At 25.6% G+C, this 57,671-nt stretch carries 83 protein-coding genes, 1 tRNA gene, 2 pseudogenes and 1 riboswitch (1 of these 87 cut by a window edge); of the genes and pseudogenes, 8 read left to right on the plus strand and 78 right to left on the minus strand.

The annotated features are described in order from the left end of the window. From nrdF to AACK83_RS09590, 4 genes are all read right to left on the minus strand, one after another. A protein-coding gene (gene nrdF / locus AACK83_RS09575; RefSeq protein WP_252319910.1) for a class 1b ribonucleoside-diphosphate reductase subunit beta crosses the window boundary here: on the minus strand, positions 1-417 show its beginning. 603 nt of this gene lie to the left of the window's left edge; 417 of the gene's 1,020 nt are visible here — the first part of the coding sequence; its start codon is at positions 415-417; its stop codon lies beyond the left edge, outside the window. 157 nt (positions 418-574) lie between these two features. Beyond that, positions 575-740, minus strand: a riboswitch (cobalamin riboswitch). Positions 741-929: 189 nt separating this feature from the next. Further along, positions 930-1,523 (minus strand): dephospho-CoA kinase, encoded by a 594-nt coding sequence (gene coaE / locus AACK83_RS09580; protein WP_338958054.1) that lies wholly within the window; start codon positions 1,521-1,523, stop codon positions 930-932. Between the two features lie 10 nt (positions 1,524-1,533). Next, complete coding sequence (gene tsaD, locus AACK83_RS09585; protein WP_338958057.1) at positions 1,534-2,472, minus strand: tRNA (adenosine(37)-N6)-threonylcarbamoyltransferase complex transferase subunit TsaD; 939 nt, start codon at positions 2,470-2,472, stop codon at positions 1,534-1,536. Beyond that, a complete protein-coding gene (locus tag AACK83_RS09590; RefSeq protein WP_338958059.1) occupies positions 2,447-3,274 on the minus strand; it encodes a purine-nucleoside phosphorylase in 828 nt (275 codons plus the stop codon). The genes tsaD and AACK83_RS09590 overlap by 26 nt, the downstream gene beginning before the upstream one ends. A 287-nt stretch (positions 3,275-3,561) precedes the next feature. Here AACK83_RS09590 and AACK83_RS09595 point away from each other — a divergent pair, with 287 nt between their 5' ends. From AACK83_RS09595 to AACK83_RS09605, 3 genes are all read left to right on the plus strand, one after another. Next, complete coding sequence (locus AACK83_RS09595) at positions 3,562-4,083, plus strand: hypothetical protein (RefSeq protein WP_338958062.1); 522 nt, start codon at positions 3,562-3,564, stop codon at positions 4,081-4,083. Between the two features lie 322 nt (positions 4,084-4,405). Next, positions 4,406-4,528, plus strand: a complete 123-nt coding sequence (locus AACK83_RS09600; protein WP_338958064.1) for a hypothetical protein — start codon at positions 4,406-4,408, stop codon at positions 4,526-4,528. A gap of 30 nt (positions 4,529-4,558) precedes the next feature. Beyond that, positions 4,559-4,690 carry a BspA family leucine-rich repeat surface protein gene (locus AACK83_RS09605; RefSeq protein ID WP_338958066.1) on the plus strand — a complete coding sequence of 44 codons (132 nt, stop codon included), beginning with the start codon at positions 4,559-4,561 and terminating at the stop codon, positions 4,688-4,690. 194 nt (positions 4,691-4,884) lie between these two features. On the opposite strand, the gene AACK83_RS09610 is transcribed toward AACK83_RS09605, so the two are convergent. The 18 genes from AACK83_RS09610 to AACK83_RS09695 form a co-directional block, all read right to left on the minus strand. Beyond that, positions 4,885-5,667, minus strand: coding sequence for an ABC transporter permease (locus AACK83_RS09610; RefSeq protein ID WP_338958069.1), 783 nt, complete (start codon positions 5,665-5,667; stop codon positions 4,885-4,887). Continuing rightward, complete coding sequence (locus AACK83_RS09615; RefSeq protein WP_338958072.1) at positions 5,660-6,565, minus strand: ABC transporter ATP-binding protein; 906 nt, start codon at positions 6,563-6,565, stop codon at positions 5,660-5,662. Before AACK83_RS09615 ends, AACK83_RS09610 begins: the two co-directional genes overlap by 8 nt. A gap of 148 nt (positions 6,566-6,713) precedes the next feature. Beyond that, positions 6,714-8,156, minus strand: coding sequence for an MFS transporter (locus AACK83_RS09620; protein ID WP_338958075.1), 1,443 nt, complete (start codon positions 8,154-8,156; stop codon positions 6,714-6,716). Continuing rightward, positions 8,156-8,416, minus strand: coding sequence for a hypothetical protein (locus tag AACK83_RS09625; RefSeq protein ID WP_338958078.1), 261 nt, complete (start codon positions 8,414-8,416; stop codon positions 8,156-8,158). Before AACK83_RS09625 ends, AACK83_RS09620 begins: the two co-directional genes overlap by 1 nt. 29 nt (positions 8,417-8,445) lie before the next feature. Then, positions 8,446-8,883: a glycerophosphodiester phosphodiesterase family protein gene (locus tag AACK83_RS09630; RefSeq protein WP_338958082.1), complete on the minus strand. Its 438-nt coding sequence runs from the start codon at positions 8,881-8,883 to the stop codon at positions 8,446-8,448. A 151-nt stretch (positions 8,884-9,034) separates the two neighbouring features. Then, complete coding sequence (locus tag AACK83_RS09635; protein ID WP_338958085.1) at positions 9,035-9,712, minus strand: hypothetical protein; 678 nt, start codon at positions 9,710-9,712, stop codon at positions 9,035-9,037. 32 nt (positions 9,713-9,744) lie between these two features. Next, positions 9,745-10,050: a hypothetical protein gene (locus AACK83_RS09640; protein WP_338958087.1), complete on the minus strand. Its 306-nt coding sequence runs from the start codon at positions 10,048-10,050 to the stop codon at positions 9,745-9,747. A gap of 175 nt (positions 10,051-10,225) precedes the next feature. After that, complete coding sequence (locus AACK83_RS09645) at positions 10,226-10,903, minus strand: hypothetical protein (protein ID WP_338958090.1); 678 nt, start codon at positions 10,901-10,903, stop codon at positions 10,226-10,228. Between the two features lie 32 nt (positions 10,904-10,935). Further along, on the minus strand, positions 10,936-11,241 hold the full coding sequence (locus tag AACK83_RS09650; protein ID WP_338958087.1) for a hypothetical protein: 306 nt from the start codon (positions 11,239-11,241) through the stop codon (positions 10,936-10,938). Positions 11,242-11,416: 175 nt separating this feature from the next. After that, a complete protein-coding gene (locus AACK83_RS09655; RefSeq protein WP_338958092.1) occupies positions 11,417-11,944 on the minus strand; it encodes a hypothetical protein in 528 nt (175 codons plus the stop codon). Next, complete coding sequence (locus tag AACK83_RS09660) at positions 11,911-12,108, minus strand: hypothetical protein (protein WP_338958095.1); 198 nt, start codon at positions 12,106-12,108, stop codon at positions 11,911-11,913. Before AACK83_RS09660 ends, AACK83_RS09655 begins: the two co-directional genes overlap by 34 nt. 222 nt (positions 12,109-12,330) lie before the next feature. Continuing rightward, the gene (locus AACK83_RS09665) at positions 12,331-13,188 is read right to left on the minus strand and encodes a hypothetical protein (protein WP_338958098.1); all 858 of its coding nucleotides are present in this window, start codon (positions 13,186-13,188) and stop codon (positions 12,331-12,333) included. Positions 13,189-13,467: 279 nt separating this feature from the next. Beyond that, on the minus strand, positions 13,468-14,388 hold the full coding sequence (locus AACK83_RS09670; protein ID WP_252319468.1) for an ABC transporter permease: 921 nt from the start codon (positions 14,386-14,388) through the stop codon (positions 13,468-13,470). Beyond that, on the minus strand, positions 14,388-16,688 hold the full coding sequence (locus AACK83_RS09675) for an ABC transporter permease subunit (protein ID WP_338958104.1): 2,301 nt from the start codon (positions 16,686-16,688) through the stop codon (positions 14,388-14,390). Before AACK83_RS09675 ends, AACK83_RS09670 begins: the two co-directional genes overlap by 1 nt. Beyond that, the gene (locus tag AACK83_RS09680) at positions 16,681-18,261 is read right to left on the minus strand and encodes an ABC transporter ATP-binding protein (protein ID WP_338958106.1); all 1,581 of its coding nucleotides are present in this window, start codon (positions 18,259-18,261) and stop codon (positions 16,681-16,683) included. Before AACK83_RS09680 ends, AACK83_RS09675 begins: the two co-directional genes overlap by 8 nt. 17 nt (positions 18,262-18,278) lie before the next feature. Next, a complete protein-coding gene (locus AACK83_RS09685; RefSeq protein ID WP_338958108.1) occupies positions 18,279-19,586 on the minus strand; it encodes a BMP family ABC transporter substrate-binding protein in 1,308 nt (435 codons plus the stop codon). A 333-nt stretch (positions 19,587-19,919) separates the two neighbouring features. Further along, positions 19,920-21,266 (minus strand): BMP family ABC transporter substrate-binding protein, encoded by a 1,347-nt coding sequence (locus AACK83_RS09690; RefSeq protein WP_338958111.1) that lies wholly within the window; start codon positions 21,264-21,266, stop codon positions 19,920-19,922. 64 nt (positions 21,267-21,330) lie between these two features. After that, the gene (locus AACK83_RS09695) at positions 21,331-21,702 is read right to left on the minus strand and encodes a helix-turn-helix transcriptional regulator (RefSeq protein ID WP_338958114.1); all 372 of its coding nucleotides are present in this window, start codon (positions 21,700-21,702) and stop codon (positions 21,331-21,333) included. Positions 21,703-21,821: 119 nt separating this feature from the next. Here AACK83_RS09695 and AACK83_RS09700 point away from each other — a divergent pair, with 119 nt between their 5' ends. Continuing rightward, positions 21,822-22,334, plus strand: coding sequence for a hypothetical protein (locus AACK83_RS09700; RefSeq protein ID WP_252320146.1), 513 nt, complete (start codon positions 21,822-21,824; stop codon positions 22,332-22,334). Positions 22,335-22,344: 10 nt separating this feature from the next. Here the strand turns inward: AACK83_RS09700 and AACK83_RS09705 are convergent, their stop codons facing one another. Further along, the gene (locus AACK83_RS09705; protein WP_252320148.1) at positions 22,345-22,860 is read right to left on the minus strand and encodes a hypothetical protein; all 516 of its coding nucleotides are present in this window, start codon (positions 22,858-22,860) and stop codon (positions 22,345-22,347) included. A gap of 401 nt (positions 22,861-23,261) precedes the next feature. Here AACK83_RS09705 and AACK83_RS09710 point away from each other — a divergent pair, with 401 nt between their 5' ends. Together AACK83_RS09710 and AACK83_RS09715 are read left to right on the plus strand one after the other, a co-directional pair. After that, positions 23,262-24,515 (plus strand): HAD family acid phosphatase, encoded by a 1,254-nt coding sequence (locus tag AACK83_RS09710; RefSeq protein ID WP_338958118.1) that lies wholly within the window; start codon positions 23,262-23,264, stop codon positions 24,513-24,515. Positions 24,516-24,677: 162 nt separating this feature from the next. Then, on the plus strand, positions 24,678-24,899 hold the full coding sequence (locus AACK83_RS09715) for a hypothetical protein (protein WP_338958120.1): 222 nt from the start codon (positions 24,678-24,680) through the stop codon (positions 24,897-24,899). A 61-nt stretch (positions 24,900-24,960) separates the two neighbouring features. Here AACK83_RS09715 and AACK83_RS09720 read toward each other — a convergent pair whose 3' ends face one another. The 40 genes and pseudogenes from AACK83_RS09720 to rpsJ form a co-directional block, all read right to left on the minus strand. Further along, positions 24,961-25,497: a DUF402 domain-containing protein gene (locus AACK83_RS09720; protein WP_338958122.1), complete on the minus strand. Its 537-nt coding sequence runs from the start codon at positions 25,495-25,497 to the stop codon at positions 24,961-24,963. A gap of 156 nt (positions 25,498-25,653) precedes the next feature. Continuing rightward, a tRNA-His gene (locus tag AACK83_RS09725) sits at positions 25,654-25,730 on the minus strand. Positions 25,731-26,246: 516 nt separating this feature from the next. Continuing rightward, positions 26,247-26,528 carry a hypothetical protein gene (locus tag AACK83_RS09730; protein WP_338958125.1) on the minus strand — a complete coding sequence of 94 codons (282 nt, stop codon included), beginning with the start codon at positions 26,526-26,528 and terminating at the stop codon, positions 26,247-26,249. A 163-nt stretch (positions 26,529-26,691) separates the two neighbouring features. Beyond that, entirely contained in the window at positions 26,692-27,540 is an 849-nt protein-coding gene (locus tag AACK83_RS09735; protein ID WP_281748540.1) for an energy-coupling factor transporter transmembrane component T family protein, read from the minus strand. A 13-nt stretch (positions 27,541-27,553) separates the two neighbouring features. Then, positions 27,554-28,432 (minus strand): energy-coupling factor transporter ATPase, encoded by an 879-nt coding sequence (locus tag AACK83_RS09740; protein WP_281748539.1) that lies wholly within the window; start codon positions 28,430-28,432, stop codon positions 27,554-27,556. Beyond that, positions 28,408-29,250: an energy-coupling factor transporter ATPase gene (locus AACK83_RS09745; protein WP_252320168.1), complete on the minus strand. Its 843-nt coding sequence runs from the start codon at positions 29,248-29,250 to the stop codon at positions 28,408-28,410. Before AACK83_RS09745 ends, AACK83_RS09740 begins: the two co-directional genes overlap by 25 nt. A 387-nt stretch (positions 29,251-29,637) precedes the next feature. Further along, the gene (locus AACK83_RS09750) at positions 29,638-30,876 is read right to left on the minus strand and encodes a hypothetical protein (RefSeq protein WP_338958138.1); all 1,239 of its coding nucleotides are present in this window, start codon (positions 30,874-30,876) and stop codon (positions 29,638-29,640) included. Between the two features lie 187 nt (positions 30,877-31,063). Further along, on the minus strand, positions 31,064-32,458 hold the full coding sequence (locus AACK83_RS09755) for an ankyrin repeat domain-containing protein (RefSeq protein ID WP_338958141.1): 1,395 nt from the start codon (positions 32,456-32,458) through the stop codon (positions 31,064-31,066). 61 nt (positions 32,459-32,519) lie between these two features. Next, positions 32,520-32,717, minus strand: coding sequence for a hypothetical protein (locus AACK83_RS09760; protein ID WP_338958143.1), 198 nt, complete (start codon positions 32,715-32,717; stop codon positions 32,520-32,522). A gap of 276 nt (positions 32,718-32,993) precedes the next feature. Continuing rightward, positions 32,994-33,947, minus strand: coding sequence for a M60 family metallopeptidase (locus tag AACK83_RS09765; protein ID WP_338958147.1), 954 nt, complete (start codon positions 33,945-33,947; stop codon positions 32,994-32,996). Positions 33,948-34,150: 203 nt separating this feature from the next. After that, complete coding sequence (locus AACK83_RS09770) at positions 34,151-34,978, minus strand: M60 family peptidase N-terminal accessory domain-containing protein (protein WP_338958150.1); 828 nt, start codon at positions 34,976-34,978, stop codon at positions 34,151-34,153. A 434-nt stretch (positions 34,979-35,412) separates the two neighbouring features. Further along, on the minus strand, positions 35,413-35,778 hold the full coding sequence (gene rplQ, locus AACK83_RS09775) for a 50S ribosomal protein L17 (protein ID WP_252319218.1): 366 nt from the start codon (positions 35,776-35,778) through the stop codon (positions 35,413-35,415). A gap of 18 nt (positions 35,779-35,796) precedes the next feature. Beyond that, a complete protein-coding gene (locus AACK83_RS09780) occupies positions 35,797-36,765 on the minus strand; it encodes a DNA-directed RNA polymerase subunit alpha (RefSeq protein ID WP_338958153.1) in 969 nt (322 codons plus the stop codon). Positions 36,766-36,783: 18 nt separating this feature from the next. Beyond that, positions 36,784-37,176, minus strand: coding sequence for a 30S ribosomal protein S11 (rpsK, locus tag AACK83_RS09785; protein WP_252319229.1), 393 nt, complete (start codon positions 37,174-37,176; stop codon positions 36,784-36,786). A 17-nt stretch (positions 37,177-37,193) separates the two neighbouring features. Then, positions 37,194-37,592 carry a 30S ribosomal protein S13 gene (rpsM, locus tag AACK83_RS09790; protein ID WP_174480910.1) on the minus strand — a complete coding sequence of 133 codons (399 nt, stop codon included), beginning with the start codon at positions 37,590-37,592 and terminating at the stop codon, positions 37,194-37,196. Positions 37,593-37,616: 24 nt separating this feature from the next. Beyond that, positions 37,617-37,730: a 50S ribosomal protein L36 gene (gene rpmJ, locus AACK83_RS09795; RefSeq protein WP_174480911.1), complete on the minus strand. Its 114-nt coding sequence runs from the start codon at positions 37,728-37,730 to the stop codon at positions 37,617-37,619. 21 nt (positions 37,731-37,751) lie between these two features. Further along, entirely contained in the window at positions 37,752-38,072 is a 321-nt protein-coding gene (gene infA / locus AACK83_RS10655) for a translation initiation factor IF-1 (protein ID WP_348774424.1), read from the minus strand. Further along, positions 38,072-38,854, minus strand: coding sequence for a type I methionyl aminopeptidase (map, locus tag AACK83_RS09805; protein ID WP_338958159.1), 783 nt, complete (start codon positions 38,852-38,854; stop codon positions 38,072-38,074). Before map ends, infA begins: the two co-directional genes overlap by 1 nt. Continuing rightward, entirely contained in the window at positions 38,847-39,512 is a 666-nt protein-coding gene (locus AACK83_RS09810; RefSeq protein ID WP_338958162.1) for an adenylate kinase, read from the minus strand. The genes map and AACK83_RS09810 overlap by 8 nt, the downstream gene beginning before the upstream one ends. A gap of 9 nt (positions 39,513-39,521) precedes the next feature. Then, positions 39,522-40,880 (minus strand): preprotein translocase subunit SecY, encoded by a 1,359-nt coding sequence (secY, locus tag AACK83_RS09815; protein WP_338958165.1) that lies wholly within the window; start codon positions 40,878-40,880, stop codon positions 39,522-39,524. Then, positions 40,881-41,324, minus strand: coding sequence for a 50S ribosomal protein L15 (rplO, locus tag AACK83_RS09820; RefSeq protein WP_174480916.1), 444 nt, complete (start codon positions 41,322-41,324; stop codon positions 40,881-40,883). Between the two features lie 9 nt (positions 41,325-41,333). Beyond that, entirely contained in the window at positions 41,334-42,038 is a 705-nt protein-coding gene (gene rpsE, locus AACK83_RS09825; RefSeq protein WP_338958168.1) for a 30S ribosomal protein S5, read from the minus strand. Positions 42,039-42,056: 18 nt separating this feature from the next. Then, entirely contained in the window at positions 42,057-42,407 is a 351-nt protein-coding gene (rplR, locus tag AACK83_RS09830; protein WP_174480918.1) for a 50S ribosomal protein L18, read from the minus strand. Between the two features lie 30 nt (positions 42,408-42,437). Beyond that, positions 42,438-42,992 (minus strand): 50S ribosomal protein L6, encoded by a 555-nt coding sequence (gene rplF, locus AACK83_RS09835; protein WP_252319239.1) that lies wholly within the window; start codon positions 42,990-42,992, stop codon positions 42,438-42,440. A 12-nt stretch (positions 42,993-43,004) separates the two neighbouring features. Continuing rightward, complete coding sequence (rpsH, locus tag AACK83_RS09840; protein WP_174480920.1) at positions 43,005-43,409, minus strand: 30S ribosomal protein S8; 405 nt, start codon at positions 43,407-43,409, stop codon at positions 43,005-43,007. A 13-nt stretch (positions 43,410-43,422) separates the two neighbouring features. Further along, positions 43,423-43,608: a type Z 30S ribosomal protein S14 gene (locus AACK83_RS09845; protein ID WP_174480921.1), complete on the minus strand. Its 186-nt coding sequence runs from the start codon at positions 43,606-43,608 to the stop codon at positions 43,423-43,425. Between the two features lies 1 nt (position 43,609). Next, positions 43,610-44,167, minus strand: coding sequence for a 50S ribosomal protein L5 (gene rplE, locus AACK83_RS09850; RefSeq protein WP_338958174.1), 558 nt, complete (start codon positions 44,165-44,167; stop codon positions 43,610-43,612). 21 nt (positions 44,168-44,188) lie between these two features. Next, positions 44,189-44,536, minus strand: coding sequence for a 50S ribosomal protein L24 (rplX, locus tag AACK83_RS09855; protein ID WP_252319242.1), 348 nt, complete (start codon positions 44,534-44,536; stop codon positions 44,189-44,191). Between the two features lie 13 nt (positions 44,537-44,549). After that, positions 44,550-44,918 (minus strand): 50S ribosomal protein L14, encoded by a 369-nt coding sequence (gene rplN / locus AACK83_RS09860; protein WP_174480924.1) that lies wholly within the window; start codon positions 44,916-44,918, stop codon positions 44,550-44,552. 21 nt (positions 44,919-44,939) lie between these two features. Beyond that, positions 44,940-45,218 (minus strand): 30S ribosomal protein S17, encoded by a 279-nt coding sequence (gene rpsQ, locus AACK83_RS09865; protein ID WP_174480925.1) that lies wholly within the window; start codon positions 45,216-45,218, stop codon positions 44,940-44,942. Then, on the minus strand, positions 45,218-45,712 hold the full coding sequence (gene rpmC, locus AACK83_RS09870) for a 50S ribosomal protein L29 (RefSeq protein WP_338958179.1): 495 nt from the start codon (positions 45,710-45,712) through the stop codon (positions 45,218-45,220). Before rpmC ends, rpsQ begins: the two co-directional genes overlap by 1 nt. After that, positions 45,693-46,178 (minus strand): 50S ribosomal protein L16, encoded by a 486-nt coding sequence (gene rplP, locus AACK83_RS09875; RefSeq protein WP_281748520.1) that lies wholly within the window; start codon positions 46,176-46,178, stop codon positions 45,693-45,695. Before rplP ends, rpmC begins: the two co-directional genes overlap by 20 nt. A 1-nt stretch (position 46,179) precedes the next feature. Beyond that, the gene (rpsC, locus tag AACK83_RS09880) at positions 46,180-46,923 is read right to left on the minus strand and encodes a 30S ribosomal protein S3 (protein ID WP_338958185.1); all 744 of its coding nucleotides are present in this window, start codon (positions 46,921-46,923) and stop codon (positions 46,180-46,182) included. A 16-nt stretch (positions 46,924-46,939) separates the two neighbouring features. After that, positions 46,940-47,272 (minus strand): 50S ribosomal protein L22, encoded by a 333-nt coding sequence (rplV, locus tag AACK83_RS09885; protein WP_174480929.1) that lies wholly within the window; start codon positions 47,270-47,272, stop codon positions 46,940-46,942. A 12-nt stretch (positions 47,273-47,284) separates the two neighbouring features. Next, a complete protein-coding gene (gene rpsS, locus AACK83_RS09890; RefSeq protein ID WP_174480930.1) occupies positions 47,285-47,557 on the minus strand; it encodes a 30S ribosomal protein S19 in 273 nt (90 codons plus the stop codon). Positions 47,558-47,571: 14 nt separating this feature from the next. Further along, the gene (gene rplB, locus AACK83_RS09895; RefSeq protein ID WP_252319248.1) at positions 47,572-48,435 is read right to left on the minus strand and encodes a 50S ribosomal protein L2; all 864 of its coding nucleotides are present in this window, start codon (positions 48,433-48,435) and stop codon (positions 47,572-47,574) included. A 24-nt stretch (positions 48,436-48,459) separates the two neighbouring features. Next, complete coding sequence (rplW, locus tag AACK83_RS09900) at positions 48,460-48,753, minus strand: 50S ribosomal protein L23 (protein ID WP_252319250.1); 294 nt, start codon at positions 48,751-48,753, stop codon at positions 48,460-48,462. A gap of 1 nt (position 48,754) precedes the next feature. Then, on the minus strand, positions 48,755-49,384 hold the full coding sequence (gene rplD, locus AACK83_RS09905) for a 50S ribosomal protein L4 (protein WP_281748516.1): 630 nt from the start codon (positions 49,382-49,384) through the stop codon (positions 48,755-48,757). Between the two features lie 23 nt (positions 49,385-49,407). Beyond that, positions 49,408-50,100: a 50S ribosomal protein L3 gene (gene rplC / locus AACK83_RS09910; protein WP_174480934.1), complete on the minus strand. Its 693-nt coding sequence runs from the start codon at positions 50,098-50,100 to the stop codon at positions 49,408-49,410. 115 nt (positions 50,101-50,215) lie between these two features. After that, positions 50,216-50,518: pseudogene (gene rpsJ / locus AACK83_RS09915) on the minus strand (30S ribosomal protein S10); the annotation flags it as partial. A gap of 474 nt (positions 50,519-50,992) precedes the next feature. Here rpsJ and AACK83_RS09920 point away from each other — a divergent pair. Together AACK83_RS09920 and AACK83_RS10660 are read left to right on the plus strand one after the other, a co-directional pair. Then, on the plus strand, positions 50,993-51,253 hold the full coding sequence (locus tag AACK83_RS09920) for a hypothetical protein (protein ID WP_338958192.1): 261 nt from the start codon (positions 50,993-50,995) through the stop codon (positions 51,251-51,253). Next, positions 51,198-51,443 (plus strand): annotated as a pseudogene (locus AACK83_RS10660) (tRNA (guanosine(46)-N7)-methyltransferase TrmB); the annotation flags it as partial. The gene AACK83_RS09920 and the pseudogene AACK83_RS10660, both read left to right, overlap by 56 nt. An 85-nt stretch (positions 51,444-51,528) precedes the next feature. Here AACK83_RS10660 and AACK83_RS09925 read toward each other — a convergent pair. The 15 genes from AACK83_RS09925 to AACK83_RS09995 form a co-directional block, all read right to left on the minus strand. Beyond that, entirely contained in the window at positions 51,529-51,660 is a 132-nt protein-coding gene (locus AACK83_RS09925; protein ID WP_338958195.1) for a hypothetical protein, read from the minus strand. A 13-nt stretch (positions 51,661-51,673) separates the two neighbouring features. Beyond that, on the minus strand, positions 51,674-52,081 hold the full coding sequence (locus tag AACK83_RS09930; protein WP_338958198.1) for a hypothetical protein: 408 nt from the start codon (positions 52,079-52,081) through the stop codon (positions 51,674-51,676). Between the two features lie 103 nt (positions 52,082-52,184). Beyond that, positions 52,185-53,090, minus strand: coding sequence for a hypothetical protein (locus AACK83_RS09935; protein ID WP_338958200.1), 906 nt, complete (start codon positions 53,088-53,090; stop codon positions 52,185-52,187). Between the two features lie 11 nt (positions 53,091-53,101). After that, positions 53,102-54,154, minus strand: coding sequence for a hypothetical protein (locus AACK83_RS09940; protein ID WP_338958202.1), 1,053 nt, complete (start codon positions 54,152-54,154; stop codon positions 53,102-53,104). A 2-nt stretch (positions 54,155-54,156) separates the two neighbouring features. Further along, a complete protein-coding gene (locus AACK83_RS09945) occupies positions 54,157-54,348 on the minus strand; it encodes a hypothetical protein (RefSeq protein WP_338958204.1) in 192 nt (63 codons plus the stop codon). A gap of 9 nt (positions 54,349-54,357) precedes the next feature. After that, positions 54,358-54,555, minus strand: a complete 198-nt coding sequence (locus AACK83_RS09950; RefSeq protein ID WP_338958207.1) for a hypothetical protein — start codon at positions 54,553-54,555, stop codon at positions 54,358-54,360. Between the two features lie 84 nt (positions 54,556-54,639). Then, positions 54,640-54,933 (minus strand): hypothetical protein, encoded by a 294-nt coding sequence (locus AACK83_RS09955; protein WP_338958209.1) that lies wholly within the window; start codon positions 54,931-54,933, stop codon positions 54,640-54,642. An 11-nt stretch (positions 54,934-54,944) separates the two neighbouring features. Continuing rightward, positions 54,945-55,199, minus strand: coding sequence for a hypothetical protein (locus tag AACK83_RS09960; RefSeq protein WP_174480864.1), 255 nt, complete (start codon positions 55,197-55,199; stop codon positions 54,945-54,947). 21 nt (positions 55,200-55,220) lie between these two features. Beyond that, positions 55,221-55,427 carry a hypothetical protein gene (locus AACK83_RS09965; RefSeq protein ID WP_174480862.1) on the minus strand — a complete coding sequence of 69 codons (207 nt, stop codon included), beginning with the start codon at positions 55,425-55,427 and terminating at the stop codon, positions 55,221-55,223. 1 nt (position 55,428) lies between these two features. Then, positions 55,429-55,662 (minus strand): hypothetical protein, encoded by a 234-nt coding sequence (locus AACK83_RS09970; RefSeq protein WP_174479931.1) that lies wholly within the window; start codon positions 55,660-55,662, stop codon positions 55,429-55,431. A gap of 1 nt (position 55,663) precedes the next feature. After that, positions 55,664-56,521, minus strand: a complete 858-nt coding sequence (locus AACK83_RS09975) for a hypothetical protein (protein ID WP_338958213.1) — start codon at positions 56,519-56,521, stop codon at positions 55,664-55,666. Positions 56,522-56,640: 119 nt separating this feature from the next. Continuing rightward, positions 56,641-56,805, minus strand: a complete 165-nt coding sequence (locus AACK83_RS09980; RefSeq protein ID WP_338958215.1) for a hypothetical protein — start codon at positions 56,803-56,805, stop codon at positions 56,641-56,643. Positions 56,806-56,827: 22 nt separating this feature from the next. Further along, on the minus strand, positions 56,828-57,067 hold the full coding sequence (locus AACK83_RS09985) for a hypothetical protein (protein WP_338958218.1): 240 nt from the start codon (positions 57,065-57,067) through the stop codon (positions 56,828-56,830). Between the two features lie 18 nt (positions 57,068-57,085). Beyond that, positions 57,086-57,286 (minus strand): hypothetical protein, encoded by a 201-nt coding sequence (locus AACK83_RS09990; RefSeq protein ID WP_338958221.1) that lies wholly within the window; start codon positions 57,284-57,286, stop codon positions 57,086-57,088. 2 nt (positions 57,287-57,288) lie between these two features. After that, on the minus strand, positions 57,289-57,570 hold the full coding sequence (locus tag AACK83_RS09995; RefSeq protein WP_338958222.1) for a hypothetical protein: 282 nt from the start codon (positions 57,568-57,570) through the stop codon (positions 57,289-57,291). Between the last annotated feature and the right edge of the window lie 101 nt (positions 57,571-57,671).

Here is a 57,671-nt window from a genome sequence, read left to right on the forward strand (position 1 = left end):
TTCAATCTGCTCACTAGAACATAAAGTTGAAAAAATTGTTCCGTATGATCGAGCATGAACTGCTACCATAAAAGCAAAATTTGTGTAAATAACTTGTTCATGATCAGTTAAAGAATTAGGTATTTGTGCGATATCACCAACTGTTGCCTGAATTGTATCTAATAAAGTTAAACCTGTAAATGTTCTTGTTATTAACTCTTGTCATTTTGGATTTAATGTTTTTCAAGAAGTTAAGTCATTAGAAACAGGAATTTTTTCTGGTAACCAAAAATTTTGAGTAATACGGTTTCAAACCTCTAAATCTTTTTCATCATTGATTACATTTCAATTTACAGACCGCATTTTTCCATTAAAATTTTTCATAATATATTCTAATGGTGACTGTGATTGTTGAAAATATTTGTTATCTTTTGCCATTTATTATTACCCCTCTACTTAATTACACAACTAAAAACATCCCCTATATTATATAAAGGATGTTGTCATTATTAAAAATTACTTTATTAAAATTACAAATATTAAAAAATAAAAGCAATTATTAAAAATAATCATTAATTCACACCCAGGAATATAATATTACTTAAAAAATTAGACCGGTCTACTGGCTTAGCTTCATTTTACTTGTTACCCTTCTCAAAGTTTTATCTTCAATGGTTTTGTAACGTTCATCAACATCACAGTTGCTGGGGCAGCAAAGAATTCTCATCTTTTTCCCGAACATCTAAAGTTCCTTGTTATTTAGTTGTATAAATATTCTACTACAAGAAAAACAATTTTGGTAATTTATAAATACATTACTATGTATTTTTTTAACCTCAACTATTTTAAAATTATTCTTAATTTTTTTATTATGAAAATTTTCATTTTAATATACAAAAATAATTTAATATATTTTACTATTGTTTTTTAAAGTAAAAAAACATTAATCTCTATACTTTATTTGTTAATAACTTTTTTTCAACTTTTTGTAATTGTTTAATAAAATCATTAATAGTACCGTTATTTTTAACAATAAAATCAATATCTTTATTTAAAATTAAATATTTTTTTTGTTGATTTAATAATGAAATAACTTGTAAATCATTAACATTATCACGTTCTTTTATTCGTTGGATTTTTTTATCTTCCTCAGCCTCAATTAAAAGAATTTTATCAACTAATAAATTTAAATTTGCATTAAATAATACTGCACAATCAATAACAATTAATTCTTGGTGTATTTTATTACGAATAATATCTTCTTCAACAATTTTTATCATTTTTGGTCAAATAATATTTTCTAATTTACGTAAAATATGAGGGTGTTGAAATGCTTCATACCGTAATTTTATTTTATTAATTGTTTTATCATTATTAATAAAAGTATCACCGAATTCATTAATTAATGCTTTTTTTGTTTCTTTTAGTGTATAAATATGTTTAACAATTTTATCAACAAAAATAACATACGCACCTTTATTTTGAAAAAAATTTGTAGCAGTTGTCTTACCTACTCCCGCTTCACCAATAATACCAATAATCATGAGTTCACCCTTACTTATGTTCAATTTGATAACTTGCAAGAATACCAATCATTGCTGCATTATCAGTACAGTATTCTAATTTTGGAACAATTATTTTTAAATTTGGATATTTAATTTTTAAATCTAATACTGCTAATCTTAATTGCTGATTAGCACTAACTCCTCCTGCTAAAACTAAAGTTTTTGGATTATGTTTTTTTAATGCTAATTCAATTTTATTAATCAATACTTGAATAACTGTTGTTTGAAAAGAAGTTGCAAAATTATTAAATTGTAACTTACCTTTTTCTTTATTTATCAAATTAGCACAGGCTGATTTTAAACCACTAAAACTAAAATCTAAACTATTATCATTTTTAGGTAATGGTAATTTATAAGTTGGCTTTCCCAATTTAGCACTTCGTTCAATTTCAGGACCACCCGGATATTTTAAACCTAACATTCTTGCAACTTTATCATAACATTCACCAACAGCATCATCTAATGTTTGACCAAGTATAGTGAAATTTAAATGTTCATTTGCCAACATCAACTGTGTATGACCACCACTAACTAATAAACCAAGTACTGGAAATTCTCATTCATTATTAATTAAAGAAGCATACAAATGTCCATACAAATGATTACACGGAAGCAATGGCTTTTCTAAATAAGCAGCAATAGTTTCTGCTATAATTTTACCTACGTGTAAACAACTAGCCAGACCAGGAGTATTAGTATAAGCAACAAAATCAATATCCATAATTGAAATGTTAGATTTTTCAATTGCTGTTTGTAAGACAGTAGCAATATTTTCACTATGAGCTCGTGCTGCTAATTCTGGAACAACACCACCATATTGTTGATGAAGCTTAATTTGTGAAGCAATAATATTACTTAAAACCTTTTTATCTTTAATAACAGCAACACTAGTTTCATCACAACTAGTTTCTATCGCTAAGATTATCATCAATATCCTCTTCTTTATAATAAGCAACTGCTGATTCTAAAGCTAAAATCATCATTTTTTTAAAACTAGTTTCGCGTAATGCTGCTGAAATTGATTCACCGGTAATAAAAGAATCAGAAATTGTTAATAAACAAGCCGCATTTTTTTCTAAATGTTTTGCATTAGCAAATAAGGCAAAAGATTCCATTTCTACTGCTAAGCATTTACTAATTAAAGGATTAGTTTTATAATCATTATCATTAATACGATAAAATACATCACTTGAATGAATTAAACCCGATCTTAAATTTATTTTTTCACTTACTATATACGAAGAATTTTCATTTTTTTGCTGATCAAATTCATTATCAATTTTTTGTGCCACTTTATTAATAATTTTGCTAATATTACCAACAGATTCAATTTGATTTTCATCAATATTAGCAGCATATTTAGCGAAAGTAGATTCACTATATACTTTAGTAGTATTAATAATATCATAAACTTTAACATCTTTTTGATATGAACCAGCGCTACCAACACGAATAATACAGTCAACATCATAAAATTTAAATAACTCATATGAATATATACCAATTGAAGGCATACCCATACCACTAGCAGCAATAGTAATATTATATCCTTTATATTTTCCAGTAAACATTAACATATTACGAACATTATTTACTTGTTTTCAATCTTGTAAAAAATTAGAAGCAATAAATTGAGCACGTAATGGATCACCTGGCATAATTACTACTTTTGCAATTTGATCACGAGCAGCTTTGATATGAGCTGTTGGAATTTTTTCTTTATTTTCCATATATTCTCCTTTTTTTTAAATAATAATAGTTATTATAATATATTGTTAATTTAGTAACAACATTAATATTTTTAATGACTAGTTTTTTATTTTAAAAATTAAATTTAATTTTATAACTTTTCATACTAATTAAAGAAAATAAAAAATATTCTAAAAAAAGTTTAATCAACACCTTTTTTAGTTTTTTAATATAATTTATTAAAACTAAATAATGTTTAGTTTATAAAAAACTCATTACTTTATTTTAAAGTAAATGAGTTTTTATTTTAAAAAGGTGGGAAACATAAATGTTTAAAAATTTAACTAAAGGAAATAAAAAAGAAATAGAAGAATGCCAAAGAAAAATGAAAAGTTCTTCTGAAAATCGGAAATATTTACAACAAAAAATATATTTTGAATGAGAAAAATTAGATCAAATAAATTGAAGAACAGAAGCAGAACGAGTAATTGAAACAAATGATACTATAAGACCATTAGAACAAAAATTGCGAAAAGAAGAAAAAATATGAATAAATAATTATAAACAAATAGAAGTAATAAAAAATAGACCATATTGTCAAGAAGAAAGAAAACAACGAGAAGCATTAAAAAGTCAAGAATTTGAAAAATTAAAGCATGTACGTATGAATGAACCATCTGTTTATCATGATGGAACTTTTGGTATACTTTTTGATACAGTTTTAAAAACTGGTGAAAAGTTAAAAAGTTCATGGAATGAAACTAATAAAATCAAAATTAATGAAACACCTAGTTGTTCTCATTGAGAAAGAAGGGCAAATAGCAATCCATATAGTTCTCCATTTAAATAAATTTTTATATTTAAAAATAACTAATTTCATTAATGAAATTAGTTATTTTTTATTTCTATCATAAACTAAACACTTATTGAATTTATTTTTAAACAACTTAAATTATAATTAACTTCTTAAACTTAAGAAGTTATTAGGGAAAACAAAAAAAGGAGATCTTAATGAAAACATTAATCAAAACATTAAGTGTTTTAACACTTGCAACAACCACAGGTAATTTAACTAGTTTATTCAAAAAATAATATTATAACTAATTATATTGAAAATAAAACACAACAAGACACAATTTATATTGATAAAAACGGAAAACAAATAACAACTAATGAAAAAAGATTTATCAAAGATAAATAGTAAAGAAATTAGTCAAATTGGATTTTTTAAAAATATATCAGGAGAAATTCAAGTTGTTAATATGCCAAGAACAATTGAAAAAATACCTAATTAATTACCACCAGAAATAACTTCTTTGAGAAAAATGTTCATAGAAGCCAAATCATTTAACCAAGATCTTTCAAAATGAAATGTAAATAAAGTAACAAGTCATGAAGAATTTGCTATTGGTTCACAAATTGATAATTCTAATAAATTACCAAAATTTAAAAACTAAAATCAAAAATTTTAATAAAAAGGTAATATCTTATTGACATTAAATAAATAAAAATATCTTTAAAACTTTAAAGATATTTTTATTAAACTCATTTATTAAACAATATTATCAATTTACAAAGATAAATCTTTTTTAATAAGAAAATAATTTCCTAATGGAAATAAACCAAGAGGTACTATTAACATTATTGGATATTATCAAGCAAAATCTAATGCTCTAATAGAAAAAAGCGGTGCTTTTGCTACTTCTGTAACACCGGGAGCGGGTGTTATATTTGGAATATCACCAAACTTAAATGGAGAATTAAATAAAGAAGCAATTGTCATATATTTAAAATATTTAAGGTACTCAAGTCCAGGCATAGAAGAGAATAATGTCATTGTTTGAAACAAAATAAATACTGTTGAAATACATGTTGCTACTGAAAGAGAAATAACTGACTTATTAAAGTAACTAATAAAAGTTCAATTAATTGATGCTCAAAGTAAAGCCAATAATATTAAACCCAAATTATATAAAACAAGATATCCAAATTCTTGAAGCTTAAAATCTTGAAATCTAATTGGAAAAATAATTAATTGAAAAACAAAAACTGAACCATATAATATTAATATTGAAGAAAGCAAAACAAAAAGTTTTGAATTTAAAATAGTTTTTCTAGACATTGGCATTGTTAATCATGAAGCTAAATAACCTTTATCAATTTCTTTAGAAACCAAAATATGATTTAAAATTAAACTAAAAGAAAAAATTAATATTAACCCCGGAATACCAAAAAAAACAAAATTAAGATAATTCATGCCACCTAATCCACCTAAACCTGATACTCCATGTTCTTCACCAATTAATGTCATAGTTGGAGCAAGATAATCTTGTGTTAAAATGGGAGCTATTAAAATACATAAAATTATAAAAAATAATATTAATGGAATTTTAATATTTTTAAATTGTGATTTAACAAATCTAAAATTAATCATTAAAATTTACCTCATCCTTATAAAATTTAATAAAATATTCTTCTAAACTAAATGGTAATTCTTTAAAATTATCAACTTTATAAAGCGATAATTCTTTTAAAAACTTATCAACATTAGTACTTAAAACATTCAGTTTAATAACTTTTGTTATATTATTTTTTTCAATAATATCTCATTTTTTATTTAAGAAATCATTATAATCTTTCACTGTTGAAAATTTAATTTCATAATTTTTCTTAGCAGAATTTTGTATTTCCTTAATTGATATTTCAGAAATTATTTTCCCTTTTTTAATAACAGCAACTTTATCACATATATTTTCAATTTCGCCAAAAATATGGGAACTCATAAATATTGTTGCACCTTCATTTTTAGAATTTCTAATTAAAGTATTAAACCTTTCTTGCATTAAAGGATCTAAACCTGAAGTTGGTTCATCTAAAACCAAAACTTTTGGTTTATGCATAAAAGCTGAAATAATCGCTACTTTTTGTTTCATACCCTTAGACATTTTTTTAATTTTTCTTTTTGCATCAAGTTCAAAATAATTAATTAATTTTTCAACATATGCCCAAGAAATATTTTTTCTAATATTAGCTACTGTCTTTAAATAAGCAATTCCTGACATATAATCAGGCAATGTTACTTCACCAGCTAAATAGCCAAGAGATTCCATAATTTTTGCCGATTCTTTTCAACAATCATAATCTAAAATCTTTGCAAAGCCAGTATCAGATTTAATAAAACCTATCATTTGTCTAATAACAGTAGTTTTTCCAGCACCATTAGGGCCAATAAAACCATAAACTTCACCTTTGTTGATTGAAAAATTAATATCAAAACAACCAATATTTGGAGAATATTCTTTAGTTAAATTTTTTAATTGAATTATATTCATATTTTCCTCCAAACTAAACTAATTCATGAAATTATTATAAACCAAAAAGAAGAAAATATAAATAATGGTATGTTTCTTTTTATAAAAGAATCTTTAATATACTATTTTCAAGTTTTATAAAATATTATCATTTAATTTAATTAAATAATTAAACGTTTCCTAACTCACGAAAACGAAATGAAGTTTTATTTAGTTTCTTTAACTCTCGTTTATTTAAAATATAAATAATTATTCCGGCAATTAAACCAACTAAAACACAAACGATAGCAATAATTAATAAAATTTGAATTCCCTGCAATGAATAATTTCGATGACCATCAACCACATAAGAATTATTTGGCAATTTTCCAATGGCTGAAGCAACATAATTAAATCAAGCATCTGGAGTAAAAGCAATTCAAGAAATTAATGATATTGTACTAGCATAACTATTTTTTTCCATTGGTAATTCTCCAACTTGAACAAATCTTAACGTCAATAATGCTCAACCTACACAACCAATAAACATAAAAAGTAAACACATTATAACTTGAAATAAAATTTGAACTGCTTTTGATGACTGTAAAAATCAAGCATTACCTCAACCAGGGATAACTACATATAAAGAACATGCAATCATTCCAACTAATAATAAAAATATTAAACCCAAAACGTAAGACTTTCACTTATCAGCTCAACGACCAATTGGACTAGCAACTAAAAATCTTAAACCATATGAACGAATTCCACCAAGAATAGTTACTACACCAACAGTAACACCAACTTCTGTTAAAGCATCTTTCATATAATATGCAAAAGTAGACTGGAACATGTACATTCCAAAAACAAAAATACCACAAAGTCAAACTCGCAAAAATTTCATTGGTTGAAATAGTGAAATTATTTTTTCTTTTCAAATAATTTCTGTTTCTTCACGTTTTTTATTAGGAATAAATATTCAAACTAATAATGCCATTATAAGTACCATACCACAAATAAAATAAGCAAAAACTAAAAATGGTATTTTTGTAATAAAATCATTTTGACCATACTGAAAATTTTTAGTTAAAATTGTTATTCCTGTTGCAATTCCAGCAATAAAAATTAAACCAAATAATCCCAAAACTGTGCCTTCAAGACCATAAGCAACCCCTTGTTGTTCTTTTGTTACATTCTGTGATACTAATTTTCAAAGTGGTGCTCAAAAAAGTCCGGCAATCGAAATACCCCATATTGTATAAATAATATACAATTGAATCATTCGTATATTTTTATCCATATTAAGTTGAATTATTAATGTTCATCATAAACCACATAATCCAGTTATTATAAGTGATACTATCATTATTTTTTTTGCACTAAAACGATCAGTAAGTCAACCGCCTGGAATTCTAGAAATAAGAGCAACAAAACCATAAATAGCAACAACAAAATCAAACTCATCTTGATTTAAATTAATATACTGATTAAAGTTAGGAATAATATATCGTAAATAAAGTACTCCACTAAAAACAAATAAATCAGATAAAGCTAAAATGCTAATAATCAAAATAGTTTTATTATCCAAGTTGTGCGTAAAACTTTTTCAACATTTACTTAAAAATATCTTCATTATTTATTTTTCTGCTTTCATAATAATTTAGGATTATCACTAATATAGCCAGCTACTTGATTACCATAGATTTCATTTATCTTCACAGCTTCTTCATCACTCTTAAATGTTCATATATTTAACGGTTTTTTTAATTTTTTTAACTTACTAATCATTTCAAAATCTAAAACTACGGAAATTGAAGGATGCAAATAATCAAAGTTTTTAATATACCTTTCACTAAAATCATTTTTATTTTCAAATAAATAACCTTTTTTCATAGGATATTTAATTCTTTTAACAATTTCGTTTAATAACTGGTGATTAAATGAAGAAACAATAATTTCAGCTTTACTTTTTTTTCTAATTTTTTAATTTCTGAAAAAATAACCATTAGTTGATTTGAGGTATATTTATGATTAATTTCTTCTTTAATTTCAACATTAATCATTTGATAATTTTTACTTAATTTTTCAATAAAATCATTAAATAATGGTGGAATTCATTCTTTATTATTTTTAAAAAATTCCAAATTAATAATTTCTTCATATAATAAACTACTAACCTCACTTTTATTATTAGCAATTCTTTCAAATGTATCATCATGAAAAATAATTACTTTATTATCTTTTGTTAATCGAATATCAAACTCTACTGCTTGGCAAATTTTCAAAGCATTTTGGAAATCAATGATTCAATTTTCACCTTCTGTAGAACGAAATCCACGATGTGCCACTAATAATGCCATAAAATAAACACCCCCAATATTCCTATACCTAATTATTTTACACTAGACTTGTTTTGTAATTAAAAAAGTACTTTGTGTTTCCCAAAAATTCAACTATAAAATTTTATTTTTTTAAGTTTAAGTAAAAATTAACAATTAAAAATAAATTTAATTAAGGAATAAGTGTCGTTACTGAATTATAATCATAAATATCACTATCTAAATTACTTACAAATAGAATACTATTATTTCATTCAAAGTTTTGTTCTGCTATTTTTTCACTAAGTAACAATTGTTCAATAGATTTATCTAATAAATTTAATTGATCTAATTCTAAATTATTTAATACATCTTTTATAACTCGTTCACCACACATATCATCAAAAATTAAATTAGATGACAAATTTTCACTACTTAGTACCGAACTTTGTTCTTCATTAGCCATATATTCAAATTCTATTTCCTCTAACAACTTATCTAATTCTGTTTCTTGTGTTTCTGAATAAAGTTGTAATTCTAAAACATCTCATGCAATATTTTTTATTTGTTCACTACACATATCATCACAATTAAAACTGCTTAAATCAAAATTTTGTTTTAAAGTAGAAACATGACTAGATTGCAATTCTATTTGTTTTTGCTTTTTTTCTTTATTGCGTTGATATCTTTTTTTATCATATTCTCGTTTTTTTTCTTTTACTTCAGGTCTTTGTTTATATTCTCGATTTTTTGCTTTCACTTCTGGCCTTTGTTTATATTCTTTCCTTCTTGCCTTTACTTCTGGCCTTTGAACATATTTTTTTTGTTTTTCTTTAATAAGTTGATATCTTTTTTTATCATATTCTTCCATTCTTATCTTTACTTCAGAATTTTGATTATACTCTATTTTTTTTCTTTATTTTTTTTATATCATTTTCGATTATTTTTTAGTTTCTGTTCTTTATTAAGTTTATATAACATTTTTCTATATTCTTGTATTTTTTCTTTATTGCGTTGATATCTTTTTTTCTCATATTCTTTCCTTCTTGCCTTCACTTCAGGCATTTGAGCATACTCTAGCTTTTTTTCTTTATTTTTTTGATATCATATTTGACTTTTTTTTAATTTTTGTCCTAGCATATGTTTATTAACTCCTTCATCATTTTGAAATGAAGAAGTTTCATTAATAACTACACTTCCATTATCCATATTTTTCCCCCATTAATTTAATTTGAATTTTTACTACTTTTTTATTTTTAAAATAAAGAAATATTTTATAACAAAATTAATATTATTTATTATTTTTGATTTTTCTTATACTCCTATACTTTTTTAAATAAATTTAAACTTAAAAAATATTATTAACAATTAAAAATAAATTTAATTAAGGAATAAGTGTCGTTACTGAATTATAATCATAAATATCACTATCTAAATTACTTACAAATAGAATACTATTATTTCATTCAAAGTTTTGTTCTGCTATTTTTTCACTAAGTAACAATTGTTCAATAGATTTATCTAATAAATTTAATTGATCTAATTCTAAATTATTTAATACATCTTTTATAACTTGTTCACCACACATATCATCAAAAATTAAATTAGATGACAAATTTTCACTACTTAGTACCGAACTTTGTTCTTCATTAGCCATATATTCAAATTCTATTTCCTCTAACAACTTATCTAATTCTGTTTCTTGTGTTTCTGAATAAAGTTGTAATTCTAAAACATCTCATGCAATATTTTTTATTTGTTCACTACACATATCATCACAATTAAAACTGCTTAAATCAAAATTTTGTTTTAAAGTAGAAACATGACTAGATTGCAATTCTATTTGTTTTTGCTTTTTTTCTTTATTGCGTTGATATCTTTTTTTATCATATTCTCGTTTTTTTTCTTTTACTTCAGGTCTTTGTTTATATTCTCGATTTTTTGCTTTCACTTCTGGCCTTTGTTTATATTCTTTCCTTCTTGCCTTTACTTCTGGCCTTTGAACATATTTTTTTTGTTTTTCTTTAATAAGTTGATATCTTTTTTTATCATATTCTTCCATTCTTATCTTTACTTCAGAATTTTGATTATACTCTATTTTTTTTCTTTATTTTTTTTATATCATTTTCGATTATTTTTTAGTTTCTGTTCTTTATTAAGTTTATATAACATTTTTCTATATTCTTGTATTTTTTCTTTATTGCGTTGATATCTTTTTTTCTCATATTCTTTCCTTCTTGCCTTCACTTCAGGCATTTGAGCATACTCTAGCTTTTTTTCTTTATTTTTTTGATATCATATTTGACTTTTTTTTAATTTTTGTCCTAGCATATGTTTATTAACTCCTTCATCATTTTGAAATGAAGAAGTTTCATTAATAACTACACTTCCATTATCCATATTTTTCCCCCATTAATTTAATTTGAATTTTTACTACTTTTTTATTTTTAAAATAAAGAAATATTTTATAACAAAATTAATATTATTTATTATTTTTGATTTTTCTTATACTCCTATACTTTTTTAAATAAATTTAAACTTAAAAAATATTATTAACAATTAAAAATAAATTTAATTAAGGAATAAGTGTCGTTACTGAATTATAATCATAAATATCACTATCTAAATTACTTACAAATAGAATACTATTATTTCATTCAAAGTTTTGTTCTGCTATTTTTTCACTAAGTAACAATTGTTCAATAGATTTATCTAATAAATTTAATTGATCTAATTCTAAATTATTTAATACATCTTTTATAACTTGTTCACCACACATATCATCAAAAATTAAATTAGATGACAAATTTTCACTACTTAGTACCGAACTTTGTTCTTCATTAGCCATATATTCAAATTCTGCTTCCTCTAACAACTTATCTAATTCTGTTTCTTGTGTTTCTGAATAAAGTTGTGATTCTAAAACATCTCATGCAATATTTTTTATTTGTTCACTACACATATCATCACAATTAAAATTGCTTAAATCAAAATTTTGTTTTGAACTAAAAACATAATCAGATTGCAATTCTCTTTGTTTTTCCTTTTCTTGTTTTTTAAGCTGCTGTCTTATTTTCTTATATTCTTTCCTTCTTGCCTTCACTTCTGGCCTTTGAGCATATTGTCTTTTTTTTCTTTCATTTCAGGTCTTTGTATATATTCTTTCCTTCTTACCTTTACTTCAGACCTTTGAGTATATTCTTTCTTTTTTTCTTTATTCTTTTGAAATAAATAAAATTCATTAATAACTATATTTCCATTATTCATGATTTTCCCCTTCTAAATATAATTAATTAAATTTTATACTAATAAATATATGAATTAGGTTTACCAATTTTAACTGTTTTTTTAATATTTAATTAAAAATAAAAATATATTATGACAAAATCTATAATATTTTCATTTTTATTTTTTTTACTCTTAATTACTATTTTTTTAAAATCAAAAATTTTTAATTTAAACTTAAAAAAATATTATTAACAATTAAAATTAATTAAAGATAAAACCAGTTGCCAAATTATAATCACAATTATCACTGTTTAAATTACTTGTAAGTATAATATTACTATTTCAATTAAAATTTTGTTGTGATATTTTTTTATTAACTAATAATTGTTCACCAGATTGACATAATTCTAAATTATTTGATACATCTTTTACAATTTGTTCACCACAAACATTATCATAAATTAAATTAGATAACAAATTTTCACTACTTAGTACCGAACTTTGTTCTTCATTAGCCATATATTCAAATTCTATTTCCTCTAACAACTTATCTAATTCTGTTTCTTGTGTTTCTGAATAAAGTTGTAATTCTAAAACATCTCATGCAATATTTTTTATTTGTTCACTACACATATCATCACAATTAAAACTGCTTAAATCAAAATTTTGTTTTGAACTAAAAACATAACCAGATTGTAATTCTCTTTGTTTTTGCTTTTTTTCCTTATTAAGTTGATATCTCTTTTTATCATACTCTCTTCTCCTTGCTTTTACTTCGGGTTTTTGATCATATTCTCGTTTTCTTGCTTTTACTTCAGATCTTTGTTTATATTCTCGTTGCCTTTCTTTATTGCGTTGATATCATAATTTACTATTTTTTAGTTCCAGTTCTTTATTAAGCTGATAACATTTTTTTCTATATTCTTGTTGCCTTTCTTTATTGCGTCAATATCATAATTTACTATACTCTCGCTGTTTTTCTTTAATAAGCTGATATCTTTTTTTATCATATTCTCTCCTCCTTACTTTCACTTCAGGTCTTTGCTTATATTCTTGTCTTTTTTCTTTATTTTTTTGAAATAAATAAGGTACATTAATAACTATACTTTCATTATCCATATGCTTTGCTCCTCCTATAAACATAATTAATTAAATTTAATTTAAACTTTTACCACATTTTTTCTATCTATCAAAAATTATATTTATTTTTTTTGATAAATAAAACTGTATTATTGCAATTTTTTTCAAATTCTTAATAAAATAAAAAATTTTATAGTATAAAATACCCATAAAATTTTTTATTTTATTATATTTTTAATTAAATCTTAGAAAATATTACTAAAAAAGTAAAATTTAATTTCAAAATTAATTCATCATTAAAATTATTAATAACTAATTTTATCGTTTAGATTTATTGAAAGCAATACCCAATGCTTTTGGTGTTTTACTTCATTTTGATGTAAACACTAAAACTAATAAAGATGTTACAAAAGGCAATATATTCCATATATCAGAATTACTTGATATTCATTGAGGAATATTTGGTAAAAACGTAATTCTGGCACCTGTTGTTTCAACAATAGCAAATAAGGCAGCACCAATTGTAATCAATGGTACTCTTCATTGTCCAAAAATTAAAATAGCTAAAGCAATAAAACCATTTCCACTAACTGTCCCACGAAAAGTTTGACTAGCATACATTGGAAAAATACCACCAGCAATTCCTGCTAAAAAACCAGATAATAATACAGCAACATATCGTTGTTTAATAACATTAATTCCTGCAGCATCAACCGCATTGGGATTTTCACCAGTCGCAACATGATGTAATCCTCATTTAGTATATTTTAGAATAATAGCAATACTTACTAAAACTATAATTGCTAAAAATAAATATAAATTAAAAAATTCATTATTACCAATTTTTGGTAATTGATAAATATTTGTTAATGAAATAAAACCATTATTCCCTGGTAACTGAACAACAAAAACTGCAATTGCTGCTGCTAAAATATTAATTGCAACGCCAGAAATAATTTGATCAGATTTTAAAGTAACTGATGCAAAAGCATGGAAACAAGCAAATCCCATTCCCGCTAATCCAGCTACTAATAAAGCAACAATTTGTGATCAATTACCTCAATTAACACCTATATTTTTTCCAAATGAAGAAAAAGCAAGAGCACCAATTGTCATCATTCCTTCAATACCAATATTAACAACACCAGCACGTTCTGAAATTAATCCAGATAATGCACCAAGTACTAAAACAACAAAAATTAAACTAGAATGTTCAAGAATTATTTTGAGTGCTTCCATTAACTTTTTCCTCCTGTTCTTTCAGTTTTTATTTTCATAATTGCTTGTTGTTCATTTTTAAATATATCAGTAAATTTATTAATAAAAGTTGTCTTTTCAATTTCCGCTTTTTTAGTAAATTGTTTAGTTAATATATTAATATTACTATTAATTGGGATAATTTGACTTTTTAATTGCTGTTTGTCAATTTTATAATTTTTAATTAAGTCTTTAACATTATTTTTATAATTAGTTTGAAGTTGATGTTTTGCTAAAATTAATTGTTTTTTTATTTTTTTATCGTCAGTTTTAACTGTTTGATTTTTTAATAACTTTAATTCATCACTTAATTCTTGTTTCAATTTATTAATTTCTCGATAAAGATTTAATTTTAAGTCTTTTACTCTTGACTTATCTAATATTGCTTTTTGTTTTTTTAATAATACTATTTCTCGAATTAAATCTTGCTTATAGTTATAAACATTATTTTCATATTTCATTTTTTCATTAATATACATATTTAAACTTTCACCATAAATCGTTTTTATTTCTTGTTGAAAATTATTTCAATTACCAATTTTACCTTTTTTTCAAATTGCATTATATTGTTTATATATATAATGATTTAAAGCTTTATTTTCTTGGAAAAATTGTGCTCAATTAACACCAACTTTATCATTTTTATTTTTAATAACTGCTTGTAACTGTAAGTTGATATCACTATTAACTTTATTAATTTCTTGTGAAAGATTTTGTTTTAAATTTTTAACTACTGACTTATCATCTCATAGTATTTTATTATATTTTCCTTTTAATTGTTCTTTATCAATTTTATATTTTTTAATTAATTCCTTAGTTTCAATTTTATAAGTAATTTGAAGTTGACATTTTTTTAAAATTAATTGTTCTTTTAATTTTTTATCATTAGTTTTAACTAATTCATTTTTTAATGACTTTAATTGATCACTTAATTCTTGTTTCAATTTATTAATTTCTTGTGAAAGATTTTGTTTTAAATTTTTAACTTTTGACTCATAATCTGATAATGATTTATTATATTCTATCTTTAAGTGATTAATTTTATTATTTTTTTCTTTAATTAAATCTGATTTTAACTTATTATATTGTCTCTTTATTTTAAAATTTTCAATAAAATGATAGTACATCTTGGCAATAAAACTATTTGTAACTTTTCGTTTTTCTCCATCAAAGGCTATATTTAAATAACGAATTAAAAATTTAATTGGCTGTAAACGAGATAATAAAACTGCACAAGCAGCTGAATAAATAATAACACCAAAAATAATATCACCAGTTGCTGTTGGTAATGTTAATACTGAACCAATTGAACCACCACTCTTAATTAAGCCTCAAAGAAAAGCAGAACCCACAACACCTATTGGATTAATTTGACCAACTAAGGCAACAGCTATACTATCAAAACCAATAGTTGGTAAATCATCAGTTAAAAAACTAATTGAAGGATTTTTGGCAATGTAATAAATAACAGCCATTACTCCTGCTAATGCTCCTGAAATAACAAATGATGTTATGCAATAATGTTTATGATTAATACCACTATAAACCGCAGCAAATGGATTTAAACCTACTGTTCGAATTTTATAACCTAAAGTTGTTTTTTTCAATAAAAATCAAACTGTTATTATTAAAATAATAGAAATTAATAATGGTAGTATACAATTATAACCATTAATACTCATACTCATACTATCATGAATAGTTGCTGATGTTCCATGATCAGCATCATATAAATCTTTATTGATTTTAAATAGTCATTTTACTAAATATCAAATTGTTCAATTTAATAAAATAGAAGTAACAACCTCATGAACATTAAAAAAAACTTTTAATAACACTGTTACCAACGCCACCAATATTGCTGCTAATACTCCAGCAAAAAGCGCGCTAATTATAGCTAATGGTTGTGATAAGTCATAACGGACACCAATTGCGATAACAACAGCTCCTGCTGCTAACATTTGACCCGCAACTCCAATATTAAACATTCCTGAGCGGAAAGAAATAACTAGTGCTAATCCTGCTACAATATAAATTGCTCATCAAACTAAAGTATTATCTCAATTATTAGCTGGCCAACTTGTAAAAGCATATGTTAATAACAACTGAAAATAAGTAAAAGCATTTTGACCTGAACCAATTATAACAAAACAAGCAATAATTAATCCAAAAATAATGGCAAAAATTGAACCCTTAAATTTAGTAAGACTACTATTCATTTCTTTTGAACCAAGATATAAACGACTTCGTCGTTTTAAAAATCATGTTTTTTGTTTAAACATTATCTTCATTTCCTTCCATTAACATTTTTTGTCCCGCCATCATTAATCCTAATTGTTCACGAGTAACATTTTTAGGACTAACATTACCAGTAATTTTACCAGCATGTAAAACAACAATTCGATCTGCTAATGACATAACTTCTGATAATTCATAAGAAATTAATAATACTGCATTACCTTCATTTTTTTCATCAAGAATACGACTATGAATATATTCAATAGCACCAATATCCAAGCCACGTGTTGGCTGAGCAACAACTAAAATTTTATGTTTTCTTGTTAATTCTCTACCAACAACCGCTTTTTGTTGATTACCACCTGACAAACCTCTAACTAAAGCAAAACCACTTTTACTACCACGAACATCATAATTATTAATAATATTTTGTGCATAAGATTGAATAGCTTTACTGCGAATCAAACCATGCTTAGAAAAAGGATATTCGCTAATATTTTGTAAAACCATATTATCAATAACATTATAATCTAAAACAAGTCCATATTTATGACGATCTTCAGGAATATGACTTAAACCACTTTTATATAAACTTTGAATTGAACTGTGTTTCATATTCTTATTACCAAAAAAAATATCACCTTTTTCTGGCTTAATCAAACCAGTAATTGCTGAAATTAATTCAGTTTGACCATTACCTTCAATACCAGCAATAGCCACAATTTCTCGTGACTTAACTTCTAAACTAAAATCAGAAAGACCCATTATTGATTTCCTATTACCAATTTTATGAACAAATAAATTATCAATTTTTAATAATACTGGCCCTAATACAACATTACCTTGATTTCTAATATCAACTAAATCTCTACCAACCATCAAAGTAGCAATTTCTTCTTTAGTTTTACTCTTAGATTCAAAAGTTTCAATAACTTTACCTAAACGAATTACTGTAACATTATCAGCAACTTGTTTAACCTCTTCTAATTTATGACTAATAAAAATAATAGTTTTACCATCACGTCTAAGTTCTTCAATAATTGTTAATAAACTAGTAATTTCTTGTGGTGTTAAAACCGCGGTTGGTTCATCAAGTACAATAATACTAGCACCACGATAAAGAACTTTTAAAATTTCAACACGTTGTTGCATACCAACACTAGCATTCTCAATTTTTAAATTAAGTTTAATGTCTAATTTATATTTTTTTGAAATTTCTAAAATTTTAGATTTAGCTTTTTTATAATTAATTCACTGTCATTTATGAACCGGCTCACTACCTAAAATAATATTTTGTAAAATAGTGAAGTTATCAACTAATTTAAAATGTTGATGTACCATTCCAATACCTAATTCGCCTGCTCTAATTGGTCCTGATATTACTACTTCTTTACCATTAATTTTAATAATACCTTTTGTTGGTTGATATAGTCCAAATAAGATTGACATTAGTGTCGATTTACCTGCACCATTCTCGCCAACCAAAGCGTGAATTTCTCCTTTTTTAATTTTAATAGAAATATTATTGTTAGCAATAATAGTATCTAAAAAAACTTTAGTAATACCTTCCATTTCAACAGCATATTGTAAGTTCTGTTTTTCAATATTTACTTGCATTTTATCACCCCTCTTAATTATTTAAATGGATCATATTCTTTTTTAATACCATTAATTCAATAATGATCTTTTAAATTGAGTACTTTTTGTCATCCAGCAGAAATTTTATCTAATCAATTAGTAGTTTCTGTCATTAATGGTGTGTAAATATCTTTATCACCATCTTTAATTGCTTTATTTGGTGCTATTCCAGTAAAATTAGGCCCACCTCTGTATGGTGCATCATCAATAAATGTTTGATCGGCAGTTGGATCAGTTGGATGCTCTGGATTCTGATCAGTTTTACCAACTGATTTTCAGAGCATAAGTTTAATTGAACTAATTAAATCTTTTTCTGCAGAAGTAATAAACCTATCTGCAGATTGTGGGTATTGAAGTTGTTGATCTGTATCAACACCAATAATTTTACCTTGACCAGATTTTTTTAATGATGATAAAGTATCTTCGGTTTGTGGTCCTGCTACCGGAAAAATAATATTAGTTTTTTGTCGAGCAAGATCATCATTAATTGCTTGTGAACCTTTTGAACCTTGAGTAAAATCACCACTAAATTGAGTACCTGAAGTTATAAATTTAATATTTGGTAATGATTCTTTAAAATCTGAATTTAAAATTTTAACTCATGATATTAATTTTTCTTCATCTTCTTTATTTTTAAATTTATTATTAAAAAACTGTATGGCTCAATAATAACCATACATATAATTAGTAACTGCTGGAATATCAAGTCCACCATAGGTTGACATTTTTAAATTATCAAGTCCACCATATTGATTAGCATGAGCAGTTAACCATATTGCCCCTGCCAATCCGGCTAAAAAGCCTGATTGTTCTGCTTTGTAAAGTAAACCAGCCAATTGTTTATTAGATTTTGGTACTTCTTTATTTGCAGTATCACCATCAATAAAAATAAATTTCACTTTATGTTTTAAAATAGTATTTTGTGCTTTAACCAAAGCATTATGATGTAAAAATCCTGAAGCAATAATTACTTTACTGTTTATGAAAACGGCTTTATTATATGATGTCATTAAATCATCAGTATTAGTTAATTGGGGATTATCTCAAGAAACCTCAACTCTTTTATTTTTATATTGAGGATCAACATAATCACTATGTGTTCAATCATTAAACTCTTGTTTAAACTTGAGGGCAGCATTATATGATGATTCATTAAAAGAAGCATCATTAATAGTATGTCCATCAGTTACAACAGTTATTCGATAAATATTTGGATCATTAAACTGACTATTGCAAGCAATGATTGGTAATATCATTATTACTGACAATGATATTGCACTAAATACAGTAAAAATTTTACGCATACTATTATATTCCTCCTACAATTATATATAAATATTTATATAAAAAAAATATAAAAAAAGAAAGCAAAAACATTGCTTTCTTAATTCAATTATTCAAAATAAAATAAAACTGTGTATAAATAAATTTTGAAAATAAATGGGTGGGAATAACTTACTATTAAAAAATACAGTATATATGTATTTAATATTAATTATTTTCTTATTTTCACAATTAACTCTAAACACTAGTTTCTCCTTTTAATGGCATAACTACCATTATATAAGATAATAAAACTTATTCTTTAAAAATTCAAGAATAATTATAATTTTTTTAAAATATATAGTAAAGTTTTATTAAAACTGTGGTTTATACTTTTCAACACTTTCATCAACATAATTTTTTCAAGCATTTTCTCACTTATCACGAGTAGAATCATTAGCTAAATCAGCAACTAATTTATTATAAGCATCAGTTACTTTTTGTGCCAAATGTCAATAATCATTACTATCAATAATTAAGTTATTATAAATAGCACTAATAGAATCATTATTAGCAATTCCAAGATATTGCTGACCACCTAATGCTGGTTGTGGTATGCTACCATCAAAGTATTGTTCACCATTAATAGGTTTAATACCATCCTCATTATAATCTAAATTAAAAGAATGTCATAATCAAGTATTAACTGACTTATGAATTCCTTTTAAAGCTGATGTAATAAAAATATCTTTAGCATAACTATATTGAACACTTTGATTAACATCGACACCAATAATTTTTGCTTTGCTATTAGTAGTAGAGTTTTTAACAGCTGATACTAAATCAATTGTTTGTGCTCCTGCAACAGGCATTACAATATCATCTTTATATCCATCAATTAATTGTGAAGTTATCGCTTTTGATGATTTTGTACCGGATTCAAAACTACCTGTAAATTGTTTAGCAATTTTATCAAAATGAATATCAAATTTATTAGTTCATTTTTCAATTTTTTCCTTACCCTCTTTAATTCTAATGGCATTAGTCATTTCCAATAAATTATCATTGCTATTACGATATTTATTAAAATAATATACACCTCAATAATAACCCATCATATAACTAACAATAGTATCAGCTGGTAAACCACCAAAAGTTGACATTTTTAAACCATTATCATCATATGTTTCATGATTAGCTGCTAATCATATTGCTCCTGCTAATCCTGATAAAAACCCTGATTGTTCTGCTGAATAACTTAAACACGCTACATCAACTGGCTTTTCTAATTTAGCATCAACTAAAATAAAACGAACACCTAACTTTTTATATTGATTTTGAATAGCTGATGTTAATGCACCAAGATGATTAAACCCAACAACAATAATTGTTTTAGCACCAGCAAATGTTGCTAAATTATAATTATTTTGTAAAGTTGAAACGGTACTATCTCGTGAAATAATTCAACGCGTTTTCATTTTTTTATTTTTTCAAACTTCATTACCGGGTAAATTACTAATCATAATACGATTATCATTAAATGTTTTAGTAAACTCTTTTGAACCTTCTAATACTTGCTGATTAAAAGCTTTATCGAATAAATCACCACCATCAGTAATTATTCAAATATCACCAACACTAGGAATACTACATCCAATTAATCCTACTGATGAACTATTTATTAACAAAGTAATAATTAATAATTTTAAAAAATATTTCATAAATTTCTCCTATAAATAAAAAAATGTACTACAGTAAAAATATTAATATTTATTTACAATTTTTTTATACTTTATTTTTACCATATTTTTCATCAAAATTAATAATTCCTCTATTATATGCATCAAGAATAATTCGTGCACAATGAACAGGATTATATAAAATATTAGTTTTTAATTGTGAATTAGCCATTAACAGTTTAATAAATAGTTCAAAATCATTTTCTTTTAATACAAAATCATGCGTAAAACCTTTTATATCATTCATATCTACTAATAATGCTAAAAGAATTTTATGAATTATTCCTCATGAAGAATTTTTAGCATTACTCTCAATTCTACTAATTGTTGCTTGACGAACACCTACTAATTTCCCCAAATATGCTTGCGTTCAACCAAGTCTTAGACGTATACGCCTAATTTCTACTTCAATTGCCATTTTATTTCCCTCTCTAATTTTAGTTATTCCCAAACTTATTATGTTATGAAAAATTATAAAAAGATAAATTTTATTCTATATTTGCATAAAATATACTAAAATTAATATGGTGATACAAAATGGAAAATGAATTAATTAAATACTGAACAAAAAAAAGTTTTTTTTATGTTAGCATTTTGTGATTAATTGTTCAAATTATATTTATAATAATAGGTTCAATTTTAATAAATACTACTAGTGAAAAAATAATTAATATTTTATTAATAGTTGGCATAAATAGTTTAATTCTATTAATTTTGTTTGCTTTTTCTATTAATCATTATACTTATGAAACAGTTTATCAAATTAAAGTCAAAGGTAGTACTTTTCAAACTAAATTTTATCGTTATCTAATTATTCTATTTAGTTTTGGTTGATTAATTTTTTTCATTTTAAATGCATTATTTATGTTAGTTGAAACTGCCGTTTTTAAAAGCAAACTTGATTATTTTAATACTTTAAACGATCATTGATGAATTTTACTTATTGTAACAATATTTAACGTTTTAATTATTAGCATACATCGACAATTAATGCATTATACATTAACAAATTTACAATTACCATGAAGTAAATACATAAATAACAAATAGTAGATTATATCTACTTTTTCTTTGCATCTCATAAATTTATAATATTTTTTGCACTAATTAAACCAAATAATGATCCACAAGCAACTAAACCACCATTTAATCCAATAAAAACAAATGATAATCCTAATACTAAAGTTATTACTCCATTGCCAAGACTGGCAATACTAACAATAATTAATGGTAATAATGTAACAACAATTGAACCAACTCCAATTACTAAACCAAGAATATAACCAATTCTTTGTTCAAATGCTTTTCTTGAATTTATCATAACTAAAATAAATATAAGAATACCATAAGTTGTTAGACAAGCTATCAATATAATTCATCCTAATCATTGAATAGTACTTAATCCAGAATCAAAAACTTCTTGTAATCATTCTCCAAACTTCCATAATAATTCATAAGAACTTTCCATTAATCCTTTTAAAGAAATCATAATTATAGAAATAACCATTACCGGCATTAATGTTGTCAAAAGTAGATAAATACCAATGTTAGATAATGTTTTTGAAAATTTTAACATCCTTTTACCTCTTTATAATTATTATTTCGCAATATTTCTAGTAAACTATTCGTACTTTATTTTTAACATCTTATGCAAAAAAAAATTTAAAATCTATAAACAATAATTTTATTTATCAATCATTTTTAAAATTATTAAAAACTAAATGTAATTAATAATTAAGTATCTAATTTTACATTTATCTTAACATTTAGCCAATATAAATCAACAATAATACGTAATTTAAATAGTTAATAATAATTATATCTTGTCTTTTAAATTTTAAAAATAAATATATTATCTTTATTGATTGTAAAATTTCAAAAAAAATGTTAAAAAAACTACAAACTAAATATAGTTTTTAACCTATTTACTTTGTTTCTCAAAGTAAATAGGTTTTTATTTTTAAAAGGAGAAAAAACATGAAAAAAATATTAAAAATAATAAGTGGTTTAATAATTATTACAAGTACAAGTTTAAGCGCTATTGGATGTTATAAAAATAACAATATTTATGATTTAAAAGTGTTACAATCAATAATTTGACAAGAATCAGCAGAAAGAAAAATATCCTTATTAAATACTTTTCGTGCAGCAATAAAACAGTATGATGATGTTATAGAAGCAAATAAAAAACATTTATCATTAGATGTTATTTACGCAACCGCAAATAAACCTAATGCCAAAAATGATGAAGAAGATAAAAATTACACTGTGCATTATAATGAATCAAAAATTGAAGCTAATAAATATGTACCTATTGTTATTACTGATTTGGATGAAACATTCATAAATAATATTGGTTTTTCAATTTATAAATTTTTTAATCCAAAAATGAAAGATATGGATTATGAATTTAAAAAATGAGTTGATCATCAAGTCAATTTTGAAGAACAACTTTATAATGGAGTTTTAGAATTTGTTAAACATGTATGAAAAAGTGGTGGTATTGTTTTATTTGATTCAAATCGTTTTCAAGGCGAAAATATCAAGTATGGAGATGAAGCAATACCAACTAAAAAACTACTAGAAAATAATTATTATCCAAAGGCATTTCTTGATAGTTATGTTTGATGAATGCAAGGAGTAACTAAATATAATTCAAGTAATTATAAAGATTTAATATCAAAAGAAAATCGTTTTAATTATATTAATAATAACAATTTTAAATTATCATCAAAAGATAAAAATAGTATGCAAATAAAAAATTGAGAAAATGATTTAGTACCAATAAAAAATGTACCATCACATATTGTAATGAGATTGGGTGATAACATTAATGATTTTCATTCTAATTTAACTAATTCAGAATTAATTGATAAAATATCATTAAAAAATGAATTAATAAATAATAAAAATTTTAATAACTTAATTGGTAAAGTGGGAGATGAATTTTGATTTACAAAAAATGAAAATGGAGAAATAATAGAACATTATTGAAAAGAAAATGAAAAAAATAGTTTAATTGATAGTGATCTAAAAAACCTTGGTTTTGTAAAAGAAATTAAACTAGAAGAAGGAAAAATTAGTTGAAAAGAAACTTATGTACTGGTTGGCGGTAATGATGTATATGGTAATTTTTTATGAGATTTAGAAAAAAAATATAGTTCTAATTTAGATAATTGATTAAATTTACTAAAACATTATTTCAAAAAATATGAAAATATATGAAAATAATTTACAAAGTTAATATATTTGATATATATATATATATATATATTTATTAATTGTAAATTTTCAAAAAGATGTTAAAAATAACTATAAACTAAATATTGTTTTTAACCTATTTACTTTGAAAAACAAAGTAAATAGGTTTTTATTTTTAAAAGGAGTAAAAAAATGAATAAAGAAATTGAACAAGAAATAAAAAACTTAATGTTTAAAGAAATAAAAAAATTAAAAACATATGCTATTAATTATCATAATTACAAAAAGAAAATACAATTTAATGATATAGATATTCAAAATATAAATAATAGTATTGAAGATAAAAGTAAAAAAAGTAATATAAACAGTATTATGAGAGAACATAATTATGCAAAAACATTACCTATTTTATAAAAAAATTTAATTTAGTTATAAAAAGTTTTAATATCAAAAATAGTAAGAACATATGTTCTTACTATTTTTGTAAACTTTGGTCTTGATAACTTTTTCAATAATTTAAAATTACATCATCATTAAATAAATTAATTTCATTTTTCTTAATTCCTTTTTTTAATTTATTTATATTTTGTCATAATATATTTTGTAAAGGTATTGGATACTTTCATATTCGACGATTAGTTTTAAATTCTTTCAAATCTAACAGTTTATAAGAACGATTAGGAAATACTTTAACATCTAAATCATAATCAATGTATTTAACTGTTTGCGAATCTAAAATAAAAGGACTGGCAATATTACAATAATAATGAACACCATCATTACGAATCATACAAATAATATTGTATCAATCATTTTTAAAAAATAACCAAATTGCTGGATCAACGGTTGTTCATTTACGACCATTAATTTCAGTAATTGTTACATTCTCATTTACTAAAACTAAATATTTTTCAGTATCTTCTAAAACAATTGAATTATTTCAACTACGATATAAATCGCCATTATGCTTATATGCATGAATTGAAAGTATTTGCCCTTCTTTAAGGTACATATACATTTAAACCTCAACTTTCTGCAAATCATAAAACATAATAATTATACCATTATTTATTTAGTAAATAAAAAGCGAAAATAAATTTATAATAATATTTATTTAAAAAAGAAAAAACTCCAAAAAGGAGTAGTAAAAAAACATAATTTTATTAAATGGGGCGACTGACGGGATTCGAACCCGCGAATGTCAGTTCCACAAACTGATGCGCTAGACCGCTACGCCACAGTCGCCATATTAGTTTCTATAAGTAAAACCGTTAAATATTATACAATAAATTTATGATTTTTTAATATTTTTTTTCATAAAACTACAAAAATAATCATCTAATTTTCGTATATAACAGTAATAATAATAAAAAACAATGTTACTATTAACAATTAGAAAACAATTTAAAAATAATAATTAATCATAATAATTGATTTAAATACTCTTAATACCTTTTCTATGTGTGTATATCCTAATACACTTTTAAGCCATACTATATTTAGAAATTAGGAAGTTTACTGATTAAAACACTAGTCACAGTAATAGCTTTGTAATAGTGTTCCTATTGAAAATATTTTATTTAATAAAAATGAAAATAAAGAGAAAACTCTTGTAAAATTAACATATTTTATATCATAACAAATCAACACGATTGAAAAATTATCACAAATAATAATGGTATTTCTTTGAAATCAAACAAAAATAAATAATTATTCTAAAATAAGAAATATTACTAGTATTCTTAGTTAAATAAATAAAACTTATAAAAATATTAATTTTCTTTTTTCTTTTAAAATGCTTACTTCTTTTCTATTTTTATGTCTTTTATTTTTGTGTTTTTTACTTTTTTTAATTTTTTTAATAAGTTTATTTTCTTTTTTTAATTTTTCTTCTTCAGCTCTTTTACATTCTTCTTGTAAATTTTTTGCCTTTTCTAATTTTCTTTCTTCTTCATTTTGTTTTATTCTTTCTTGGATTTCTTTTTCAATACGTTTCTGATTTTCTTCAAAATCTCTTCTTTCAAATTTTCATTCTCTAGACATACTTAATTTCTCCTCTTTTAAAAAAATAAAAAACCCATATACTTTAAAATAAGACAACGGGTTAAAAACTATATTAAGTTTATAAAATTATTATACTTAAGAAAAATATAATTACAAATATTTTCTAAATATATAAATAAAAATTTAATTATTTTTTTATATATTATTGTGAATAATAATCATCAATAAATGGAATTCTTCAAAATATTTCTGGATGATAAGTATAAGATATAAGAAATGCTAACAATCCTACACCAATAATAAAGAAAAATATATCTTTAAAATCAATATGGTATTGACGAAAACGTGTTCTTTTACCTTGCGGATCATAACCCCTTGAATCCATAGCGTATGCTAAATCTTCTGCTTTTTGAAATGAAGAAACTAATAAGGGAATAATTAATGATACTAACGATTTAACTTTTTCTTTAAAATGACCATTCTTTAAATCTACACCACGTGATGCTTGCGCTTTTAAAATTCTGCCCGCTTCATCTAATAATGTAGGAATTGAACGAAGAGCAATAGAAATAATCATTGAAATAATATGTACTGGAAATTTAATTAATTTTAGTGGTAACATTAAATCTTCTAATGCTAATGTTAAATCTAATGGTTGAGTTGTGGTTGTTAAAATTGTTGTAATTAAAATCATTAAATAAATTCTAAGAGCAATATAAATACTAACAAATATAGCTTTATACGATACTTTAATACCATGCCAACGTCAAATCATTCCAACATTAGGGCCATCAGTTAAAAAACAGTTAATTATAAATAAAATAAATGCCATAAATAAAATGGGGCGCATTAATTTTAATAACATCATAAAAGGTAATTTTGCACAAAAGAAAATTGTTATGACAGTAAAACCAATAAGAGCGTAACCTTCAAAACCAGTATGAAAAAAAAGTGAAGCAATTAAACAAATTAAAACTAGTAATTTAATTCTTGGATCTACACGATGAATGATTGAATTTAAAGGTAAATAACGACCAAAACTAACTTTCATTATTTATTACTCCTTACTTTTTATTGCTATTTTTTTTGGATAATATTTTTGACAACTGGTCAATTAATTCTGAATCACTTCTAGCAGTAATTTTTGATGTATCAAATCCTGCTGCTTCTAATTTATATAAAAAACTATAAATTTTTGGTGGCTCAATTCCGGTTTCGGTAATTAATTTTTTATCTCTAAAAATAGTAATTGGATCTGCTTTTTTATAAATCTGTGTATTATGTAATACAATAACTTCATCAGCAACCATTAGTACATGATTCATATTATGAGTTACTAAAATAATAGTTTTATTTTCTTTATGATTTAAATCATAAAATAAATTAATTAATTCTTTTTCACCATCGGGATCAAGTCCTGCTGTTGGTTCATCTAAAATTAAAGTATGACCTTGTAATGCCAAAATACCAGCAATAGCAACTCTTCGTTTTTGACCACCAGACAAATCAAATGGACTTCTTGATAAGTATGTTTCGTCTAATCCAACCAAATTAATATATTTTTTTGCTAACTCTCGTGCTTTATCTTTTTTCTCACCAAAATTAACTGGTCCAAACATAATATCTCGTTCAATAGTTTCTTCAAATAACTGATATTCGGGAAATTGAAAAACTAAGCCAATTTGTTTACGTATTTTTTTAATATCACGAATTTTTTTTTGATTAGCCTTAATAATAAAATCATTAATAGCAACTGAACCTGCCATTGGAACTAATAAACCATTAATATGTTGAATCATAGTTGATTTACCACTGCCAGTTTCACCAATAATAGCAACTATTTTTTGTTCAACAATTTCAATAGTAATATCTTTTAATGCTTGATATTGATAAGGGGTTTTTGGAGAATAAGTATAACTTACTTCTTTGAATTTAATTGACATAAGCTAGAAATCAGCTCCTCTTCACTTAATGTTTCATTAATATTAATTCCCTTATTTTTTAAACCTAACGATACTTTTAAAACAAAAGGAATATCTAAATGAATACTTTGTAAAAACTCTCATTCTTTTAATATTTCAGATGGAGTTCCATAACGAACTAATTTACCTTTATTCATAACAATAATTTTATCGGCATTAATAATTTCATCCATATCATGAGTAATAGAAATAATAGTTTTATTGCGTTGTTCTTGTAATTTTAACATAATTTCTTTAACTTCTCGTTTACCTTTTGGATCAAGCATACTAGTTGCCTCATCAAAAATAATAATATCAGGTTCTAAAGCTAAAACTGAAGCAATAGCTACACGTTGTTTTTGACCACCAGATAATCATAGTGGTTCATGATCTAAATATTTTTCCATACCCACTGCCCTAGAAACTCTGTCAATAATTGCTGGCATATCACTGGGCTCAACTAAATGATTTTCCAAGCCAAAAGCAATATCATCACGAACAGTTGAACCTATAAATTGGTTATCAGGATTTTGAAAAACAATACCTAAGTGACGACGTAATTGTTTAATGTTTTTATTAGTAATTGTTTCACCAAATAATTGAATTGTACCTTTTTGTTTGTGTAAAACACCAATAATAATTTTTGAAAGTGTTGACTTACCACTACCATTATGACCAATTATAGTAATATATTCACCATGATTAATATCAAAACTAACATTATCAACAGCGTTATTGTATTCTGGTTTATAACGAAATTCAACATTTTTTAAACTTAATGAAATTTTAGATTTACTCATATTACTTCTAACTCCATTTTAAATATTATGCTAGTAAAATTATAACAGTAATTTTATATATATCAATTTATAATTTATAAAAATTATAAAAAAAGAAAAAAATGAACAATATCTGTTCAAAATTGAAGTTAAATTATTGTTCATTTTCTAATAAAATTTAGTTTATAAATTAAAGTTATATAAATTTCTATTCTATAAAATTAATGTAAAGAAATATCTAGATTTTTAGAATTTTCTTTTAATAAAGATTCAGTTTTTGTTACTTTTTCTGTTGATTTCAATAATTTGTCACTTCAACTTTTAGATGAGCTGGGTACTGCTGATGAAGTTGAAGGTTGCGGATCATTATTTGAAACATTATTTTTTGATAATTTTTCTAGTTCTTTTTTAATATCTTTTAATTCTCGTTTTTTTTTCTTCTATTTTTCTTGTTGTTTTACCATGATTATTATAACAACCACAGCTCATAAGTAATCAAAATTTATTTCAAAAATCTTTTAATTTTTCAGCTTCTAATTTCCTAATTTCCGCTTCTAAAGATTTTTCTTTTCTTTGATAATATCCTAATGTAAGTTTTTGTTTACTACCTCTATAAAGTTTAGTAAATGGTTTATATATACGTTTAAACCATGGTTTTGCATTTTGCTGAACAGAAGTAGCGTTTTCTTCTGGTGAAATTACTATTGATTCTTCTAATGAATTATTTTTTATTTGTTTTAAGACATCTTTTTTTGTTGTAATTTCTTTGACAATTTTTATAGAAGATTTTTCAAGCCTACATATTATCAAAAGTAAACTTAAAATTTTAAAATTAATATTTGCATCATCTATAACCACTATATTTAGTTTATGCTGTAATTCATATATTTCACAAATTTTCTTATTTTTTTTGATCTCCAATTCTGCTATTTTAACTTCATTTTCTGTTTTTTTATTTGAATATAATTTATGATTTGCTTTTATTAATTGTTCTTTATTTTCTAAAATAATTTGTTCATGTTTAAATTCTTCAAATTCTAATAATGTTATTTCTTTCTCTTTTCTTTTTAAACTAGCAGATAAATTAGCAATTTTTAATCTTACTTCTAATATTTCATTTTCTTTTTCTTTAATCAAAAGATTCACATTATTATCATTAACAACAATCGTTTCTTTTAATTTGACTATTTCTTCCTCCATTTCTTTCTCATTTTTTTTAAGTTCTTCTAATTGATTTATTATTTCTTGTTTATTTTCTTTTAATTTTGTTATATTTTCTTGTATTTGTTGTTGTTGCTTTTCTTCTACTTCAACTTTATTTTCAATTTCTTTTCTTAAATTTTCTAATTTTATTAAATCTTTTTCTTTAAACTTTACCTCTTTTTCTTCATATTTAATATTTTTTTCTTTTTTTTCCTTTAATTTATTTTTAATTTCATTTAAGGCTATCTTAAGTTTTTTAATTTCTTTACTTAAATCTTTTTTTTCATCATTAATATTTAATTTTAGTTTTTCTCATTTTTTTATTTCTTTTTTTTCATTTTTAATTTGCTTATCATTTTCTTCGATTTCTTTTTCAAAGGCTTTAATTACTTTTTTTATTTCTGAACTTTCTTTTTTACGTTTTTCTTGTTCAGTAACTGGCATCAAAATCTTCCTTTCAAAATAAAAAAATCGATTATTTTTTTAAAAAAAATAATGGATTGAAAACTATATTTAGTTTTTCGTATATATTATATATAAACTTTATTAAATATATATTATACTTGCTAGATAACACTTTTAAATTTTTATAAAATATTTAAGATTTATTAAAAAAGTTTATTTTTAAACACTAAAATCTTGTTGTATAAGAAACAGTATCAGTAACTAAACTATCTGAAAAATTATTATTAGACTCTCAAATTATACTGTCTACATCACTTGTATCATCATCATTACTTAATAAGGAAACAGTATCAACCTCATCATAATAACCATTAGTATCAGATATATTATTATCAGATATATTATTATCAGATATATTATTATCAATAATAACTTCAACAAAACGTTCAAATTTAATATTTTTACTTAACAGACAATTTTCTATTAAATTTATTATTTTAATTTTATCTTTTCTATTACTTTTTTTCACAATTAAATCGTATGCAGTTAATCCGCTTTTATCTTTTATTGTTAAGTCAATATTAGGTATTTGTAACAGTTCTTCTATTACTTCAAACCTAGAATAAAGAACTGCTTGATGCAAGGGAGTATATCCTAAATTATTTTGCATATTTACTTCACCACCTGCGTTTAATACTAATTTTAATAATTCAACATTAGATCTTAGTACACAATCATGAATTGGACTATCTCCTTCAGTATCCTTAGAATTAATTTGATCATAAGATAAAATAGAAAGCAATGTTTTTGCAATTTCTTTATAATTTTCAACTAAAATTTTAGTTCTACTGTCCTTTATACCCATATCATTATTTGATATAAATCTAAAATAAGATAATGGATTAACTCAAGGCATTCCCTCTTTAGGTAGACCGGTTGTATCAACACTAGCACCTACAATTGCACATTGTAAAGGAGTACCAATTTTTTCTGCTACATAATTTATTAATGATTGATCATTTAATTTTTGTATTAATAATTTTACAATATCTACATTTCCGAAAAGTATTGCTATATGGAATATATTTCATCCTTTAACTGAATTAATATTTGAGTTAGGATCTAATGATTTTCATATTTCATTATTAGTAAACAATAAATTAACATTAGAATTATTAATTAAAAATTCAATAACTTCATTATCAAATTCACCATATTTGATAAAACGTTTGGCAGCATATTCGAAAGCACATTCAATAGGTGTTTTTCCTTTTTTATTTTTATTATTAATTAATTCTTTATTAATTGATAATAAATATTTTAAAATATCAATTTGACCATTATTTGCAGCAATATGAAAAAGATTAGTCTCATTATCAATTATTTCTTCTAAACTAATAATATTAGTTAATAATTTTATACCTTTGATATTTCCTTCTTCAATTAATTTTTTTGCTAATGCAAAACTTAATTTACTTTTAAATAAAATTGAATTATTAACTTTAAATAATTTTACTAATTGTTCCTTTTCATCATTCATAATAAGAAAATTAGCACATTTATAACTAATATTAATATCATAATTATTTACTATTATATTTTCTAATTCTTCTAAAAACAATTCTATCTTTTTTAATTCTGCAGAATCTTTTAAACTATCTCCATCTTTTTCATATTCATAGTTAAATTAATCTTTCTTTTATTATTTCAAGATTATCTTGTAATTTTAATTTTATCTCTTCTACAATTTTAAAATTTTCTAGTTCTTTAAAAGATTTATCAATAAGTTGATAAGTATTAATTTTTTCTTGAAATAATTTTTTTACATTTTTAATAAATATCTCTATATCTAAATTATTAATATTTTCTATAGATATCATCTTTCATTTTCTCCTTTTTATTCAAATCAAAAGTAAAATTTAATAAACATAAAAGAAACTAATATAGATAAAATATCCATATTAGTACTAAACATTTATTAAATTATGAATTAATAATATCATAAAGGTTTTCTAACTTTATATAATTTTAAAAAATATATAAAAAAACTAAATTTTACTATATAAAAAATAAAACCAAAAAAATCAAAATTACTATGTCATAAAAATAGAATTTACTATTAATAGCAAATTCTATTTTTATTTTTTTAACTTATATTATTTTTTAATTAGTTTATCATCACTAACAACAAATTCTACATCTTTTGTTGTTGAAGGAACTCATTCACCAACACTTGGATCAAAATAAAGTCCTCTTTTTGGTTCCATAAATCAAAATATAATCATATAATTATTTTTATAATTAATCTCATTAAGATCATCAAAAACCGATGTTGGATCCTTTCCTACTGCCACTTTTTTATAAATTGAATTACCATTAGCATCTTTATTAGCATCTTTAATAGTAATTTTTATATAATCACTGCCTCCATAACCAATATTAAATTTTTCATTATTACCACTGATGAAAAATGTTTTCTTAGTTTTATTTAAATTAATAATTGCTCGATATTGTGTTAAGTCCTGTCCCATTCCTTCTAATAATATACTATTTGCAAAATTTAATTTCACTGGAATTTGATATTTATTACCAACAAAATCTTCATTTCTATCTATAACTACAAAATTAGTATCAATACTTTTTTCATCAAGAAAATCAGGTTTTTGATAAGAAATATCTTCAACACTTTCAACTTCTAAATTATCTTCCATCATAATATTTTCTTTAACTTCATTTTTTAAAATTTCATCACCAATACTTTTTTCTAAAAAACTAATAACTTTTACTTCTTGCACTGGTTGATAACTTCGCAATTCATGTTCAACAATAGCATCATCATCATAATGACCATCAAAGATATTATTTCAAATCTCTTTTGTTAACTTTGGATATTTACTTACAATGTTTTCAGTATCTTCATCAGCTTTAATTCCTCATTTAGCAAAGAATGGAATTAGATTTCGATTAGCTATTTTTGAAGTCATTTGAATAAAAAATTGTTTTTTTAATTCATTATCAGTTGGTAATAACTTATTATCTAATAATCGACAAGATTGATTTAAAGTTGAATAAAATCATTTTCCAAAGGCCTGATCTAATTGTCAAAACATACCTAATTTAACAAAAAGTGATTGTTTATCAAAATTTTTATCAGCATTTGAATTTAAAATGAATTCTTTAATATCTTTATCAGCATGTCATTTAATTAAGTTATTTTGAAATCCAAATTCTCTTTCAACTCAAAGCGCACTAATATTTACTGTAACTTCAGTTAGATCATTTCATTTATAACGTGGATTTTGAAATGTGTGTCCTATCTCATGTCATATATATCAACCCTCATTAGGTTTCTTCTTAAATAATGCTTTTCCTGCACCAGTAGCTTGTTGAATAATAATATGATAGTGTGTTGCACTAGCATATCCTGCACCAGTATCAGGATTTGTAATATGTATTTTTTATTATTAACCTTTCGAGCAATACCATTATATTCTAAATTTAATCCACTAACTGTACTTGTTAATTCATAAACCTTATCTAAACGAGTAAATGTTTCATTAATATTATAGTTATTAGGATCTTCATCTATTCATAATTCTTTTGCAAGTTCCATTTGGAATGTTCCAAAAACATGTTCTCCAATAATTTCAACAAATGGTGATTCTATATTATCATATAACATTTGTTGAAATTCTTCATTTGTTGTTGTATCAACAACAAATGTTGGAACTTCTATTGGATCTTCAACAATAATTTTAGCAAATCGTGAATTAATGTTATTATTTAATGTTTCATTATATTTTTTATTTATTATTTTACTAGTAACAAATGTTGGATCTTCTACTTCTGATTCAGCAGTAATTAATACTTCGTAATCAGTACTTTCACTTTTATTATACAGATATAACATACCTTCTATTTCAGAAATAATAGTTTGATTTTCTTCATTAATAACATACTCTTTTGGTTTTAAACTTTGACCATCATTTAAATTTTTATAACTTCCTCATTGTCCAATAAAAATGCTAAGTAAAGATTCATCATTTTCTAATAATTTTATTGTTATTTTTGATCCTTTAACTACAAAAATTCCTGTTGGAATGATTAAGTACTCTTTGTTCCTTAGTAAGATTTTCTTCAACAATACTTTGTGCATTAGCAACAACCATTTTTTTCATATTTTTTCTCCTTTATTTGAGATAAATATTTAAAAATTACTATATCTAGTAAATTTCTTTACAAAAATAATTTTAATTATTGACTGATATTTTTTTGATAATTATTGTTTTATATACAAATAATCCAAATACTATCCCGATCAAATATATAAGTTTTATTTTTAATTAAAAAAACTAAAAACTCCTTACAAAAATAAGGAGTAATAATCTATAAATTTTTATAAAATAAAACTTATATATGTAATATAACATTGAAATAATAAAAATACCATAAAAAAATATTTATCAATAATTGTATTAAAAAATACAATTTTATTTAAAATTGTCAACATATAAAAAAGAGAAAACATAAAAATGCTTTACTCTTTCCAAAATTTTCTTGCTTTAATATTTTTAATTAAACAAAAGTAATTAATACCATTGGTGCATTATCACCAGTTCTATTATCTACTTTAATTAACTTTGTATATCCACCTTTACGGTCTTTATATCTTTCAGCAATATTGCCAAATAATGTTGGAATAACACCATCCTTTGGATGCTCTTTAGTTGTAATTTTACGCAATTTAGCAATTGCCATTCTTCTTGAATGCAAATCACCACGTTTAGCTAACGTTACTAAAGGTTCAATAAATGTTTGTAATCTTTTTGCTCTTTTTTCTAACAAAACTAATTTTCCATGAACAATTAATTCACTTGCTAAATTACGGATTTCAGCATCTACTTTAGCACTATTTCTTCCGATATCGTTAATATATGACATTTTTTCTTATCCTCCTTCTTAGTTTTTAATAGAAAACTCTAAATTATGTTTTGATACACAATCTTCAATTTCTTTAATTGATTTTGAACCTAAATGTTTAATTTGTTTAATTTCATCTAAACTTTTAGTTACAATATCACCCAAAGTTTTATAACCATCACGTTTTAAACAATTGTATGAACGAACAGTTAAATTCAATTCTTCTAAGGCTTTGTTTAAATCATTATTTTCTTGCTCATTAGTAATTGAAATAACTTCAAAGTTTTTAACATTATCATCTAAATTAACAAAAAACTCAATATGACTCATTAAAATTTTAGCTGCCATTGCAATAGCTGATGCTGCTTTAACTGAACCATTAGTTTGTACACGAAGAATTAATTTTTCATATTCAATACCCTTTAATGTTTTAGTTACAGGTTCAATTTTATAATCAACTTTTTCAACAGGTGAAAAGTTTGAATCAATAGCAATAATGCCTGAACTATTAGCAATTTCTTTTTTATTTTCCTCAAATGAAGAATAACCACGAGATTTCTTTACCATTAATTCCATTTCAAAAAGAACATTTCTTGAAGTTGTTCGAGCAATAATTAATTCTGGATTAACTACTCTAACATCAGTTGGACAAATAATATCTCCGGCAGTAATATCTTGTTCACCAGTAATACTAATTTTTAAATTAGCAATTTTTTCGTCCTTTTGAATATCACCATCAAAAGCTAAAACTAAGTCCTTAACATTTAAAATTATTTCAGAAACATTTTCAATTACACCTTTAACTGCAGTAAATTCATGAGATACACCACTTATTCTAATTGCATATACAGAAATACCTGGTACTGAAGATAATAATGTTCTTCTTAAGGCATTAGCTAAAGTTGTTCCATAACCACGTTCTAATTGACTCACAATAAATTCACTGTAATTAATAGCACTATTTTCACTGTTTAAACTAAATTTTGGTTTTAAAAATTGTTGTTCCATGTTTTATTTTCACCTACTTTATTTTCTTGGTTTTTTTGGTGGACGACAACCATTATGAGGGATTGGTGTCACATCATTTAAATCTTTGATTTCAAAACCTACTGCTTGTAAACTACGAATTGATGGTTCTCTTCCTGGTCCTGTTCCATTAACAAAAACACTTAAAATTTTAACTCCGTGTTCCATAGCAGTTTTACCTGCAGCTTCAGCTGCTAACTGTGCTGAGTGAGGAGTTGATTTACGAGTTCCTTTGAAACCTACTGCTCCAGCACTTGATCAAGCAATAACATTACCATTAAGATCAGTAATAGTAACAATAGTATTATTAAAACTTGCTTTAATAAATGCTTTTGCTTTAATAAAATTAGGATTAACTTTAATTTTTTTCTTTACTGTTGTTTTTATATTCATTATTTTTTTCCTCCTAATTAACTTGCTTTTTTCTTGTTAGCAACCGTTTTACGTGGTCCCTTGCAAGTTCTTGCATTAGTTTTTGTTGATTGTCCTCTGGCTGGTAATCCTTTACGATGACGAATACCACGATAACATCCAATTTCCATTAATCTCTTAATGTTTAAAGACACTTCACGTCTTAGTTCACCTTCAGTTTTATATTTCTTTTCAATTAATTGACTAATTGAACTTAATTCTTTTTCTGTTAATTCATTAATTTTTTTAGTTTCTTCAATTTTTAGTTCTTTTAATATTTCTGAAGATTTGCTGCGACCAATTCCATAAATTCTTGTTAAACCAATTACTGTATGTTGATTTCCAGGAATATTTACTTGCGCAATTCTTCGACTTGCATTATTAGTATTTGATGTCATATTTATTTTTCCTCCTTAATATTTCTATCCTTGACGTTGCTTATGTTTAGGATTTTCACAAATGATTACATTACGTTTTTTACGTTTGATTGGTTGACATTTGTCACAAATTTTTTTAACTGATGCTTGTACTTTCATCATTTTCCTCCTGTTAAACTATTAGTTTTCTTTGTTTTCATCATCTTTATTTATCGGTAAATGTGTAGTAGCCATTCTGTTACGAAAAGTAATTCGTCCTTCAGTTAAATTATAAGTTGATAATTCAACTTTTACATGATCACCTTTGATAATTTTAATTTTATGTGTTTGCATACGACCAGATGGTCTTACAATAGGAGTAAAGTCATATTCATTCAACTTTACTTTAAATCTAGCATTAGGTAAGACTTCTATTACTATACCTTCACATTCAATAGTACTATCATTAGTTTTTTTTACTTTTTGAACTTTGGGTTTAACTACTTGTTTTGGTTTAGCCATTAATTACATTCCTCATTATTTTTTTGATTTTCATTAAGTATTGTTAGTACTTCACATCCATCATTAGTTACTAGGATAGTGTGTTCAAAGTGAGCAGTCTGCTGTTTATCAGCAGCAACTACTGTTCACTTATCACTTAAAACCAGAATTTTATCAGTTGTTGTTTGAACCATTGGTTCAATACAAATTGTCATTCCTGACTGCAATTTTATTCCAGTGTTGGGCTTACCAACATTAGGAATAGCTGGGTCTTCGTGGAGTTTTTTACCAATACCATGCCCAGTATATGATGTTGGTAAATAAAAGCCTTCGCTTTCTACATAAGTTTGAATGGCGTTACTAATATCACCAATTCTAACTCCTGGTGCAATAATTGCTATTGCTTTATTTAATGATTCTTTAGTCACATTAATAAGTTTTGCTTGTTCTGGTGTTGGTTTCCCACCAACACACATTGTAAAGGCAGCATCTGCATGATAACCATTAACAGCAGCACCAGCATCAATTTTCACAATATCATTCATTTTAAAAGGTTTATCATTAGGAATGCCATGAATTAATTGTTCATTAACTGAAACACAAATTGTGGCAGGAAACCCATGATAATTTAAAAAAGAAGGTACAGCATTATTTTCTTTAATAATTTGTGCTGCCACTTTATCAAGTATTTTACCCGTTATCCCAACTTTTATTATCTTTGCTAACTCTTTATGAATAAGTGCTACAACTTGACTAGCGGCTTTGATATTTTGAATTTCACTTTGACTTTTAATGCTAACCATTATTTTTATTTCCTTTTAATGATGATAAATATGATTTAATTTGTTTTTTAATATCACTATTATCTTGGTTGGCATCCACTGTTCTTAACAGTCCACGTTCTTGATAAGAATCTACCAATGGTGCCGTTGCTACTTTGTAAGTTTTTAAACGTTTGATAATTGTCTTTTCATCACTATCATCAATTCGCTTAATTAATTTTACCCCATCATTATCACAAATACCAGTAATCTTTGGTGGTAGGAAATTAAGATTATAAATTGCTTTACATTGAGGACAAGTAACTCTTGAAGACAAACGTTTAATAACTGTTTCTTCATTAATATCTAGATACAATACCATTGAAAGCGTTTCATTCAAACTTGTTAATACTTTGTCTAATGATGCTACTTGTGAGATTGTTCTTGGATAACCATCAAGAATAAAATTATGTTTAATATTTTTTAAAGTATTACTAATAATCTCATTTGTAATCTCATCAGGAACATATTGACCCTTATTAACATAAGTTTGAGCTTTTTTACCTACTGGTGATTGTTTTGTGATTTCATCACGAAACAAATCACCAGTTGATAAATGCATTAAATTATATTGTTCTTTCAGAAACTGTGACTGTGTCCCTTTCCCTGATCCTGGTGGACCTAAAATAATTAAATTCATCGTTACCCCCTAAGACCATAAGTGTTCTTTAACATCTTTGTTGTCCTTATAATTTAAGAATGAATGTTGAGTAATTCGTCCCTTAATTTGTTTTGTTGTATCTAATGCTACTCCAACCATAATTATTAATCCAGTTCCACCAACTGCTAATGAAGAAGGTAGATTAGTAAATTTAGAAATCAAAAATGGAGTTACTGCAACAGCAGTTAAGAAAAAGGAACCAATCGTACTTAAACGATTTAACATTCTTTTAATATAAATTTCTGTTTCCTTCCCTGGCTGAACGCCAGGAATATAAGTTCCTGATTTTTGAAAATTCTTAGCCATTTGTTCTGGATTAATTTGCACTTGTGCATATAAGAAAGTAAACATAATCGTCATTATAGCAAAAATACTAATTCCCGGCCACGACTGTAAAGATAAATAATTTCTAGCAAAATTAGCAAAACCACTATTTTGATCAACAATTTGTGCCACTGTCATTGGAGCAGTAATTAGTGCCGAAGAAAAAATAACAGGAATTACTCCGGCTGAGTTAACTTTTAAAGGTAAATAAGAACTTTTATCACCCTTTAAAGTTAAACCACTACCAGTTTGTTGAATTGGTAAGTGTCGCTCTGATTCACTAAAGAATACAACAACAAGAATAATCAGTAGGAAGGCTGCAAAATAAAGAGCAAATTTTAAAGCCCCTTGAAAAATAACACCGTTATTAGTATCTGGTCCTACTCAATACTTAAAAGTTGAAGCTAAGTTAAATGGTAAATTAGCAGCAATTCCACCAAAAATAATTAGTGAAATTCCATTACCAATACCACGATTAGTAATCTGATCAGCCATTCATAATGATAACATTGTCCCTGCTAGTAAAATAGCTGGAATTAATACATAATAGAAAACTTCTGGTCCGGCTGCTCCCGATCCCGAACTTCAATCAACACTAATAATATGTTGAGATTGTAAGCCAAAGATAGTGGCAAAACCTTGCATAATAGCAAAGGGAACAGTTAATACTCGATTCATTAACTCTAATTTTTTCTTACCTTTTTCGCCTGATTTAGCCCATCTTGTTAAAGTAGGAACAACATCAGTTGATAATAACTGCACAATAATTGATGCAGTAATGTAAGGTGAGACTCCAAGTGCAAAAACAGAAAATCTGCTAATAGCACCACCACCTAACATTGAAATTAAATTAAAGAATTCAATACCACTACTATTACTGCTACTTAAATCTTCATTCAAAGTTACTCCTGGAACTGTAATAAATGCTCCAACACGAAAGATAAATAAAATAAAAATGGTAAATAAAATTCTAATTATAACTTCTTTATACTTTTTTATTAATTCACGGGTTGTTGTGAACACTTAGATCACCTGCGCTTTTCCTCCGGCTTGTTCAATAGCAGTAATTGCTGATTTTGAAAATTTATGAGCTTTAATTGTTTTTGGTGTTGTTAATTTACCTTTACCAAGAACTTTAATACCATCTTTTTTACTTCTAATCAATTTTAATTGAAATAAAAGTTCAGGTGTTATTTCATGCTCTTTAATTAAATCAATTTGTTCTAAGTTAATAATACTATAATTGGTTGTAGTAAAGTTAGTAAACCCTCGTTTTGAAATACGACGGTACAGTGGTGTTTGTCCTCCTTCAAATCCGGGTCTTGTTCCACCACCGGTACGGGCATTTTGTCCTTTTGTCCCTTTACCAGCCGTTTTACCTTTTCCAGATGAAGTTCCTCTACCTAAACGTTTAATGTCTTTACGAGAACCTGGTGTTGGTTTTAAGTTATGTAATGTTGTTTCCATAATCCACCTCTAACCATTACTACGCTTAGTAGTAAGATTTTTATTTTTTATAAAATATTCTGCTGGTTTAACATTGCCAAGACCTGCAATTGTTGCTCTAGCTAAATTAATTTTATTTCTAGATCTAAATGCTTTTGAATAAATATTATGAATACCAGCTAATTCTAAAATATCACGAGCAGATCCACCAGCTTTAATTCCGATTCCTTCTTTAGCTGGTTTTAATAAAATTTCACTTCCACAATATTTACCTTTAACTTCATGAACAATAGAATTATTGTTTTTAGTTATCGTAATTGTTGTTAAATTTTTGTAAGCAGCTTCAATTGCCTTTTTAATTGCATCAGGAACTTCATTGGCTTTAGATATACCAAAACCAACTACTCCTTTACCATTACCAATAGCAACAGCAGCAGAGAAACGCAATCTTCTTCCCCCAGTTGTTACTTTGTTAATTTTTCTGATTCAAATCACTTTTTCAATAAATTCACTTGGAGTTTTTGGTTTACGTTCAAAATTTTTACGTGGTTCACGAACTTTATTTTCTTTTTTATCGTGGCTATTTCTTGGTTGTGATGAATTAGTATGTCTAATTTTATTTTCATTACCAGCAGGATTTTTTACTTCTGCTTTAACAGAAGGTTTTGCTACTGATTTTTGAACTTCAGTATTTTCTTTATCATCAATAATTGTTTTTTTATTTTCTAAACTCATACTTTTAATTCTCCTTTTTTAGAATTCTAATCCAGCACTACGCGCCGCTTCTGCGAATGCTTTCACTTTACCATGATATAAATATCCACCACGATCAAAAACCACTTTTTTAATTTTTTTCTTAATAGCTAAATTAGCAATTGTTTCTCCAAGTTTAGTAGCAGCATCTATATTGCTTTTTGATGCTAAATCTTTAAATGTTAATGTTGATACACCAATAATTGTATTTGAAGCAGTATCGTCAATAATTTGAGCATAAAAACTATTATTAGATTTAAAGATATTTAAGCGTGGTCTTTCACTAGTACCCATAATTTTACTACGAATACGATAATGACGAACTTTACGAGCTTGTTGTTTATTAATCATTTTCTATTCTCCTTAAGTGCCAGTATAAGATTATTTACCTTTACCAGCAGCTTTTCCTTCCTTACGACGAATGTGTTCATTTTTATATTTAATTCCTTTACCTTTATATGGTTCTGGTTTACGGAATTTACGAATTTTGGCTGCAACTTCTCCAATTAATTGTTTATCAATACCACTAATTTGTAATACTGTTGGTTTAGGAGCAACAATGGTAATTCCTTGCGGAATTTCAAACTTAATAGGATGAGAATATCCTAATGTTAAATTTAAGATATTAGCTTGAACAGCAGCACGATATCCAACACCATTTATTTCTAATTCTTTCATGAAACCTGTTGATACACCAACTAACATTCCATTAATTAATGAATTAGTTGTTCCGTGAAGTTGTTTATTTTTTTTGTTATCATCAGGTCTTGTTGTAGTAATTGTTTTTTTCTCTTCATCAACGTTAATTTTAATAACATTTGGTAATAGTTTTTTTAAAGAACCTTTTGCTCCTGTAACAGTTAACAAGTTACTTGCATCTAGCGTTATTGAAGTATTTACTGGAATGGTAAGGATACGGTTACCAATACGTGACATATAGTTTTCTCCTTATCATACATAAGCAAGAACTTCGCCACCAAGACCAAGTTTTTTTGCTTGTTTATTTGTCATAATACCTTTTGATGTAGAAATGATTGCAATTCCATAACCATTTAACACACTTGGTAAGTCTTCACATTTTGCATACATTCTTAATCCTGGTTTAGATATTCTTTTTAAACCAAGAATTGGACTTTTACCAGTATGAACTAATAAAAGTTCTAATTTAGGTTTGCTAGGATTTTCTTTAGTAACACGATATTTTTCAATATAACCATTTTTTTGCAAGATATCAGCTATCTTAACTAGTTGTTTTGAAGAAGGTACACTAACTACTCGATGTTTACTGCTATCCGCAGCGCTAATAGCATTACGAATAACTGTTAAAATATTACTTATTGGATCTGTCATCATAATTATATACCTCCTATCATGATGCTTTTCTAATACCAGGAATTTGTCCTTGGTATACTAAACCGCGAAAACAAATACGGCATAACATAAATTTACGAATAACCGCATGAGGACGGCCACACTTTTGACAGCGTGTATATGCTTGCGTACTAAACTTTGATTTACGGGCTTGTCTTACTTTTAATGAAGTTTTTGCCATCTTATGCCACCTGCTTTCCTTGTTTTTTAAACGGTAATCCTATTTTTTTTAATAACAATAATGCTGTTGCATTATTTGATGTTGTGGTAATAATTGAGATTTCCATACCACGAACTTTATCTACTTCTTCATAATTAATTTCAGGGAAAATAATTTGTTCTTTAATACCAACAGTGTAATTACCATTTTGATCAAATGCTTTAGCTGATAAACCTTGAAAATCACGAATTCTTGGTAAAGAAATTGAGATAAATTTATCAAGGAAATCATACATTTTTTCGCCACGTAATGTAACTTTACAACCAATTGGCATTCCTGCTCTTAATTTAAAGCCGGCAATTGACTTTTTTGCTTTAGTGATAATTGGTTTTTGACCAGTAATTTTTGATAATTCAGATACTGATTTATCAATGGCTTTTGGATTACTACTTGCATCTCCAACGCCAATATTAATAACAACTTTTTCAATTTTGGGTACTTGCATTATTGATGTAAAATTTAATTCTTTTTGCAATTGGGGAATAATAGTTTTATTATATTTTTCTTGTAAACGATTCATTTTTATGCTGTTACTCCTTTATTATCGTAATTCTGTTTCAGATCTTCGTGCAATACGAATTTTTTTGCCATCTTTATCAATTTTGTACCCAATTTTTGTTACTTTTTTATCTTTTTTACCATCAAGGATCATTACATTAGAAATGTGAACACTAGTTTTTACTTCCACAATTCCACCTTCTTGATCATTTTGGGTAGGTTTTTTATTTTTCTTAGCAGTAATACCTTCAATAATAACACGATTTTTTTCACGAAGTACTTGGATAATTGGTCCGGTATGACCTTTATGCTTTCCTGCAATGATTTTAATTTGGTCGCCTCTTTTTAATTTAGTATCAAGACTAATAACTGGTTTCTTTTTGCTTGCCATTTATTTCATCCTCCTAAACAATTTCTTCTGCTAAAGAAGCAATTTTATTATAACCACGCTCTTTAACTTCACGAGCCAAGACACCAAATACTCTAGTACCACGTGGCGTTTTATCTTCTTTAATAATTACTACTGCATTATCATCAAATTTTACACAAGAACCATCATTACGTTTTACACCAAATTTACTACGTACGACAACTGCTTTAACAACTTGTCCTTTTTTCATTGCACTATTAGGTGTTACTGATTTTGCTGAACAAACAACAATATCACCGATTTTAGCAAATTTTTTAGTACTACCACCCAAAACTCTAATAACCATAACTTCTTTAATACCAGTGTTGTCAGCCACATTGGCTCACGATAGATTTTGTAACATCTTTCTTATCCTCCTGGTTAATTAAGCTTTTTTATTTGTTTTAGATTCAATAATCTTTAACAAACGGAAGCGTTTTAGAGCTGAAAGTGGACGAGTTGAAATGATTTCAACCTTGTCACCAATTTTAGCTTGGTTAGTTTCATCATGGGCATGATACTTTTTAGTTGACTTAAAACTTTTATGGTACATTGGATGTCGTTTTGAAGTTTCAACAACAACAGTAATTGTTTTATCATTTTTGTCAGAACTTACAATTCCAACAAAAGTTTTACGTTGTTTGCTTGGAATAATATTTGTCATTATTCTTTGTCCTCCTTAGCTGGTGTCACAGTTTTCTTAACTGTAGGTTTTTTAGATGGTTTTTCTACTTTAGTAGTAGTAACTTTTTTAACTTCTTTGTTTGATGATTTTGCTTTAGTTGTTTTTTCAGTAACTTCTTTTTTAGCAATTTTATCTGATTCTTTAATAACTTCTGATTTAGTTATTGTTTTAACTTTAATATCTTTTTTATCATCAACTTTAGCAACTTTTTTAGTTTTTTTGCTTTCTTTATTTTCTTCTGGTAATACCATTTTATTAATATGTAATGGTTTGATTTTTTCACCATTATTAATTCTGATAGTTAATTCAGTTTTAATACGAGCAATATCCTTACGAAGATTATTTATCATATGCGGAGTTTCTAGTTTACCTAACGAACTTTGAATTCGTAAAGCAAACAATTGCGCACGAAGAGTTTCTTCATGTTGTTGTAATTCTAAAGTTGATTTATTTTTAATTACTTGCATTTCCATTTGCTTCACCCAATTCTGTTGTTAAATTTTTAGCAACCTTTACTTCTTCTGTTGGTTTTATTTCTCTAGTAACAATTTTACATTTGATTGGCAACTTGTGCATTGCAAGACGCAATGCTTCACGTGCTGTTGCTTCATTAGGATATGATACTTCAAACATAACTGTTTTTGCTTTTACTACTGAAACTCAATGATCAATTGAACCTTTTCCTGATCCCATACGTACTTCCGCTGGTTTTCTAGTAATTGGTAAATGTGGAAAGATTCTAATTCAAACTTTTCCACCACGTTTCATGTAACGTGTCATTGCTACTCTGGCTGCTTCAATTTGTCTTTCAGTAATGTAAGAACCTTCTTCAGCACGAAGTCCGTAAGTTCCAAAAGCAACTGTTTTACAACCTTTTGCAGTTCCTTCATAACTTAAACGGTGGACGCAAGAGTGTTTATATCTCTTAGGTATAGCCATCTTACTTTACCTCCTTACGTGGTTGTTGTGAGTAATTATTTCGGCGATTGTTATTATTTCTTTGATTATATTTTGAAATAATTTCAGGTTGAGTTGAGTCAGTTCCTGATAAAATTTCCCCTTTATATACTCAAACTTTAATACCAATTTGACCAAAAGTTGTTTTTGCCTCAGCAGTAGCATAATCAATATTACTACGTAATGTTGCTAAAGGAACACTACTTTCTGAATAACCTTCAACACGTGCCATATCCGCTTCACCAAGTCTTCCTGAAACACGAGTTTTAATTCCCTTTGCTCCAGCACGAAGTGCTTTACGAATTGCTAATTTTTGTGTTGTACGATGTGACATACGATTGCTTATTTGTTGTGCTAATGTATTAGCAATTGTTTGCGCATCAATATCAGGATTTTTAATTTCAACAACATTAATTCTAATACCTATTTTACGATTTTTAATTGTTTTACGAACTAGTGTTGTTAATACTTCAATGTTTGAACCGCCTTGCCCTAAAACTGAACCAACACGAACACAGTGGATAAATAAGGTAATTTGTGATTTAGTTCTTTCAATTTCAATTTTAGAAACACCAGAAGTTTTTAAATGTGCAAATAGTGCTTTTCTAATTTTGTGGTCTTCTAAAATTCATTTTGCTAAATCTTCGTTACTAGTTGTATATCAACGTGATTGTCAATCTTTATTGATACCATATCTTAATCCATTTGGACTAACTTTGTGACCCATATTACTTATTTACCTCCTAATTATCGCTAACCACGATAGTGATTTTGCTTGTTCTTTTTAAGATTTGATATGCTCTACCATGAGCACGGGGCATAAATCTTTTCATAGTTGGACCTTCATTTACAAATATTTCCTTAATACGTAATTTGTTGGCTTCCATTCCATAGTTATTAGCAGCATTAGCAACTGCTGAATTAATTAATTTTATAATTGGCTGTGCTGCGCGTTTTTTTTCATGAGCTAGAATTACTAGAGCTTTGGCAACAGCATTATCACGAACTAAATCGGCTACTAAACGCACTTTTCTTGGACTAATGCGTAATTTATCTAAATGAGCTTTTGCTTCCATAATTTCTATCTCCTAACGCTTTTTCTTGTCAGAACCGTGACCACCAAACTTACGTGTGGGTGCGAATTCTCCTAATTTATGACCAACCATATCTTCTGTTACATATACAGGTAAATGTGTTTTGCCATTATGTACACCGAATGTATGTCCAACAAATTGTGGGAAAATTGTTGAACGACGAGATCAAGTTTGAATAATTTTTTTTGATTTATTTTTATTTTGAGTTTCCACTTTGTTTAATAAATGACTATCAGCAAAGGGTCCTTTTTTTAAAGATCTTGACATATATTACTTTCCTCCTACTTTGTTGCATTTCTTCTTCGTACAATTAATTTATTTGATGCTTTTTTACTATCACGAGTTTTTAAACCTAATGCTTTTTTACCTCATGGTGTTACTGGAGCTTTTCTTCCGATTGGAGCTTTACCTTCTCCTCCACCATGTGGGTGATCATTTGGATTCATAACACTACCACGAACAGTAGGTCTAATTCCTTTTCAACGATTTCTTCCCGCTTTACCAATGTTTACTAAGTTATGATCATCATTTCCAACTGTACCAATTGTAGCTCGACAATTACTTAATACTTTTCTAACTTCACCTGATGTTAATTTTAATAATGTATACTTAGCTGTTTCATCACGACCAAGAATTTGAACACTACCACCAGCACTTCGTGCCATTTGTCCACCTTTACCTGGTTTTAATTCAACATTATGAACAACTGTTCCTTGTGGAATCTGTGATAATGGTAAACAGTTACCAACAGTAATATCAATTTTAACAGTATCACTGTTTTCACCACTTAATAACTTATCTCCTACTTTGATTCCTTTTGGTGCTAAGATATAACGCTTTTCACCATCAAGATAAGAAATAAGACAAATGTTAGCATTACGATTTGGATCGTATTCAATTGTTTTAACTGTTCCAACTACATTATCTTTGTTACGTTTAAAATCAATAATACGGTATTTAACCTTATGACCATTACCTTGATGTCTTACTGTAATTTTACCTTGATTATTTCTACCAGCTTGTTTAACTAAATTTACTAATAAAGATTTTTCAGGGCTATTACCAATAGTTAAGTTCTGTTTGTAATCCAGAACGGTCATATTACGTCTTCCTGCAGTAGTGGGATTAATTTTTCTAATTGCCATTGTTTTTTTCTCCTTCCAATCTCATTAGCTTTGTTCTTCAGAACTAAACAAACTTAATTGTTCACCAGGAGCTAATTTAATAAGAGCTTTTTTTACTGCCGATGTTTTTCCAACAAATCTACCAACAGTTTTAGTTTTTGGTTTACTATTAATAATATTAACGTCTGCTACTTTAACTTCAAAAATCTGTTCAAAGGCTTTTTTAACGTGACTTTTATTAGCTTTACGGTTAACAGTAAATGTATAGATACCTTCAGCCATTTGTTTATAAGTTTTCTCAGTTAATACTGGTTTTACTATAACTTCACTTAAATGCATATTAAATTAAAGCCTCCTCAACGATTTTAATTGCCTCAGTAGTAAACAATACTTTTTTAGCATTTAATAAATCGTAAATATTAATACTATTAGCAGCGATTGTTGTTGTTCTAGGTAAATTACGACCTGATTTAATAACTGTTTCTTTATTGCTTATTCCTGAAACAATTAGTGTTTTATTGTTTGCTAATTCTAAAACTTTTAAAGTTTCTAACATAATTTTAGTTGAAGGTTTTTCAAAGTTTAATTCATCAATTACAACTATGTTTTTATTTTGGAATTTGGCAGCCAATGCTGATTTTATTGCCAATCTTCTTACTTTTTTTGGTAATCCAATTAAATAATTACGATCAGTATTTGGTCCAAAAACAATCCCCCCACCTTTTCATTGTGGTGAACGAATTGAGCCTTGACGCGCATTCCCTGTTCCTTTTTGTTTTCATGGTTTTCTACCACCGCCAGCAACTTCAGCACGACTTTTAACAGCGTGTGTTCCTTGACGTTTTGTAGCATTATAACTTAATAAACTATCAAACTGCGCTTGCTTGTGGGGTTCAATTCCTCAAATTTTTTCGTTTAAAGTTAATTCGCTAACTTTTGTTCCAGCGTTGTTAACAACATTAATTTTCATTTTGCTATCCTCCATAATTAACTTTATTGACCATCAGTAACTTCGGTTGTAGTATTTTGATTTCTAACAACTAATGATACTGGGGTTTTGAGAATTGGTTTTTTAACTGCTTGTTTAATAACAAGAAAGCCTTGTTTTGGTCCTGGAACTGAACCTTTTACTAAAAGATAATTATTTTCTTTATCTACTTTAATAACTTCTAAGTTAGCAACACTACGTTTAACATTTCCCATTTGCCCTGGCATTGGTTGTGATTTAAACACACGGTTAGCATTAATAGAACCTGTTGAACCCATTTGACGATGTAAACCTGATCCATGACCCATTGGACCACGTGATTGATTATGACGTTTAATACGTCCTGTAAATCCTTTACCTTTAGAAGTTCCTTGGACATCAACGAATTCACCTGCTGTGAATACGTCAGCAACATTAATAAGATCTTTATGATTAAATCCGTTCATGTTACGAATTTCTTTCACGAAGCGCTTAGGTTGGCTGTCGGCTTTTTTAAAGTGTCCGATTGTTGGTTTGTTTGATAAAGTAACGCGAAGATCGAACGTTGCAAGTTGTAAACTACTATATTTGTCTTTTACATTTGTTTTAACTTGACTTACTACATTTGGTTGTACTTCGATAATTGTTACTGGAACTAGTTGTCCGTTGTTTAAGAAAACTTGTGACATTCCTAGTTTCTTACCTAAGATTCCTTTCATAATTTCCTCCTTGGAATATGTTGTAAATAATTAATATTTATCGATTTTAATAATTTTTTTTATTAATCTTTTTTGATACTTGATTTAAAGTTGATTTTTTTTCATCTTTAGATTCGATTATCAAAGAGATACTAACACTATTAGGGATAGTAAGTCCACTTAGAGCATTTAAAGATTTTGGTGATAATTGAGCACCAATAATTCTTTTGTGAGTTCTCTTTTCAAATTGTTCACGTGAATCTTTATGTTTATGCGGTGAACGAAGAATAGTGAAAATTTCTTTATGAGTTGGTAATGGAATTGGACCTACCACTTCAGCACCTTCTTTTTTTAACACATCTTTAATTTTCTGTGCTATTTGGTCAATAGCTGAATGATCATAACTTTCTAAACGAATTTTTACTTTGTCTCCTATGATTGCCATTGGCTATATCCTCCTTAGAACGATTTTTAATAAAATAAAGAACAAAACATGTGATATAATGACAACTGATATCAGTGTATCAGCATTTATAAATAACAATCACGCCTTGTAAGTATAACATAGTGTAATGGTAAAAGGGAATAGCAAAATACAAAAAAACAAAAAAAATAATGGGTTTTTTGTTCATAATCTTTTAACTATTAATTTAGTTGTAAAAAATAAAGATTTTTATTAAAAAAATAAAAAAATAACGGTATTTTATTATTTTCTTACTTTAAAAAAGTAAAAGGTAATATATAATTATAATATTTCACAAAATTTATTTAAATAAAAATATTACATGATATAAATATAATAATGAAATTCTTTTGGCAAAAGATATTTAAACTTCAATTTTGATATAATTCTAAAATTAGTAAGTTACACTTTTATAACAACTATGTTGATTAAATTAGAAAAGGAATTACAATGAGAGTAAGAAATAAACCATGAGCAAAAGAATTTATTTTAACACATAATAATTTATGTATTAATGATCCCTATAATTACAAAGGGAAATGAAATAAAAAAATATTTCAAAATAAAAATCCAATCAATATTGAAATTGGAAGTGGCAAAGGAAATTTCATTATAAATCTTGCTAAACAAAATTCAAATCAAAATTATATTGCTATTGAAAAAAAACATTTCTATTGTAACTATACTATTAAAAAAATTAATTGAAAATAAATTATGTAATTTAAAAATAATTATAGAAGATGCCATAAATTTAAAAGAACTTTTTGCCAATAATGAAATTAATAAAATTTATTTAAATTTTTCTGATCCATGACCTAAAAAAAGACATTTTAAAAGAAGATTAACATACCAAAAATTTTTAGAAATATACAAAAAAATTTTAATAAAAAATGGACAACTTCACTTTAAAACAGATAATAATAATTTATTTAATTATTCACTTTTGGAATTTCAAAAAAATAAATGAAATTTATTAGAATATACAATTAATCTACATCAAGTAATAGGGGCTTTGCCCCTCGTTGCTTCGCAACTCACCCCAGCGGGGCTAAACCCCGCGGCCAACCAACCAAGGTTCTGGTTGGCTCCGACCAATAATATAGGTTTAAATTTTTCAAAATACTATAATTTTTATAAAAATGGATTTGTTTTTTTTGAAAATTTATCAAAATTTTCTTTTTTTTCTGATTTTATTTTTAATTCTTGCATTTGTTTTTCAATTTCTTTTTTAAGTCTTCTGTCTTCTTCTTTTTTTTGTAATTCCATTCGTTGTTGTTCTCTTCTTATACGTTCCTTCTGTTCACATTCTCAGGCTTTTTCATGAGCTTTTTGTTCTTCTGCTTTTCTTCTTTCACGGTCTCTTTTTTCTCATTCTTCTTTGACTCTTGCTTCTTTTTCAGCTCTTTTTAGCTTTTCTTTTATTTTTTTTTCTTCTTTTTTCCTTTCTTGTTGAAACTCATTATATTTCTTCATATCTTCTTTTTTTTGAGCTTTAGCTTTATCATTAAATTCCTTATATTGTTCATTTTTTTTTCACATAATTTAATCACCTTTCTTTTTCAAAATAAAAAACTCATTTATTTTTAAAATAAAATAATGAATTAAAAACTTATATTAAGTTTATGAATTTATTTTAGCATCTTTATTTATTTTTGTTAGAATGTTTATTTCTATAATAACAAGCACGACATACAGTATTTTTAGTTTCTTTCTTTTCAGTCTGTAATATATTATCCAACTTATCTAATCCTACTGCTTTAATATCATCAACAGTAAAATCTAATGCTTGTGACTGTTCATAGTCTTTAACACTACTTAATTCACTCTTTAACGAATGAATATAATTTAAAGCACGACTATTATATCTTTGTAAATAAGACTTAGGAAATCATAAACTAAAAGTCATAGTTTCACCACTATAACTGGGTGGTAATCCACCACGTTTAATTATTCGCTTTGTTTGTCTTTTAGATAAAACAATTTTATTATAATCATCAACATTAGTATAAATATTAAGTTTAAACTTAACTAAAAATAATAAAATACGCATTCTTTTAACTTGAACAATATACTCTACTTTTTCACGTGCTTGTTTTGGTATTCTATCGGGGTGTTGTTCAATCATATACATAATTCCATTAAAATTATGACCTATCAATTTACAAAACATTCCTAAACTTTCCTGTGTTTCTTTAAATTCGGGTGACAAATCATTACTATTAATTTTTAAACCTAATTCATCAAAAACAAGCATATCATTCTCTTTAAAAGCATAATTACTATTTAATTGATTAAACTTAAAAACATCATCATAAGAACAGCGATAACTATATTCATTACGTACTTTAATAGGAATAGGACTAACTACCCTACCCTTATGTTTTTGTGCTAAACAACAAGCAAGGGCAGATTTACCAGTACGTGGTGGTGCTGAAATAATATAACTACCTACACGTTGTAATATCTTTATATTTTTTCTAGTTATTAAAAATGGATATAGTATTATTAATAATAAAATTCCTAAAAGGAAATAACCATATCAAGGCATTATTTCAACTCCTAACCAACTAAAAATCCTACTGCTTTTAAAAATACTCATAAAGTTAAAACTTGTTCTAAACCACTAGTAAAATCAACATTTAAAACAGAACTAATAGTATCATCAAAAATACGTCTCAATAATCCATCAAGTTTAGTAAAAAATTCTCTTAATGGTTCAACTGGTAAAACTTTACCAACAACACCATAAAGTACTCATCTAAAAGCATTACGCAAATGACCAAAAACATCATATCAACTAACACGCTCATACTCAGGGTTAAAAGGACTATTTGGTGGAACTGGCATAACTTTTTCACTTGAAAAAATATTAACTTGACCAAGATTTAACTGTGGTGACATATAAGAATATGAATCGCCGTGAACATCAAAAAATACTATTAAATGTTTTAAATTTGGTACACGAATAGGCAAAGTAACAAAATTATATAAATGTTGCTGATAAATATTATTATCAACCTTACCTTTAAAAACATACTTTGTATCACCAACATAATCTAAAAAACTAAAAGTAAAATTAGCAGTAAAAGTTTTAAAACGTTCATATTCAAAATAAAACATAAATCCTTGAATATAAAAACTCAAAGGTTTATCAATTTCAAAATTTAACTGTGTTTGAAAATTTATAACTCTCCTATCGTTATTAACAAAATTCAAATGATTAGTATTCTTTTCTGAAACATAATTATGATTAAACATAATACGTGAAAATTCATCCAATTGTTTTCTATTAAAAGTATAAACGCCAGACCCCATATTTATCTGTTGTTTTGGAACACCAACTGTATCACTATAATAAGAACATATATAAGTACCCTGATTACCAATATATTCACCACTAACTAATTTTAAATCCGGTTGGTCAATGTCAAAATAAGCAGAATTTCATGGAATTGTTGCTCAATCATTAAAATCATTATACTTAACGTGTTTAACCATTTCTTTTGTAATATCATAATTAACAACATTAGGGTCATTTGAAACAATTAAACTAGTTGGTGCTTGAACAGAAGTATTTACAACAAAAAATATTTTTGCAAACTTAAATCACATAATTATTTACCAAATAAACATTTTAAAATTCACCATGAACCATAAAACAAAACAAATCCAATAAAAAACTGTGTACCATAAACTACTAAATTTCATAAAATAGTAGTAAAATCATCAACTGGCTTACCTATAAACATAGTTCAATAATCAACTATACATTGATGTATTTTATTATAAATTTCTAAAACACTCATACTTAACACCTACCCAAACAATGACCTAAAAACAAATTTAATAACACGATAAATAAAATTAAAAAATACACCTAATACCAACCAAAAAGTCAAATCAAACAAAATATAAACTTCATTAGTAATGTTTGGTTGATTTAAAAATATTTGAATATCTTTACTAGAAAATATAAAAATAAAATGTAATATACTAAGAACAAAATTAGACATAATTAATCACCAATACCAAAATCACGAGTTGAACTACCAGTAAACTTATTACCACCAGCACCACCTTTAAACTTACCTTGTTGTTTATTTCTTGTTTTTCACTTTTTCAACACGTCTTTGATAACTCTTAGCAATTTGTTGACCAGTACCAACACCCAAAGAAACAGAACTTTTACCAATGAACTTAACAGCATATCCTAAACCTAATGTTGGTAACATCAATTCAGGTAAAATAACCCTAAATGCAAATCTAAGCAAAATCAAAAATATCATTAACGTACCTAAATTAAAACCTAAATCACCAAGTGGAAAACTAAAAAACTTCATAAAAATTGAAGCAAATAATTGCATAACAGTTGTAATAAAAGGTATAAACATAATTTCACATCCTAATGTCTTGTAAATCTAAATAATCCTAAAATTAAATAAAATACAAAACTAACATTTATTAAAGCAAGAATAGGCAAAGGTAAAGTGTATAAACTATCATAAAAAAACGACTTAATAAAAAGTGTCACAGTATGTAATCCAGCAAAAGAACTTAAATACTGCATATAAATAGTTTGTACCAAAGTATTAACAACTGGTAAAAGTCTACCTAATAATGGTAAAACAAAAACCAAACTAAAAAATAACTTTACCATTTGCTTACTCCTTTCTAATTACTAATGAGTTCCATGGATAATATGACCAACAAACTGCTTAATAAATACAAGAACCATAAATACGATTGAAATTAAAACTGGTCAATTTGTAAGTGTTCCACCATCGCCAGTAGTAAATACTCAACCAAAAATATAAGTAAAAGCATTTAATAATTGTTGTCCAACACCACCTATCATGGTTAATAATGCTGATAGTCCAGCGGGCATATTAATCACCCCCTTTCTCTAATTCTTTTTGTTGTTTTTCCATTTCTAATTTACGTTTCTTCTTTTCAAAATCTTTACGACAAAAAGTACAATCAGGGTCATTTTCTTTTTCCTTTACATGTTTTTTATGTTTGAATTTCTGTATACCCTCATGTATTCAATTACGACAAAATCAAAGTATAAGACAAAACCCACCAATATATAAAGCATATTTTATAATCTCCTTAAAATCCATTTTAAACACCACCTAACGTATAAGCATAAGAATAATCCCAATTTAAACTTGCTCTATCTAAATTAATCTCAGACATACTATCATCATTTAAATCAACATCAACCATACTATCATTTGTACTTTGATAATCACTAACACTAGCATTAATTAACCTTGCTCTTTCATCAGTAAATACTTCTTGTAACTCTGTATTATTATGTGTATTTCCTAACGGTAACAATAAAGTATTTATAATCTCACTTGCTCCGGCAATAATAGTAGGAATAGCAAAATAATTATTAAAATTATTATTAATACCCATAGCAACACCACTACTAATCAAACATCCACCAGTACCCATATTTGCTATCTTTCTTATATTTTGAAATTTATTAGGTATTAACTCAGTTAAGCCACTAATAACATTTGCTATACCAAAACTATTTAAAGATATATAAGTATCTCAGTCTACAAAAGGCTTATCAATTACTGGCTTAGGAGTTGGTATTGGTGTAGGAATTGGTAGTTCAGTAGGACATGGTGGTCAAAAACAAGGTTCATCTCTTAATAAAGAAACTGACTTATCTACATACTGAACAAAATTAGCATAATTAATTAAACCAATTGTTCCTAAACCTAAAAATATCTTTTTATAACTATTAATAACTTTATTTCTAGTAGTAGGTCTTTGATTAATATTCCATATATCAATTCCTAACTTTTTACTAAATAATAATGAATTAATAGAACCTAATATTGGGTCTTTTAAATATTGACCATAATAAGCACTTACGCCAACCATAGCACTTAAAGGACTTAATCCAGTTCTTAAAATTTTAGTTAAAGTATAATTACTAGTTTGCTCTAATTCATTAGGCATAAATAAAACTCCTTACTTTATATAATAATAAGGAGCATATATATACTAATTTGTATAACATGGGAGCAAAGTACACAAAAAAGTATATATATACTCCCTATTTAGTTTTTTTTAAAATATTATTTTAAATGTTTAATAACAGTCTTTCTTTTAATCTCACTATATTTAAACTTTTCTTCATCTTTACCAAGATAATTAAAAGAATGTAAAAGTAAAGTTTGAAATTTAATTAAATCATTAACAACCGTTTCTAATTCTTCAATACGTTTTTCTAAATCTTGCACTTTTATATACCACCTTATTTTTTTATTTATTACATTTATGATTTTTATTTCAACAATGATAACATTTATTACAATCAACACAAATTAAATTTTCAAGCATAGTTAATATCATTGAAACATCAAAATTACCATAAGGCTTTAAAAATTTTGTAGTACATTTTTTATTACTACAACGAAAATTAACAAATTCATCTAATAAAAAATCTAAAAACTTTTTTTCATCAATTCCATTCATTTTTAAATAACTTTCAACATTTAACATTTTAAACCTACCTTAATTTTAATTTTCTTTTAACTGTAATTGTTTTTTTCTCATTGATTTATTTAACGCTATATTTAATATACAATTAGGACAATAATAATTTTTAGTATATAAATTTTGTAAAACTTTTTTAGGACAAATAACTTGGTCACAAAGTTTACACATATAAATTGCTAAATGAAATGCTTGTTCACATAAACAATTATCATTTTTAACCATAATTATTTATCTTTTCATTCAATAATATCTACAATAGTACCGGATAAATCTAATTTTAAATCATAATAATTACCAACTTTAAAACTAAGTTTATGTAAATATTGTGTAAAATCATTAACTACTAACGGGTTATATCATTTATCCCGTACTTTACCGGTAGGTATATTTGTTTGTTTATTAATTTCTAAAAAAGTTAAAACATCAAATTTCAAATTTTGACCTTGATTATTTTTATCAGGTATCATTCTATTTTTATCAATATTAACCAATTGAACTTTAAACATAAAAATTGCCAACTTCTTTCTATATAAAATATAAATTGAATTGGCAAACAATTATAAATAACTAAATTAAAAATATACAACTATAAAATTAATTTAATAAA

Source organism: Spiroplasma endosymbiont of Tiphia femorata, from assembly GCF_964020225.1.
GTDB lineage: Bacteria > Bacillota_I > Bacilli_A > Mycoplasmatales > VBWQ01 > Spiroplasma_E.